Here is a 57,671-nt window from a genome sequence, read left to right on the forward strand (position 1 = left end):
TATAAGGGTTTGGTAGGTTTAAGCCTGCCAAAATATCAACTTCAAAGGCTTCCATTTCATCTTGCTCAGCCTGCCCGAGCTCATGATCAAAACCCAATAGATGCAGTATGCCGTGGGTTAATAAATGGCTAATGTGCTGCGGCACTGTTTTTCCTTGCTCTGCCGCTTCACGTACCATTACGTCATGACAAATAATAAGCTCGCCAAGTGGTAGTGTTGGCATCAGCTCGATGATGGCAGCAGGCAAGTCACTGGGATAAGATAAAATGTTGGTCGCATAATCTTTGCCACGCGCTTCCAAATTAAGCTCGCGCCCTTCATTCTCATCGGTAATATAGATATCGAGCGCTTTAAGCTTTTCTTGCCATAACTCGGCATCTATACCTGCAAAGTAGGGTAATGTCAGACCCTTCTCTAACTGCCTATCGATATAAGCTAACGTCGCCATCAGTACTGACTGTAATTGCTCGCGGTGATAGAAAACATCGAGTGTCTCGTCATCAATGCTATTACTGGCACTGATGTCGAGTGTATCTAAATTTTCTTCATTATCGTTGGTTTGGCTCATAGCATAATCCTTGTGTTTTTCTGCTTATTTAAAAGCTATTTAATAAGAATTATAGTCAAAAGACTTAGAATTACTACAGTGCTATTGGGATGAATTTTACGCAGCCTCTGCGTATGCAGCACGCCAGAAAAATTTATACCAATAGCATACTGATACAGCTGTACTAGTTTTACTGTTCATTGACTATATATATCTAATAAAAAGTATCTAACAGAAAAAAACCGGATATAAAATCCGGTTTTCTTCTTTTAACATAGGTATATTGAGATAAGTTACAGCTTGGCTGCCGCATCAGCGACGGCTTGTTTGCGCTCTTGTTCTTTCATGCGCTCAAACTTACGTTTTTCTTGTAATGCCAACTGCTCTTCATCAAATACATCATAAGCTTCGACGATTTTTTGTACCAATTGGTGGCGCACGACGTCTTTTGAATCAAACTTGGTAATATGAATTTCTTCGATGCCGCTTAAGATATCCATCGCTTGTGCCAGACCTGATTTAGTACCACGTGGCAAATCGACTTGGCTAATATCACCAGTAATAACGGCTCGTGAGCCAAAGCCCAAGCGGGTCAAAAACATTTTCATCTGCTCAGGTGTGGTGTTTTGTGCTTCATCCAAAATCACAAATGAGTTATTCAACGTACGACCACGCATATAGGCAAGTGGGGCGATTTCGATAACCTGACGCTCAAGCATTTTTCCGACTTTCTCAAAGCCAATCATTTCATACAGCGCATCATATAGAGGACGTAAGTACGGGTCGATTTTTTGGGTTAGATCTCCCGGTAAAAACCCCAGCTTTTCGCCTGCTTCTACCGCAGGGCGTACCAGCAAAATGCGCTCAATCTCGTTACGCTCAAGCATATCAACGGCACAAGCAACGGCAAGATAGGTCTTACCCGTACCCGCAGGCCCGATACCAAACGACACATCAGAGCTCAGCACGTTTTTGACATAACGCTGTTGGTTGCCACCACGTGGAATGATTTTGCCATTACGCGTGCGTAGACTAATCGGCGTAAAGTCACTTGCTGAGTCTAAATCATCCTCGTCATTAGCCACTTGCTCATCATTTTCCATATCCTCATCACGTGAGATACTCGATTGAATAATGAGGTGTAGCTCTTCTGGACTGATATCTTTGGTGTTTTGTGCCTCGTCGACCAGCTTATAAATAATACGTTCACCACGCTCAACACCCAATATATCGCCACTCAGACAAAAGTCGCCTCGGCGTTGGCTAATTTTAATATCGAGACGTTCTTGGATATATTTCATGTGATTATTGTATTCACCAAGCACGGTTTTAAGCTGTGTTGGGGTCAGTGTTTCAAACTTTATACGGCGGATCATGGAATCAGTCAAGCGATTATCCTTGTATTGGTTGCCCGATGTCATTGTGAAAATTCTATTACTCAGTTGTTAAAGTGCTATAGATTTACGGGCTTCAGAGATAAAATAGTTGGTTTTCTTTTATTGGTTTTAGATAGTGTTGATTGCTTTTCAATTGCAGAGATAAAATAGCGGCACAGTTATTTTTAAAAGTTGTCTTTAAAAGCTATCTTTAAAAGTTATGATTGAAATATGAATAACCATAAGTCAATGTCCTGCCTTCATTATGGTAGATAGTTTTTAAAATTCAAGCTATATAGATGTATGCACGGCTTTGTTTTTGTATGGTGATTGCAACGACTGCCAATGCACCGCAAAAGTAAAGCCGCAAGAATTAGATATAGCCACTAGATATAACCGCTATGGATACCGTCAAGACCACAGAATGATAAGCAATTTGTGGTAATCTATGGCTTAGATAATAGAGCAATAACAACTGGGCTGAAAACTATAAAAACATGAGTGATTTTCTAAAAGTGTAAAGTTTTTGAATAGGTACTAACCACGTATAAAAGCGTGCTAAACAGGAAATTATAGGAATAATAACGATGCAAAATACTGAGTCAAATTTGTCAAAATCTAACCAGACTAAACTCTCTGCTATGACTGAGCAGCAGGTACTGATTGCTGGTGGCGGACATGTGGGTTTGTCGTTTGCTTTGCTATTGGCACATCATGGTATCGCCAGTACTTTGCTGGAAAAAAACAGCTATCCGACCATCAGTCCAAGCGATGACAGTCAACGTAGTCACTACTTAGACAGCCGTAATACCGCCTTATCACGGCGTACGGTACAGATTTATCAAGAGATTGGGCTGTGGGCTGAGCTGAAAAGCCATGCCTGCCGAATCGATGCGGTTAGAATCAGCGAACAAGGTAGCTTTGGACGCGCGCAGTTAAATAAAGCCGAGGAGCAGGTCGAGTCGTTTGGACAAGTGATGGAAAACGCCTGGCTTGGACGTAAGTTGCTACTGGCTGCCCAACAAGAGCCGTTGATTACCCTGATTGATAATGCCGATGTGATCGCCGTTGATCAGCAAAGCGACAGCGTGACCCTAAGTTTTAGCTACTATGGCGAAGAAGAGCATGAGCAGCAATTGCAAGGCAGCGTTTTAGTGGCTTGTGATGGTCGCGACTCTACTGTGCGTCAGTTATTAGATATTGGTACGACGACTTATGATTATAAGCAGACGGCTATCGTTGGTGTGGTTGAGACGGATCAGCCTCATGAGCATAATGCGATTGAGCGTTTTAGCCCAGCAGGGCCACTGGCGGTGTTGCCATTGACCGATCCAGAAGGCGACGGCAATGACGACTATCAAACGGGTTATAGACGTTCAGTAGTTTGGGTCTGTCCAACGGGTGAAGAGACGCAATATCTAGAAGATGATGCCCATTTTTTAGCAACCTTGCAGCAAGCCTTTGGCGAGCGCGCTGGCACGTTTAAAAAAGCAGGTCGCCGCGGTGCTTATCCATTGACCCGGGTGCTGGCGGACAAGCAGGTCGATGGTCGCTGCGTTATTATGGGTAACGCGGCACATACTTTACATCCGGTAGCTGGTCAAGGCTTTAACCTCTGTATGCGCGATGCGCATGTGCTGGCGCAGATGATGAGTGCGCAAGTGATGAAGGGTGCGGATATCGGTAATCCTACCTTACTCAAGCGTTATGAAAAAGCCCGTCAAACCGACCAAAAACGTGTCATTCGCTTCTGTGATGCGGTGGTACATGGTTTTACCCATCCAAATCCAGCGGTGAAGCTGGCACGTAACGTGGCCTTGGTTGCCTTTGATAAACTGCCCAATATTAAGCCGTTAATTGCAAACTATGCGATGGGCTTAAAATCTTAGTCTTTAGTTTGAATACCTAGCTTTCAAACTTCGCAAAGGTAAAATTGTGGGTTAAAAACCTAGCTTACAACCATAAAATTAGATAGCTGAAAGTGAGTTGTTAATAGCTGTTAAATTTAAGGATGTTTTATGAAAAATAACCATACGCTCATCATCGGTGGCGGTATCGTCGGTGCAACGCTTGCCCTTAAACTGGCACAAGATAATAAACCGGTAACGCTGATTGATGCGCGACCTGGACGTAGCGAAGCAGATTGGCAGCAAGTGCTTGGGCAACGCGATGCGCGTGTTTATGCCTTGAGCCTTGCCAGTATTGGTCTGCTTAAAGAGGTGGGTACTTGGCAGAAGATCGCAGCCTCAGAGCGTAAAGCTGATTACTCGCAAATGCAGGTTTGGCAATTAAATGGTATGGGCGAGCTGTTATTTGGTGATAGTAATGATTCTACTAATAATAGTGAGAAAAATACTTCGCCAAAAATGCTTGGTAGCATGGTGGAGCCTGCAGTTATCGAATACGCATTATGGCAGCGTTTATCAGCACATGATGTCAGTCAATATTTAACCGTCATCGATGGCCAAAAGGTTGTCGATATGGATTGGATTGGTAGTCAGCAAGGCTATCGTGTGACGTTAGAGAACGGTAGCGTGATTGATGCGCGTTTAGTAGTCGGCGCTGACGGTCGCGGCTCATTTGTGCGCAAGCAGGCAGGTATTGAGCTAGATACACTCGATTATAAGCAAACCGCAATTTGTTGTGCGATTCAAACCGACAAACCGCACCAAGCAACTGCTCGACAAGCCATGCTACCGACTGGCACGCTGGCGCTATTGCCATTAGCAGATATTACCGATGAAGACAAAGCAAATCCACAGCATTGGCAATCAATCGTTTGGACACTACCACGCAATCAAGCATTGGCATTGATAGCAGAACACCCAAGATACATCGCTGATAAACTCGCTGCTGCCAGTAATTATGAGCTTGGCGCTATCCAAAAAATTGAATCAATCGCTAGCTTCCCGTTAGCCGCACAGCAAGCGAAAAGCTATGTGGCGGATAACTTAGTATTAATCGGTGATGCGGCACACGGCGTCCATCCACTCGCTGGGCAAGGGCTGAATTTGGGTATGCTCGATGTGAAGGCATTAAGCGAACAACTGACCCATGATTATGCGCGTAGTGGCAATAAGTTGTGGGGAGCCAATCAAACTTTGCGTAGCTACGAGCGCCTGCGCCGCCCACATAATAGTCTGATGATGCACAGCTTTTCGGCGCTGAACTGGCTGTTCGCTGGCTCGCTGGCTCAACTGCGTCCTATTCAACAAATCCGTAATGAAGGCATGTATCGCGTGAGCAAAATCAAACCCTTGATGCGCTTGTTTGCGAAGCAGGCGAGTGGGGTTTAAGGATAGCTTTAACTTACGGAAGCGTAAAATATGAACGTTAAATTATGGACAATAGCGTCAATTATGATAAGTGCATTAGCACTAACAGGTTGCCAAACGGCTGATTTGTCTAAGCAAAAAAGTAAAACTATCAACATGCCAACGGTTATGGTTAGTTTAGATAGCGACGGCGATGGCGTGCCTGATGAATTAGATCAATGTCCAAATACAAAAATGAAAGGTAATGTAGTAGTGGATGACAGGGGCTGTCACCTCATTATGGGACCTGATATGAGTCTAAAGATGGAGTATCGTGCCTTTTTTGCTAAAGGTAGCAGTGAACTAACATCTAAATATCAGGTTGAACTGGATAAAGTAGCGGCAAGAATGAAAGAATATGATACCGCTATTTTTAAGATTGAAGCGCATATTTCAGAGGATGAAAATAATAAAGAGTTAAGCTCATTACCTAAAAATAGAGCACTGATAATCAAAAACTATCTTTTATTAAAGCATGGTATAGAATCGAGTCGATTAATGACTTTAAATTGTGAGGCTAGAGCGCCCATCGCACCCAATGATACTGATGAGGGTAGGTCTTTTAATCGTCGGGTCTATGGTTTATTAACTGAACCTGATAATGAGTATCCTATCAATTTAAAAGATGGTATCTGCGTTAAATTTTAAATCAAGTTTTTATCAATTATTGACCATTCGCTCCCATTAGTTTCGACAGTAAATGGTCAAAACTAGTCAACTATAAACCGTTCTTTTATTTTTGTATTATGCAGCATATGTTAAAGGTAATTTGTCCTCGTTCGAGTTGGAATCAACGTTTTAAAAGTTTATTGAACGAGTTTCCTGCTGTACCTGATGATATGGTTAAGCTTAAAGATTTTGGTTTAATGACAAGCTTAGAAGATTGGAGGTTGTGGCAATAGTATGAACTGATGCTGATGAGAAGCTAGAAATAGAGAACCGCCACTTGCAAAAGCAGAGGTGACGGTCATATTGGTATATATAGTACCATATAAAATAACTTAAGTTATATAAACTTAGTAAACCCTAATTTTTTTCTTATTTGCAAAATCTAAAGGCAAACCACATGCTCATCCCTAAATACTGGGCGCAATACAAACAGCGCTTTGAATTGCGCGAGACGCCTAATAAACCCTCCAAGCAAGCAACTATCAAACGTTATGGTTGGTCAGATATTAGTCAAAGTGCGGCGTTAACTCATGCCAAAGCGCGAGTGGATGAGGTGCATAAGTGCTGGCTGGCAGGTGAAGATATCTTACGCCGCGAACGCAGGGAGGAATATAACGCAAGCAACGGCATTCCTATCCGTGAACAGATTATCTCCGAGCATTCTTTTCCAGAAGATGGATTGCCTAATAATAACGCAGTAGCGACGCAGCTTATCGTCACGCGTAACAGCTATGGGGCACAAGTCGCCAACGTTGATAATATTGCAATTATCGATGTCGATAATGATGATTTATTGCGTCATAATTATCCTGATGATTATAACCATCATGGCTTTATGCCTGCCTTCCTCGTTAATCAAAGCAATCCATCAGCCAAAGTGAAGGTTTGGGTTTTTGTCATCGTCTTTATACTTATCGCCAGTGTCATCGCTTGGCTAGGATTATCTTGGTTGTGGTTATTAACAGTAATGTTTGGTGCGACTGCCTATTTATGGCAACAAGCCAGTGTAAGAGACAAAGCTCGCGCACAAAAATATGCCGATGATGCCGCTTCATTGCTGCCTTTTATAACGGATTTAATCAAAAAACGTATCACCAGTCATCCCAATGAGTCTTTTCGTTTATATCAAACACCCGCAGGCTTTCGTATTATTGCAACGCACGATGTTGTATCGCCAAGTGATAGCGTGGTCGAAGAATGGTTTGCGTATTTCCATGCGGATACCAATTACGTGCGTCTATGTCAGGTGCAGCACTGCTTTCGTGCGCGGCTCACCGCCAAGCCGTGGCGTATGAATGAGGTCGAAGATAACAATTTGGCTAAAGATATTCCTGCGAAAGACTTTTGGTTTAGTTTTGAGGACACAGATGTAGAGCGTAGCATTGAACAACGTCAAGATGAGTTAAAAGCACGTAAGCAGTGGATTGCCGACTATGATAACTATGCTAAAAACTATCGAGCGTGCCATTATGTCGAGAGTATGATTGGTAAAGAGGTTGCCAATAACAGTAAAGCACACGCTAATATTGATGATTTTGTACAATGGCATGACCGTGCTTGTCAGGTGAATAAAGCGTTGCCTTTAGCTTAAAACCTATTTTGCGCTATAGTTTTCAATAGGCATTATACTTTGATTAAATTAAGGAAGATTGATCATGAATATTAAACTCTATAGCGCTTTATTATTAACCGCATCTATAGGTCTAATAGGCTGCCAAACTACCGAAATTATACCGCCCAAAACCACACCTCAATATGAAAATATCATTACCTTAATACCAGATATTCCTGATTCAGATGGTGACGGCGTACTCGATGATATAGACGAATGCCCAGGCACTCCGTATAACGTGGTGATAGATGAAAGGGGTTGTCCGCATTCCTTACTCTTTGGCGAAAACGAATTTATGATGGAAGCTAGAGCCTATTATGCTGAAAATAGCAGTGAGATAAAAAGTGAGTATTATGAACAGCTAGATAACGCAGGGAAAAAAATGCAAGATCATTTGGACGCTGTCATGCGTGTTGAAGGGCATATATCCAAGCGTGAAGAAACTAGCGCCAATCAAACATTATCAAGATACCGTGTGGAAGGGATTAAAAATTATATGACCATGAAACATAATATTGATCCTGATCGTATTAAGACCGTTTACTATGGATCAGAGCGCCCAATTGCGACAAATGACGCCGAAAACAGTTGGCTCAATCAGCGTATTTATGCGCTTATTAGCAATGTTGAATAATAGACCTCTTGCGAAAGTACCAGTTCATTGACTGTCACTGACAGAGTTACGAGGGCTAGCGACGACTTATGCAAGAGGTTTAATATATTGAGCGTTTTAAAAAGTGTGAAAATGATGACAAATAAAGCGGTAAATTATTCTGGATGAAGAGAGAGTAATAATGACCATTAAAACCTATAGCACGTTATTGCTGTTAGCAGCATTCATAACGTTAGCTGGCTGCCAGACTACCAAAATTGTACCGACCAAAACCACACCTCAATATGAAAACATCAGGACGATGCAAGCAGAAATTGATTCAGATGGCGATGGTGTGCTTGATGCTATAGACGAATGCCCTGAAACGCCGCCTAACGTAGTGGTCGATGCTAAAGGTTGTAAAATAATAATTGAGGGCGGTGATGCACTTGAAATGGAGTTTAGGGGATTTTTTCTACCTATGAGCAGTCAACTACCTGATATTTATGATACAGAGTTTATAAAAATGGCAGAAAAAATCAATGAGTATCCAGAAGCTAGTGTTTTTGTTTTTGGTCATGCAGCTACAAATGAAATTGATGAAGATGCTGTAGCGACTTTTGGTTTCGGTTCTTTATCACGCAATCGCGCCCTTAGCATCAAAAATACGTTAGTCTTGCAACATCATATTGATGCTAAGCGTATCCGCACTTATGAGTGTTCAAATAAACTATTGGTTAGAGAGACAGATTATATAAACCCTAGTTTTAACGCACTTAATATGAAAGGTCTTGAGGCAAAACAGCGCCGAGCCACTTTAATGGCGAGCAGTGAAGTGATAGATTTAATGAATCTTGAATATAATTCTGATATACAAAGGTATGGTGAGTACGCCAAGCATTGCAAACCGTTTAAATAGGGCAGTATTTGAAGTTTAATCACCATCTACTGTTAAAACTTATATTTACCCCAACGCCGAAAATACCACCATCAGCACTGGCGCGACAATATTAATAATAAAACCAAAGCTAATCGCTAACGGTACGACTTTTAGACCGCCAGATTGCTGAATAATTGGCAAAGTAAAATCCAAGCTGGTCGCACCGCCAAGCCCGACGGAAGCGGACGGATATTTACGCATAAACACAGGGATAAATATCAACGCAAAGAATTCACGTATCAAGTCATTAAATAACGCCACACTGCCCCAAACAGCGCCATAAGCATCGGTCATGATAATCGCTGACAGTGAATACCAACCAAACCCTGACGCCAGTGCCAAACCCTTGGTCCATGACACATCGCTAAATATCAACGCAAAGATAAGCCCGCCAACCAGCACGGCTAGGGTAAAGATAATGCTCATCTCAACGCCTCGTTTGTTGAGCAGCACTTCTTTTAAGGTAATCCCCGAGCCTTTAAGACCAATACCAACCAGCAAGATTAATATCATCAGCATCACCGTCATGCTGTTTTCAGGTGGCATATAATCAGCTGGCAAGAAATAACCAATCACAAAGCCGATTGCCACACAAATGATTTGGGCGAGGCTACCGCGAATACTAACGCGATGCTCTTTGGATTTGACGCTGGGCTTTTTAGCGTGCCATGGACGCAGACGATCAAACAGCATGAGGGCAAATAAGCCCGACCCAATCGTCAATATCGATAGTATAGTGACATACAGCGCAATCTCGCCTATCTGGCTGCCAAGCCCTTCCACTTGTGCTAGCTCAATACCAATCAGCGCTAAGATAATAAATATCAAATAAGATAGGCCTTTGTCAGCAAGCTTAGTCATAGTAGGGTTGGAAGGAATGGCAAAGCCAATAAACATTGGCATTAATACCAAAACAAGAGTAACTATGCTTTGCATGGTGATTGGCTCGCGGCGTTTTTTTAAAAGATGTTTTCAATAAGGCATTTCTAAGAAGCTGGGGATTGTAACATATCAGGCTACCGATACTGTTATGTACAAATAATATTCATGGCAAATTATGCAAGGCTATTGCTTAATGATTATTATTTTAATGGATGGTAGTGATGACATGACATATTGGTTTTGATTCTGTTTAAATCACTTAAAAAAGACTTAGAATTAGTTTTGAAGCTGCGTTAAGTCCAATTCTAATACTTTACCTGATCAACTTTTGTTGCTACATTGACACAATCAATGTATTTGGCGGGCATCATGTCGTTATACCAGCTCAAGACCCAGTTTCAGGATCAATTGCGACCAATAAGTAACACGTTGGTCGAGCAAAATATCACTGCTAATCAGGTGACGGTGTCAGCAGTATTGTTAAGTGTAGGAACCGCTTATGTGATTGCCAAGCCAGCAGCAGAAAAGCAGACGTTATGGTTGCTACTACCTTCGTCATTGTTTATACGTATGGCACTCAATGCCATCGATGGCATGATGGCGCGTGAGCATGGGCAGGCGTCAAAACTTGGCGCGATACTTAATGAGGCTGGAGATCTCATTGCAGACACGGCATTATTAGCCAGTCTGATGCCTCATGTTACTAATAGCACATCTCAAGTTTTAGAAAGAGGTGTCTTCTCAAACCAGCGCCATATTATTAACCTGATTGCACTTAGTACTAGCACCGAGCTATTGGCGATAACCAGTGATGCAGCTCTAAAGATTCGGGCAAACCAAGGGCCGTTAGGTAAAAGTGATCGGGCTTTTATATTAGGCACACTGGGTGCAATTATAGGCAGTAAAGCGCCTTTATCATTATCGCATGCCAGAATAGGGCAGTTATGCTTACTGACAGAGGCATTATTAATAAAAACCTGTCTGAACCGTTTACGCTATATGGCAGACTTATATTTAATGCGTCAGCCGCCTGAGCTTAGAGAGACATCAAATATACTATCAAAGCAGCAGTCAAATACGTTTCATGCTGTACTTAGCGATGTTACTTCTCATACCTTTTCACCCAATTATTCCGTTAAAGCTTCCTTATTGGAGTCCAAAATAATGCCCTCGATTAATACAAATAATGAAGATGCACCAAAGTATATAACCATTGATACCGACTTGCCTAAGCAAGCCATTATCAATGGTGAAAGTTGCTATAACGCTTATGATGGCACGGCGATTTATTACCGCTACTGGCTAACGATGCCTTTGGATGAGATAAAGAAAGCTAAGCAGCAACATACACAACAGCGCCAAGTGGTTTTATTGCATCGTGGTCATGAGCATTCGGGACGTTTAGCAGAGCTTGGACAACAGTTTGCAGCAGCTGGTTATCAAGTGTTTGCATGGGATGCGCGCGGTAATGGGCGCTCGGGTGGTATCAAAGATCATGCCGAGAGCGTGACTCAGCTTGAGCGAGATTTAAACGACTTTGTACAAATGGTTATTGGACAGACGGGTATTGCCATTGACGATACGCTAATCGTAGCCAGTAGTATTGGTGCCGTACTCGCAGCAGCATGGGTACATGATTATGCGCCCAATATTCGCGGGATGATACTCGGCACGCCAGCGCTACGTATTCGCTTATATATGCCGTTTGCGATACCGTCGTTAAAGGTCGCGCGTACGCTAGGTCTGATGTCACGCGTCAGTAGTTACGTCAAAGCGCAAGTATTGACCCATGATAAACAAGCACAGCAAGCCTATAATGCCGATCCGCTGATCTCAAATAGTATCTCAACCGATCTGCTTATCGATACCCATGCGACTGGACAGCGTTTACTCGATGATGCGGGCGCTATTACTGTACCAACCTTTGTATTGTGTGCAGGTAAAGACTATGTGGTTGATAAACAAGCTGAGCGTGACTTTTATGAAGCGATTAATACCACTAATAAGCGTTGGCAGCTGTATCCAGACAGCTATCATGCGATTTTTCATGAGACCAATAAGGCAGATGTCTTTGACGATTGTATTGATTTCGCTGAGCAAGTATTTAGTACACCCGCACAAGCGCCCGATTTGCGTACCGCGCATCTTAACAGTGCCAGTAAAGACAAGGTTGATCGTTTAGCGATTAAGCCTTTTAATCCAAGCTTTGCGCTGACGCGTTTTGCCATGCAAAAATTCGGTCATGTTAGCGACGCTATCGCGACGGGACTTGAGCATGGTTTTGATTCCGGTCATTCACTTGATCATGTTTATTATAATCAGCCGAGTGGTCAGAATAAATTTGGTCAGGCGGTCGATAAGTTTTATCTCAGTAATATCGGCTGGCAAGGGATTCGTATCCGCCGTGAGCATATACTAGAGCTGGCACGTGAAGCGTTGGCAGATATTAAACTTGCCAATCAAAACCAATCTAATCAAAACCAAGTTAATAAAAACAGCCTTGATGAGTCAACTCAACCAAAATTGCTAGATATTGCCAGTGGTCATGGTTTTTACGCGTTTGATTTATTAACAGAGTTTGAAAACCTGCATGCTGAGCTACGTGATTATGAAGTGCATAATATTCAAGCGTTGCAAGCCAAAGCAGAACAGTTAGAGATTGCTGATCGTGTCATCACTTGTCAAAAAGATGCGTTTGACCCTACCAGTTATTCTAACCCGCAGAAGAAGAGTGGCAATATTAAAAGTCTTGACGATTCAAAATTTGATATCGCTATTGCCTCTGGTGTGTTTGAGTTGTTTTCTGATAACACGCTCCCTGCCACCGCATTGGCGGGCATTTATGACAGCTTAAAATCTAGTGGTTATTTACTTTATACCAATCAGCCGTGGCACCCTGAGCAGGAGTTTATTAGTAAAACCTTAAATAATCATCGTGGTAGTAGTTGGGTGATGCGCTGTCGTTCACAAGCTGAAATGGATCAATTGGTTGAGTGTGCGGGCTTTAAAAAGGTGGCGATGCGTATCGATAAGTTCGGTATCTTTACCGTGTCATTAGCGATTAAAACAGCAACGACCAATGATGAATAATCGATGAGTAACAACAGTACAAAGCCTTATCAGCGTGTGCAGCTTTTTTCAGGCGGTGGCTCACGTTTTGGTTATTATTTAGGTAGCTATGCGGCCTTGGTTGCTCATGATTTGACGCCCGATATTATCATTGGTACCTGCGGCGGTAGCTTATCAGCCTATCTAGTACAGCTCGCGTCTGACCCCAAAGACTTGCAGCAATTGATGTGTAGCCGCGAGTTGTATCGTGCCATTGCTGCAATCAGGCATGTTGCGCCCAATGAAGCCAATAGGCGTCTAAAAATACGCTACATGACTCACGCACTCAAACGCTGGCGCTTATCAAGGCAGCTATCTAAAAGGCAACAATATCAGCAAGCAGACAGTTATGAGCAATTATTAGATGAATTGCAACAGTTAGCGATGTTTCGAATTGATGACGAGAGTCAATGGCTTGATGAGCTATCTGGTTTTTCTTCTACCAAAAATGACGATAGAAATTTTAATTCCACCAGCCCAGAGATAGCCATTGTGGCTAGCCGACTATATCAAACGCCTGCTAGCCACATTTCGTCTAACTATCCATTAAAGCTACCAGTAAAGCTCCAAGAGTTGTTATTTGCACCGCCACGTTTGACGGCTTCTTTATCAGAACTTACTGACAAAAAAATGCGATCCCCTGCGCACGTATTTGCTGAGGAACGCATACATCAGTCTGTTAAAGTTTTGAGCCAGTGGGAGTTTGCTGCAGCGATTCGTGCTTCTATGGCAGATATGTATTATCTGCCGCCAACGCATATTGAGGAGCTTGGCTGGTGCTTAGGCGGGGTGATTAACCTAACTCCTATCGAGCTGGCTTGCCAATTGGCAGAAACGGTATTTGCAGAAACCAAGGCCGGTTATGATTCATGGCTCGCTGCTCCTGCTATTCAACGCGTTTTTGGTTTTGATCCCAATCAGCGTTTGGCACAGGTACATGGCTTTTTACCAAGTACTGAGTCATATCAAGATAATTTTGAGAGTAGCAGTCAACTACATTGGTTGCCATTTGCGGATAACGGCGAGCAGTTGGCAGGGCAGCACGTGCAAAAGCGCTTTAATATGAAGCAAATGACAATCGAGCTGATGCACAGCGATTATGACGGCTTTGTACAGCAAATGCAGGCGCAGTGGCAGTATGGTTATCAGCGTACGGCTAACTATCTACAGCAGCATGGCTTATGAAAAATCCCGCAGCGCCTATGTATCCAGAAATTATCAACACAGAAGCTGGGCTTACAAAAGCAACCTCTAAAAATGATGCTTCAAATATGAATGCCCCGCATCTTATCGTTATTGGCGGCACGAGTGGTATTGGCTTGGCATTGGCACTTCACCACCAGCAGCTTGACTGGCAAGTTAGTATTGTTGGTCATAATACGTCGAAGATAACTTATATTAACAGCCAGCACCCTAATATCGTGACTTATACTTGCGATTTAACGGATAGTATTCAAACACAGAAATTATTAGATAGTCTGGCAGGTATACGCTTTCATAGGCTAATTTATAGTGCAGGCAGCTATCTAAACGAGCGTGTGCATCAGCTAAATCAAGCAGACAGCGATAAAATGCTAGCGATTAATTTTCAAGCCTTTGAACAGACTTTTAGGTGGGCGAGTGAGCAGTTAAAGCATCAAGAAAATCTTCAGAATCAATCACTGGGTTTTACCAAAAATCATAGACCAAGCCTTATCTGTATCGCCTCTATCGCTGGCATCATGGATTATCCTTATGCCAGCCTTTATGCCAAAAGCAAACGTGCGATGATTGCGGCTGCCAGTGCTTATCGAGCGGCACTAGCGCCTTATGATATCCAAGTGAATTGTATTGCTCCAGGCTATATCGATACCCAAGCACTGCGTGATTTGAATGATGGTGATGCCAGCCATAAGCCCTTTATAATGAGTGCGCAAACGGCAGTTGAGCATATCATGCAAGCGATTGACAATAATATTGAACTGACAGTATTTCCACGTCCCATGCGTTATATTACTGGTGTACTAAACCACTTACCCAAGCCGTTACTGAATTGGATATTACGTAGTAAGTTGGATAAAAAGAAATAGTTTTATGGAATCAATATAGCGGCATTACCTTTAACCAAGTAGCCAATACAATAAGGTAAACAGCGGCACGCCAATCAGCAAACTATCTACTCTATCCAATACGCCACCATGCCCAGCAAGTAAAGTTCCTGTATCTTTTACCCCGTGCTGGCGTTTAAAAGCGGATTCTAACAAATCGCCAGCGATACCGCTGACCGCCAAACCATAGGCTGCCAATAAACCTAGCCACCAATCAAATGGGGTTAGCCAAATACCAAGTAACGACGCCAATAGGGCAGCGAAAAAGCTACCAAAAATAGCACCTTCGATGCTTTTGTTTGGGCTAATATTCGGCGCAAGACCGCGCTTAAATAATTTGCGTCCGAGCAATCGCCCACATAAATACTGCGCAATATCGTTAAATTGGCTAGCAAATAACACGAACAATAAAACGCCGTATTGCTCACGCTGCCAGGTTAATTGTTGTAATGTAACAAGGCTAATTATTAATAAAATAAAGATACCACTAAAAAGCAGGTCTAATAAATTTAGACGAGCGTAAGAGTGGGTTGACTGTAAATTTTTCTCATCAGCTATCGCTTTTGGTTGCAAGCCGCGCGCTTGCAGTTTGCGAATAAACCGTGATTTGTTATCTATACACCATAAACGTTTGATCTCATAGCTACCGCGCAGACCGATTAATATAAAAAACGTGATAAGTAGCCATTGATAAGGGTGCGATAATGACTGGGTTTGGGTGGGATTTTGCGGCTGAAGTTGAACGTATTGGGTGTTATTGGTTATTTTAGCAATCATATAACAGACGCAGAGCGCGGCTAACATCAGCCACCAAGAGCGGGCAATCAGATAAATCTTTGGCAGGCGCTTGCGAAAATGCGGTATCGCCAGCGTGCCCCACGTCAAACTGACTACTATCATAAGACCAATAACAAATAGTGTATCAGTAGCCATATATTCAGCACTTTTAAAGGTAGAAACGGTAATGAACCGTGTTTGAAATGGCTAGGGCATGTCCTCAATTTTCCTTGTTTGACAGCAATTTATCTCATTTTTATAACCATTTTCAAAATGAGGACACGCCCTAGAACAATAATCCTACATCGCTATTATACCATTCACAAAAATTAGAGTAGCAAGGAAAACGAGTGCAAGTGCTACGCACTGTAGACTAAACGAGTTTGACACGGCTAATCGTACTTTTTGGGTTTGGTATTAGATATAAGCAACTGCTTTTTCTGCTCTAGCCTCTGTGTGCTTGATTATAGGCTGAAGCAAACAAGTAATGCTACCTTCTTGCCCATTTGATAATGGCTCAATGATGCTGGGCTTAGGCGCGGCCGCTGAATTTGGATAATCCTTGCGATAATGCCCACCGCGACTTTCAAGGCGTTGATAAGCAGACTGAACAATTAAAGTCGCCAATTGTAGTTGCCGTGCTAACTGAAAACTGGCTAACTGATTCGAGCTAGTAAAACTGTCCGCATTATTTATATTGCCATGATTGGCTTTATAGTTGGTTATCTGTTGTTGCCATTGCTCGATTTTTATCAGCGCTTGCTCTAACTGCTCAGCACTGCGACTGATACCCATGTTATTGGTCATTAATGCTTTGAGCTGGGCGGTTATGTCAGTCAGCTCACTATCACTGTTTAATCCATTCTTTAGTTCGTTATGCTGATAAGTGTCGAGTGGCAGCAGAGTGGCGGCAGATAATGTAACGGGTTGTGTTTCTTTTAGTATGGGCGGTGTCCATATATCAATAGCTGGCTTCTTTGCATTCTTATCATAGGAAGCAGTCGCTAATTTTTCCATTACGGTTAAATAGCGAGGTAACTCAGCGGCGATATTACGCCCAACCACCACGCACTCTAACAACGAATTACTTGCCAAGCGATTGGCACCGTGTAAGCCCGTATAAGCAACTTCGCCAGCTGCATAAAGCCCTGCCACATCGGTTACACCATTGGCATCAGTGACCACACCGCCGCAACTATAATGCGCAGTGGGCGCAACCGGAATAGAATCGGTAGTGATATCGATGCCGAGGTTTAATAGCGTCTGATAAATTTGCGGAAAATGTTGCTGTAAAAATTCTGCAGGCAAATGACTGACATCAAGATTGACGTAGCCAAGCCCATTATCGTTGATTTGTTCGGCAATGGCACGAGCAACGATATCGCGTGGTGCAAGTTCAGCCCGCGCATCAATATCCAGCATAAAGCGTTTGCCAGTTTTTGGGCAATATAATCGACCACCTTCACCGCGCAGGGCTTCAGATATCAAAAAGCTACTGTCACCCAATGCTAAACCGGTTGGATGAAACTGGATAAATTCTAAATTTGCCAAACGGCAACCAGCTTGCCATGCCATCATAACGCCATCACCGACACAAACATTGGGCGCGCTGGCACGTTGAAATAACTGCCCCAAACCGCCACTGGCTAAGACGACTGCGTGACTATGGAAAGTCAGTTGCTGTTGGATATTATGATCAAATACTTGCGCACCTTGGCATTGTTTATCATTATTTTTTAAAAGGCTCAGTGCTTCATGATAGGGTAATAGTGCGATATTGGATGCCGCTTGTGCTTTTAAAGTTAAGGCTTCCATCACGTGACGACCGGTGGCATCATCAGCGTGGGCAACGCGTCTACAGCCATGACCGCCTTCTTTGGTTAAATGTAAGTCGTTAGTTTGTAGCTCAGTTAAAGGTTTTGCGCTGTGGTTTTGCTCACTATCCTCTTGCGGAACCTGAGTAAAGGGCACGCCTTGTTCGCACAGCCATTGCACCGCTTGCTGCCCTGCACTAAGGATGCTTGCCGTATTATTTGCTTCACATAATCCTGCGCCAGCAACCAAAGTATCGGCCACATGATCAACTACTGAGTCGTTTTCATGCAAACTTGCCGCGATACCACCTTGGGCATAATGACTTGAGCAAACTTCAAGTGCATCTTTACTTAGTACGGTAATATTTAGCGTCGTTGGCAAGGCGAGAGCGGTACTTAAACCAGCCAGACCTGCGCCAATGATCAGTACGTCCGTTTGTATAACCTCGTTAGATTTATAAGGTGCGTTGGAACTGGCTTTACCATTTACCCATATTGCGCTCATATTATGCCGCCCCGACATTAGCAAACAGCGCACGGTCTTTAACCATATCTCCGCTCGCTGCCACACGCTGTTTTTGTGATTCAGCAAAATCAAGCATGCGTTGTAATGGTTTTCTAGCTGCCGCTGCCAACTCAGGTGTCATGAGGATTTCACCGCTTCGCTGCGTTAAGCATTGCTCGATACCCTGCAAACCATTCATCGCCATCCATGGGCAAAATGCACAGCTCTTGCAGCTGGCACTTTCACCAGCGGTAGGTGCGGCCAAAAAGCGCTTACTTGGCGAGCGCTTTTGCATCTCGTGTAAGATGCCCAAATCGGTGGCGACAATAAAGGTATCGGCATCCATTTCATAGGTTGATTGTAATAGCTTACTGGTCGAGCCCACCACATCAGCCAGTGCTACGACGCTATCGGGTGATTCTGGATGCACCAAGACTTTTGCTGTTGGGTTCTCAGCTTTTAGTTGTTCAAGCTCAGTTGCTTTAAATTCATTATGCACCATACACGAGCCTTGCCAAAGCAGCATATCTGCCCCAGTCTCACGCGCAATATATTTACCCAAGTGCCGGTCAGGACCCCAAATGATAGGCTCGCCTTGGGCATGCAAATGACGAACGATATCGATACCCACTGATGAGGTAACCACCCAGTCCGCCCGTGCTTTTACTGCCGCGCTGGTATTGGCATAAACCACCACCGTACGCTCAGGATGAGCATCACAAAAGGCAGAGAATTCATCCGCAGGGCAGCCCAAATCAAGCGAGCATTCCGCTTCTAAGTCTGGCATCAGTATGGTTTTTTCCATGCTTAAGATTTTGGCTGATTCACCCATAAAGCGTACGCCAGCAACTATTAGCGTCTGCGCACTATGCGCTTGACCAAAGCGTGCCATCTCCAGCGAATCACCGACGCAGCCACCTGTGGCTAAGGCTAAATCTTGAATAAAAGGGTCGACATAATAATGGGCGACTAATACTGCGTTATGTTGTTTTAATAACTGCTTAATATTTTCTTCAACTTTCAGGCGCTCACTACGCGGCAAATCTGCGGGTATTTTTGCTTTGGCATATTCGATGTTCATTTGAGTGGCAATGCGATTGTCATTGCTCATGATGGGCGCGTCGTATGGATAAGTTTTCATAATTGCAAACCTTTGAGGCAAAACGACAAATTATATGCCGCTAAAAGTGAGTGAGTTAAAACAAGTAGATAAATAAGCTGTTTTAATTATGCTCATTTTGAGCATAAATACAAGTGTTTTTTATTAAGCATTGTTTTTATAATATTTGACCTTATTTTATTTAGGACTGACTATAGCTATGATAGTTTTAGTTTCACGCTATACTAAGCGTTGCTATAAGCAGCATTAAGCAGCCTTGATATAAGTATGTTTATTATAGAGAGCGCACTTCCAATTTCTTCATTGCATATTTAGATATATAGGAAACCTTCAAAGCTATGACGTTGTCTTACTCACACGCCCATCAACAAGGCAGCGGCACGACCGAAGTTGTCGCAGTGCTTGTGGCCATTACTGAGCACACCGCGCGCGTTTTAACCGTTGATCAAGGTAAACTGTTGCCAAATGGTCCATTGATGCCATTGCATCGCTCGTTGCAAGCTGGCGTGCGTCAATGGGTTGAGGAGCAAACACAGCAGCCGCTGGGTTATTTGGAGCAGCTTTATACCTTTGTTGATACCAACAGAAGAAATGTGGACGGTCATGCGCTGGTTTATGTCAGCTACTTAGGATTGGTGCAAGAAACACAAGTAAAGCAGCTACCAAGCCAAGCATTATGGCGTGATTGGTACGATTATTTTCCATGGGAAAATCACTTAAATGGTATGCCCGATATAATTATGGAACATATTGTGCCAGCATTATTGGGCTGGGCAGGTAGCGCCAGTGATTCCATTATCCAGCGCCGTCGTCGTCAGCGTATTGGTTTGTGTTGGGGATTAAGTGAGGAAATATTAACGGGTAAAGCCCCGACAGGTAAAAATACGGATAATGAGTTGTATGATGATAAGGCTTATGAAAGTAGAGAATGGGTTGCTGAGCACGTGCTATTACGTTATGAGATGTTATATGAAGCGGGGTTAGTTCCTGAAGCGCCTACTTATCCGCCCACTTATCCGTCCAATGAGCAGTCGAAACTATCTACAGATTGGTCGCAGTTGATTGGTATGCCCATGTATTATGACCATCGCCGGGTGATTGCCACTGCTATCTCAAGATTACGCGCTAAAATTGAGTATCGACCGCTTATCTTTGGTTTGATGCCAGATGTATTTACTTTATCGCAGTTGCAACAAAGTGTAGAGGCGCTATCAGGCGTGCGCTTGCATAAGCAAAATTTCCGCCGATTGCTTGATTCACAAAACCTTGTGATGGAAACGGGGCAGAGTAGTAATGCCCAGCGTGGTCGCCCTGCCAAACTCTATCGCTTCCGCCATGATATTGAGTTACAAAGCTTACTGATGGACAGTAAGTTGCCTAAACGTAAATAGCCGACCAATCGCTATCAGCCTCTATCATTATCAAGCCCTGTAAATTTATTGAAAATTTTAATTTATGAGATTTTCTTGCGAGCCTATAAACTTTGCGCTATATTTATGCTCATTTTGAGTTTAAATAAGCGTTATTTATCTCAATAGCCGCAGATTTAACCTAACATCACCCAAAGATAAGGGACGAAAATGACCGTTAAACAAGAGCCAGCATTGGCGGAAGTATTACTTAAGCCGTTAGTAGAGGCCGCATTAACAGAAGATTTGGGCCGACGCGGTGATGTCACCTCCCAAGCCACCATCCCAGCCGATATGCAGGCGCAATTACAGATTAAGGCGCGCCAAGCAGGGGTGATATGCGGTATGGATTTAGCGCGCTTATCTTTTGCCTTGATTGATGGGCAAACTGAGTTTATGGCGCAAGTTAATGATGGTGAAACAGTCGAAGCTGGCGCAGTATTGGCGATTGTCCGCGGCAATGCGCGAAACTTGCTGACAGCAGAGCGTACGGCGCTTAACTTTATGACCCATCTCAGTGGTATTGCGACCGACACCAAAAAAATTGCCGATAGCGTTGCAGAGTATCCGGCGCAAATCACCTGTACCCGTAAAACCATCCCAGGTTTACGTATCGTCCAAAAATACGCCGTACGTTGCGGCGGCGGACGCAATCATCGCTTAGGATTGGATGATGCGATCTTAATTAAAGACAATCATATTGCCATCGCTGGTGACATCAAAACAGCCATTAAGCAGGCACAAGACTTTGCTGGGCATCTGATTCCGATTGAAGTCGAAGTCGATACTTTAGAGCAATTAGAACAAGCACTCGATACTGGCGTGAGCTTGGTGCTATTAGACAATATGGCACCTGAAATATTAGCGCAGGCTGTCGTCATGTGTAAAGGTCGCGCTAAAACCGAAGCATCAGGCGGTATCACACCCGAAACGGTACAAGCAGTGGCAAAAACTGGTGTTGATTTTATTGCGATGGGCTATTTAACGCAGAGTACCACTGCATTGGATATTGGCCTTGATTTTAGCGCCTAATGTTAATGTTACTGCTTGATTTGATGATTAACGCTGCTGTTAACTGGCTATGAAAAGGGCGAACTTGTATTGAAAGCTGATTGATTTGGTCAGATAGAAAAATTAAGCGAAGTTAATGATTTAATTGGCTTATCTGCCTATGCTACAATGCCGCTGTTACCGATTATTAGGTCATCGTTGCACTCGCACGATGGCCTTATCTTTTTGCCCGATTTAACCAATAAACAAGCGAGCGCTCAGTGAATACTGAAATCATCAAAATAATTTTAGCCTTTTTGGTATTGATTAATCCTTTTGGCGCCTTGACGTTATTTTTGGATTCGACACGCGGTTATTCGATGCATAATCGCCGTAAAGTCGCACGCGTTGCTTGTCTGACGATTTTTATCACCATCAGTTTTTTTACGCTAGCAGGCGAGACACTACTAAAGGCCTTGGGTATCTCAATCGGCTCGTTTCAGTTGGCAGGTGGTATTTTGGTATTCTTAATCGCCCTTAATATGATGAATGGCGATGGTAACCCAGTTAAGCCTGATCAAGAGAATTTCGATGTTGATCACTTACATGATGCGCCACCAACCATGGCAGCAGCGGTTGTACCGATTGCTATTCCGATGATGATTGGACCTGGCGGTATCTCCACCGTGATTATTTATTCTTCACAAGTCTCAGGTATTTTACAAATATCTGCCATATTGATAGCTGGTTTGTTCATCAGTTTATTTTGTTATCTGGCGTTGATGGCGGCAGGGCGTATCAGCCGTCTATTGGGCGATACAGGTCTAAACATCATGAGCCGAATTATGGGTATGTTATTAGCGGCGGTTTCTATCGAAATTATCGTCAATGGCTTGCGTACGTTGTTCCCTGATTTGATGTAAAACTTACTTTTAATTTTGCACTTCCTCCTACTTAGCGCTTTTTGCTTATCATGCCTTCTTTCAAAACACCTTTCTAAATTTGAGGCTGTAAAAAATACAGCCCCTAAAAACACTTCAACTATAATTAAAATACTTTAAAAACGCTACGATACTGCTGGTATAGTTTTTTTGTAGCCTCTGTCTGCTTAGGCACAGCAAACTAGAAAAAACGGTACCTGCAGTACGTGATGTATCGATTTTACTTTTCACTGACTATATTATCAATAAATGCCAATTAAAAACCATTGGAAAACTTAAATAGCGCCACCTCCAAAAGTAACTTAATAATGACTTTTTATAGGTAAATCATGGCTTTAATAAATGCTACTAATGAACAAAAGTCTACCATAAAAACATCATCCATGAAATTATGTTATACTTGTGAAACATCAATATTATAGGAGTTAGTCTTGAGTAAGAAAAGAATTGCTATTTTAGGTGCAGGTCCAAGTGGTTTGGCACAGTTACGTGCCTTTGAAGCGGCTCGATTAGCCGGGGTAAAAGACTTACCTGAAATAATTTGTTATGAGAAGCAAAATGCCATCGGTGGTATGTGGAATTATAGCTGGCGTACTGGTTTAGATAGAAACGGTGAACCCGTTCACGGCAGTATGTATCGCTATTTATGGTCGAATGGTCCCAAAGAATGCTTAGAGTTTGCTGATTATTCGTTCGATGAACATTTTGGTGAAGCTATCCCATCATATCCCCCACGTGAAGTCCTAAAAGACTACATCATGGGTCGTATCGACAAGCAAGATATCCAAAAATATATTCGCTTTGAGTGCCCTGTACGTTGGGTGGCATTCGATGACGACACGCAAAAATTCACCGTGACGGTCATGAACCATAAAACGGGTGAGCAAGAAGTTGAAGAATTTGATTATGTAGTGGTGGCGACCGGTCATTTCTCTACCCCAAATATGCCATATTTTGAAGGGTTAGAAACGTTCCCAGGACGTATCCTACACGCCCATGATTTCCGTGATGCGCTAGAGTTTAAAGACGAAGATATACTACTGGTCGGTAGTAGCTATTCTGCCGAAGATATTGGCACCCAGTGCTATAAATATGGTACCAAATCTGTGACCATCAGCTATCGTAGTAAGGCGCTTGGTTATGAGTGGCCCGAAGGGATAAAAGAAGTGCCGTTAGTGACGCATTTTGAAGACGATGTGGCGCACTTTGCCGATGGCACTAGCCGAAAATTTGATGCGATCATCATGTGTACGGGTTATTTATTCCATTTCCCGTTTATGCCAGATGAGCTACGTTTGCAAACCCACAACTGCTTATATCCAGCCAACTTGTACAAAGGCATCTTTTGGCAGCCAAATCCAAAGCTGATTTATTTAGGGATGCAAGATCAATACTTCACCTTTAATATGTTCGATACGCAAGCATGGTATGCGCGGGATGTCATCATGGGTGATATCGAGTTGCCAGATTTGGCAGCGCGTGAAGCGGATGAGCAAAAATGGTTAGCAACTTATGCTAAGTGCGTCACGGTCAGTGATTCAATCGATTTTCAGGCAGCTTATATTCGTGATTTGACCAGTGCCACCGATTATCCAGAATTTGCGGTTGAAGAGCAGGGTGAAATCCTAAAAGAATGGCAAAAAGATAAAGCCGAAAATATCATGACCTTTAGGGAAAAGGCCTATCGTTCGACCTTAACAGGAACCGTAGCGCCCGAACTGCCAGAGCCATGGTTAGACGTTCTTGATGATTCGCTTGAGCACTTTTTAAATCTAGCTTTTGTGCAGCCTAAAAAACGTAAAAAAGCGTCATAGGCTATAAAAGTGAGAGGTATTAAGAACCAAATACGTTTAAGCGTGTTTGGTTTTTTTATGCCTGTGTTTTTTCGGTTCTCTGGTTTTTATCTAGGTAGTTTTAAATAAAATCGATACATTGTTAGCTACGTGCTACTGTTATAAATTTTTCTTGCTTGCTGTTCGCAAGCGTGACAGAGGCTGCAAAAAATTTATAACAGTAGCACTCGTATCGGCTTTAAAGTGAACCCACTATATAATGGATTCACTGTACTTTTTTTAATCTAAGAATTAAATCGATTATAGATTAAATTTGATAGCCATTTTAGCTTTGATTAACTGGTTAACTTTGGTAAAGGTGCCAAGCCAAATATAACATTAGGACGCCAACGAGCGCATCGAGGATGTTCCATGCTTTTGGCTTGGCAAATAATGGCCTGAGCAATCGTGCTCCATAACCCAAGGCAAAAAAGAAAAAGAACGACGCATTGACCGCACCAACGGCAAATGTCAGTTTACTGCTAGCACCGGTTGAAACCATGCCAACGAGGACCAATGTATCTAGGTAGACGTGTGGGTTTAGCCAGGTAAAACCAAAGCATAAGAGTAATGCTTTTTTTAAGCTGGTCACGACCTGTCCATCAACGGTAAGTGCATGAGATACGCGCACACTGGCATATAGGCTTTGCAACCCATAACCTAATAAGAATATAACGCCAGCGAATTTTGCGATGCTGACAACTTGCGGATAGCGTGCCGTTACCGCACCAAAACCACCCACGCCCGCAGAGATTAAAAACGCGTCACTGACTGCACAAAACAAGCAAACAAAAAATATGTGCTCGCGTTTAAGCCCTTGTTTGAGTACAAAGGCGTTTTGTGAGCCAATGGCGATGATGAGCGATAGCCCGAGCAAGAAACCAGAAAAATAATCAGCAGCGTTCATAGTATGCTTAATAGGTGGCAGAGTAGGTGTTTTGACACTTTGTTTACTGGCAGTGTCGTAAAAAGCTGTTAAGATACGCTATTGAATAAATCTATGCAATACGAGCGCAATAAGCGTGCACGGGGCGGGGTAGGTCATGGTCGTAAGTTTGACGAGAATGCTAAAGTCATTTGGGCAAGCTCAAGATGACCTGCCTACGCAAGCGGCTAAAAATGCACAGAAAATGTCTGCTGATTATGATGCAGGTGTTGAAGATAGTGACGTCAATAATGTCAGTGTCAATGAACAAAGCAATAGAGAAAATCATAAAGAGAACAATCAAGAAAGCAGCCAAACCAGCAGGCAACGTTCTGTGCTGAGCCCGCCTGAGCGTGCTGATCGTATTTGTGATGCACTAGCGCAAGTTAATGACATCGGCTCGCCGACGCCTCTGACCGATCGTTATTTGTCCAATCGTGCTCAGATGCGCCCGACCAATAGACCACCTTTTGACCCAGATACGTTATGGTATCTCAAACATGGACGCTGTCCGATTATGACTGAGCTTGTTGATGTGGTCGATGAGGCCACCCTAAACGCCATGCCTATTGAGGCTGTCGCCATATTAGATCGAATCAATGGTAAGCTAAAACGCTACCGTGAATGGAGTAGTGAGCTCAATGAGCAACAGCAGCAGCAACATAATGAGCGGCAATTCGTCATTGATAAGCTGGTATCCGAAAGTATTCCTGAAGCGCTACACCATTATGAGCAGCTGCAACGCTTTAGCCCGCACCGTACCAAAAACAACATGATGCAAGGGAAGATGACCGCAGGCGATATGCTCACTGATTTATTTCTAGAGATTGATTATGAGCTTGATGAGCTATTAGATGAGCTGCATCAAACCGTGATGAACCGTCTGGCCTCGACCCACCGTTATGTCAAAAGCCGCACTCAAAGCTAGCTTTTATTTAGCCATTTTTAGCCCATTTAGGTATTATCGTTTAGATTGAGGACACGCCCTAGTCTAGTGAACTCAATATTAAAACGATACAGCGGGAATGGGATGGATTTTACGAGGCTTCTGTCGGCGTAGGCACAGCAAGCCAGAAAAATTTATACCAGTTCCGCGTTGGAATATAACGTATCTGTTTTATTTGGAATCGACTATATCATTAGGACATGCCCTAAACACAATCGGCTCAATACATAACAATATAAGGCTTTAATATAGCCTTATTTTTTTGTTTAATAGTAAAAGCTATGGTCAGTCTTAAATATAAAAGGTACCAATAGCATGCTAATACAGATGTACTAGTTTTACTGTTCACCGACTCTATATAAAATAATAATAAACTTGCCCAACTATTCTGTTAAATCATAAGGACAGTCTCATGACCCAAATCACGGCGATGCTCGTAATGTTTGTTCTATATGGGGTGCTACCAGCAGCTGGGTTATATCTGGGTTATCGTGGTATCAAAAAAGTCACGGCACCCAAAATGCTTGAATATAAAGCAATGCCGCAGTTGGGTTATATCCCTGAAAAAAGCTTACCAACAGAAGTGAGAACAGCACTCGATCAGATTAATCAAAAAGGTGAGAAGCTGCGAGTCATTTATGGTGATACCAATAACGATGGCAAGATAGATGACAAAGATACGGTCAACGAAACCTATATTATGATTCAAAACTTGATGGATAAACACGTGCCACAAGCGGTCACTGATTACCGCCGTTTGCATGATTTAGATGTGGGGGAAGGGGCGCTTGCTGATAATACGAAAATTAAGCACTCTGATGTCACTGGTAAAGAAGCACTGCTAGAGGTACTGGGGACGATTAATATCCAGTTTGATGATTTGCTAAATGCCTCGTATCATCAGGATGGGCAAAAGCTACTTGCGACCAATCGCTATTTACAGCAGCGTTTTGATAACCCAAGCAGTAACTCTGAACTACAGCAACTAAATAGTAGTGCGGCTGAGGTTAAGGTAATTAAAAACCCAGCGGGTGATGACGCTAATACTGAGAATGTTAAGTTATAAATAACGGACTACAGGCAGTTCTAAATAAAATCGATACGATTGTAATAAAATAAATAACCACGTGCTACTGTTATAAACTTTTCTTGCTTGCTGTTCGCAAGCGTGACAGAGGCTACGAAAAATTTACTCCAGTAGCACTCGTATCGGTTTTAAAGTCAATCAACTATACCAATAACAAACCGTCAATCGTATGCTGCAATGTTTGAACGATAAAAAGTGAGCCGATATGAGTATCTTGATAGGCGTTGGTGTCGTGTCGACAGTGACGGTCTTGTATCTAGGAAGAAAAGGCTGGCACGCCTTTCATCAGGCGGTGGGTATTACACCTGGCGTCCTCGTTTATCAAGACGCTACAGCACCGTTATCGTTATCGCATATAAAATGGCAACAGCTTAATTTGAATAAAAAACACCTTAAAAACCTGTCAGATAACCAGCTGCATCAATTACAACGTATCGATGAAAAAGTGAATAGCTATCAAGCCTATCAAAAAGCATTGCAAGCCCAGAGTAAGACGCCCGCAGTCACTGAACAACAATTTGTATTGCATAAAATGTTGGATACTCGGTTGCCTGAAATGCTTGCCAGTTATTACCATTTAACCAACATTAATATAAATGCCAACCATGTGAATGAAGCAAAGAATGGAAAAAAATCTGAGGCCAATGAGTTATTACAAAAGGTACTTAACAATATCGAGCGACGTTTGGATAAACTGTTAGCGCAAATGGAGGCGCAGCAGTTACAACAATTACGAGTAATGGACAGTTATATTGAGAGCCACGACAGCTAACGCGTGTTCCCATAAAAAAGCGGCTAGCTTTCTAGTGATAGATTTCGTAGTAGGGTGCGCCATGCGCACCGCTGATTATAGTAAAACTATAGTCAGTGAAACGTAAAATCGATACATCACGTACTGCGGGTACAGTTTTTTCTTGCTTGCTGTGCCTACGCAGACAGAGGCTACAAAAAAATTATACCAGCAGTATCGTAGCGTTTTTAAAGTATTTTAACTAGGGGCTGTATAGAATTCAGCTAAGGAACTGACAGAGACTATTTTTTAGGCAATTCGACGCCAAAAATAGTAAGTTTAGTTATTCTAAGCGCGATAGTTTTGGCTATGAAGTGGCAAAAAATAGTCCTGTTCCTTCGGACTGATGCTAAAATCGCCCCAGACGTTGTTGTAAATCTAGCTAAGGTCTCGACATTACCTTCGATTTACGCCTAGTCTGGAATTATTTTAGCGATCAGCAGTCCTAATAGATGAATTCTATACAGCCCCTATAGTACAGCTGTATTAGTGTGCTGTATTTTTTAAGTTGAAGCGACGATACTTAGCTTTCTGATTAATTCCAAAACAAAAAAATGGCCATTGATAGTTTATCAACGGCCATTTTTTTATGCTTTATTCTGGTTTTACAGCAAACTTAGCGCTTATCGTTGCGATCACGACTATTACGCGTACCACGGCTGGCAGGGCTAGCGCTACTCTTAGGTTTCGCACTGCTACTACGATTACTATCATTATTACGACTATCGCTACGGTTATTATCGTTACGGCTATCACTGCGACGTGCTTTTAACGGTTTGTTTTTAATACGTTCTTGTTTCTCTTTGGCAGCGCCGTGTAGACCAGTACCATGACGTGGACGCAAGCTCACTAAATCCGTCAGAGTATTGATGTCTTTTTTGTCCAGCTCTAAGAAACGACCTGTGCGTAGCTCTTTTGGCAGCGCAATCGACCCATAGCGCGTACGTAATAGACGGCTAACTTTAAGGCCTTGCGACTCGAATAAACGACGTACTTCGCGGTTACGGCCTTCTTTAAGCTTGACGTGATACCACTTGTTAACGCCTTCGCCACCGCCTTCTTTGATGTCTTCAAACTGCGCCATACCATCTTCTAGCATGACACCAGCAGTCAACGTACGCGCGATATCAGAGGTGACTTCGCCAAGTACACGTACCGCATATTCACGCGTCACTTCGCTAGACGGATGCATCAAGCGATGCGCCATTTCACCATCATTGGTAAATAATAATAGACCCGTGGAGTTGATATCTAAGCGACCAACCATTACCCAGCGGTCATGAGTCAGTTTTGGTAGGCGTTCAAAAACGGTTGGACGACCTTCTGGATCCTTAGCAGAGCAAACTTCGCCTTCAGGCTTATAGTAAGCCAATACACGGCGGCGTTTTTCATTTTCGGCGGTATATTTGATCTGACGACCATCAACGCGAATCTCATCACCTTGTTCGACGCGATCACCAATGGTAGCTGGGCCGTTATTGACAGATACGCGACCTGCTTTAATCACTTCTTCCATCTGACGACGTGAGCCAAGACCCATACGAGCGAGGGCTTTCTGTAGTTTTTCATCTTTCATAATAATATCCTTGAATCGGGTTGGTTTTTTACATTTCTCAATGTAGAAATTTGAACGGGCTATTATACGCTATTTAGACTGGTTATACATATCATAACGTATCTGTTTTATTTAGAACCGACTATATAGCATTACTGTTTTATTATAAGATACTGCTATTTTATTATAAATAATTACTACATTTATATATAAACATCAATATCTTTTGCGTACCGTTAAAGTACTAAATTATCTCACTTATGTTAAGTAAGGTATGCACTTTGACCTTTGTGTTATACTACGTTTTTTTTGCGCCTAGTAAGGCTATTTCTTACGGCTGTCACTTCGGTTTACTATCAATGATTGATATATATTATTATGATTTATAAGGGCTTTTTTTACATGCACTATCAGTCATCAAAGTTATTAAGTATATCGTGTCTGCTAATTGCTAGCATGGTTTCAGGATGTACAAGTATCAACTCAGGTCTACAGTCGGGTGATTTGCCACCTAGTGGGGCTTTTGTCGCAGAAAGTGGCTTGCAGTTTAATATTCAGCCGCTCAGTCTAGCAACGCTACCACCCAAGCAGGCAGTGGTTCCTAGTAATGATTTGCTGCAACTGATAAAAACCTCAGGACAAGTAGAGTATCGTATTTCTAAAGGCGATATCCTTGGCATCACGCTTGTCGGTTATCCAGAAATCGCTCCTCCTTTGACCAATAGTAGTAATACCGCCAACCCTTATGCCTTAGGCTTTCCAGTCGATCAGCAGGGTTTTGTTCAGTTTCCTCTAATTGGGCGTATACAAGCGAGTGGCTTGAGCGTACCGCAATTTACCGCCAACTTGCAGAGTCAACTGCAACGTTATCTAAAATATTCAGATCCGCAGGTTAAAATTGTTAACTATCGAGGCAACAAGTTCTTTATTGATGGTGAAGTGAAGCAGCCGGGCGAATTTGCTATTGCTGATGTACCTGTCTCGTTATACGGCGGGATTTCTATGGCGGGCGGGGCGTCACAGGTAGGTGACTCGAATAATATTGTATTGAACCGTCAGGGTAAGAGCTACAATATCGGTTTACAGTCACTGCGAGAGATGGGATCGTCTGCCAACCAAATCTACCTAAGAGATGGCGATTCGATTCATGTCAATAGCCAAGAGCAAAATAAAATTTATGTTTTGGGTGAGTTTGGGCAGGTAGAACCAGTGTCTATTCTAGAGCAGGGCATCAGTCTGGCACAAGTACTGGGCGAGTCTAAAGGTCTTAATGCCGCTACTGCCAACGCGGCCAAAATTTATGTAGTGCGTGACAATGTGAATACAGCAGCGACCGATATTTACTATGTCGACATGCAGACCATTACTAGCTTTGCCCTTGCCAACCGCTTTGAGATGCACGCTAACGATATTGTGTATGTCGATCCAACTGGCTTAACACGTTGGAATCGTGTCATCAGCTCTATTCTACCGTCTACATCAGCCATCAGATCGCTCTCAAGCTTATAGGTAATAAACAGTAGGTATTAATCGTTATGGCATTTGATAGTATTTTAGTGGTTTGTGTGGGCAATATCTGCCGTAGTCCAATGGCTGAAGCGCTGTTAAAGCAGCGTTTTCCTAATAAAGCCATTGATTCTGCAGGAGTTGGCGCTTTAGTCGGTCACCCTGCAGACCCAGCGGCGCTAGAGATTATGTCACAGCAGCAGATTGATATTAATAGTCATGTTGCCAAGCAAATTGATGAAAATTTGGCAAAAAAAGCAGACCTCATCTTTACCATGTCAGATGGCCAGACCAAATGGATCGAAGAGCGCTGGCCATTTTGTCGTGGCAAAACCTTTAAGCTTGGTCACTGGATCGATAAAGATATTGCTGACCCTTATAAGCATGACATAAGCGCGTTTGAAACGGCGTATCAAGATATCGTTGATGGGCTTGAGCAGTGGGCTGATAAAATCAGCTAAGCACCTGATATTAAACAGCATCTAGTATTGAAAAGCATCCGATATTAAACAACACCTAATATTAAACAGTAGCCAGTATTAAATGGCTACCTTTAAATGATGACCCTATAGTTATGAATACAGATTCACAAAATACAGCCAAAAATGCCGTTGAAAAAGATGATGATGAAATCGATTTAATGGCGCTGCTGTTTGCCATTTTGCGTGGCTGGAAAATTATTATCTTCTTTGCTGTGTTGGGTTTGATCATAGGGGTCTTGTATAGTAGATATGTCAATCCTACTTATAAATCCGATGCGCTTATTCAAGTTGAGGAAAAGTCTCAAGGTATCTCGGCGCTTGGTAGTGATATCTCCGAACTAATTGGGTCCGAAGTAAGTAAAGCGCAAACAGAAACAGAGCTCATTCGCTCGCGTATGATATTAGAGCCGGTGGTTAATTTACTACATCTACGTATTCGGCTGTCTGATCCTAATATTGGTGCACTCGATAAAATAAAAAGCAGCAATATCGACACTCAGATAAATAAACCTGAAGGTGTGTCACTTAAAACTGAGGATGGTGAAGTAGAGGTTAGCCAGTTCAACGTTTCACAAAACTACTTGAATCAGTCATTTACTCTAACGCGCTCTGCAACAGGATTCGTATTAAGCAATGGCTTTGATGACTTTAAAGGTCAGCTTGGTAAGGCGCATCAATTTAGAGGCACGGACGGTCAGATTCATATCACCGTCAACGATCTCCCAGCTGATGGGTATGCAGTTAATATCACCAAACAATCGCTGCAAACAACTACCGATCGAGTAAATAGTGCGCTATCAGTCGTTGAAAAAGGTAAGCAAACCGGTATTATTCAGCTGTCTATGACCGGGGCAAATCAGCAGCAAACCAGTTTGATCTTAAAACGTATTGTCTTATCTTATATTGATCAAAACCAGTCTCGTGGCTCTGAAGAAACGACGAAAACTATTGCCTTTATGGAAACTCAAATTCCAACATTAAAGAAAAAGCTGGAAGATTCTGAAGCGATATTTAATGATTTCCGTAAAAAATATGGCACCATCGATGTGGGTAAAGAAGCCGAACTTTTATTAGGTGAAAACTCACAAATCGATGTCCAGCTTAACGAGCTTAAGTTAAAAAAAGCGGATCTAACCACTTACTATACCGATGAGCATCCGTTGGTGGTGCAAATCAATGATCAACTGGCCGTACTTAATGCTAGGAAGCAAGAAATAGATAATACCATTGCCGGTCTGCCAGAGATACAAAGAGAGTTTTTACAACTATCAGCTGATACCACCATCAATAGAGAGATCTATCTAACCTTGCTTAAAAATTATGAGCAATTAAAAATCGTCAAGGCTGGTCAAATTGGTTTTGCCCGTGTTATTGATTTGCCTATTAGTACCTTTAGAGCGATTGCGCCCAAGAAACTGCAAATTATGATATTGGCCATGCTTTTAGGAGCGATGCTAGGCACGATGTTAGTGCTACTGAAAAACATGCTTAGAAACGTGGTTAAAGATCCTGAGCGCTTAGAGATGAAGACAGGCATACCAGTCATCGCCACCATTCCGCGCTCGGCACTGCTGACACGGTTACGTAAGAATAAAAAATCTCAAAATCGTCTATTAGCTCATGCTGATAACAATAGTTTGAGCTATGAGGCCATTAAGAGCTTAAGAACCAATCTAATGTTTGGTATGACAACAGTAGGCAAAGTTGGTCAACGAGCTAAAGTCATCTTGATTGCTGGTGAGAGTCCTGGGGTGGGTAAGTCCTTTATCTCTTCTAACTTGACTGAGGTATTCTCGCAACTGGATAAGAAGGTATTGATTATAGATGCGGATATGCGCTTAGGTGAGCTGCATAAGATGTTTAATATGACTCAAGATAATGGGCTAGGGGATTACTTAGCGCAACAGATAGCATTAACAACGGTTATACATCCGACTACTATGGATAATATTGATTTTATCCCACGTGGGCAGCACCCGCACAACCCATCCTCGCTGCTATCAGGTGATAAGTTTGAGCAAATGATGACGGAGCTCAATGAGCACTACGATTATATTGTCATTGACTCACCGCCCATATTAGCCGCTTCGGATGCGATGATTATGTCGCATTACGCTGATAAAGTGTTAATGGTGACGCGCTACGACCAGTCGATAGAAGGGCAAGTGGCATATGCCGTCAAGCAGATGAATAAAGCCAATGTACAGGTAGATGGTATTATCCTCAATGATGTACAACAAGGCCTCATGAGCAAATATAGTTATCACTATAGCTATGCCTATGGAAATAAGCAGTCGTAAACTTTTTGCGGCTTTGTCTTATATTGTCTTGTTTTATATTGTCTTGTCTTATAATTTTAAGTAATTGGTGGTTATCTTGCTAGAGTCAAAAACCAAAAGCGATTATCAATCGTTGAACGATAACAATGGATGGTTAGCACATATCGCTGAGTATTTTCTATCGCTTCCGCGTGCTGTCAAGCGTGTGGTGCTGCTTAGTGCCGACCTTGTGATGTCAGCCGTCTGTCTGTTTTTAGCCTTGTCTTTACGCTATGGTCATATCGCCCATGAGATTAGTCCGGCGATATTGTTGGCTTATGCGGTGCTTCCTATTATCGGCTTGTATCTTATCGGCTTCTATAAAGGGGTGGCAAGAGGCTTTCTCGATACCGTCATGGGCAGTGTGGCGCAGTTGTTTTTTGTCCTTATTGTTATTTATGAAATTGTTATCTATCTCAATCCTTTAGAGGACATACCGCGCTCCGTTCCGATCATATTTATGTTCTTCTTTTTTATTGCTTTGTGGAATAGCAGGCTGATCATCCGTGAGCTATTGACACGTTGGCGCGGTAACGGTCAGCAGCGCCTAAGAGATGAAGAAGGTTACGATAATGTTGTTATTTATGGTGCAGGCGAGGCGGGTAAGGACTTATTAGAGGGGTTAAGGAACTCGCATAAATACAATGTGGTGGCATATGTCGATGATGATCCACAGCTCGTTGGTGCCTATTTACAGGGTAAAAAGATTTATCCTGCGCATGAGTTAATGAGCTTAGTAGAAGAGCTCGATGTCGCCCAGGTTTTTTTAGCGATTCCTTCTATCAGTCGCGCTCAAAAAAGGCAGATTATTGACAGCTTATCTGGTATAGCTATAAAAATTAAAGAGTTGCCGAGTTTGGAAGAGATCGCTGACGAAAAAGTAACCGTTAGCAGTATGCGTAAGGTAGATATTCTAGATGTATTAGATCGACAAACGGTCGAACCCGATACATACTTATTACAGAAAAATATCAGTGGCAAATGTGTATTAGTGACTGGCGCAGGCGGCTCTATCGGTAGCGAGCTATGCCGTCAAGTGATCAAAAACCAACCAAAATGTATCGTGCTCTATGAGCTGTCTGAGTTTGCGCTTTATAGCATTCATCAAGAGCTTACTATAAAACAAGCCAATACTCCTGCTTATAAAAATATTGAGATTGTCGCCGTCATCGGTAACGTCACCAATGAGTCCAACCTTTTTAGAATATTTAAACTATATGACATACAGACCGTTTATCACGCAGCGGCCTATAAACATGTGCCCATGGTAGAGCACAATCCTTTTGAAGGTGTTATCAATAACAGCAAGGGTACATATCACTGTGCGCAAGCGGCTATTAAAGCCCATGTGGAGACTTTTGTCCTTATCTCTACTGATAAGGCGGTAAGACCTACCAATGTAATGGGCGCTTCTAAGCGTTTAGCAGAATTGGTCTGTCAAAGTCTAAGCCAAAAAAATAATCCAAATAATAATCATACGCTTATCAGTATGGTGCGCTTTGGTAATGTCCTAGGTTCATCAGGCTCAGTGGTACCGTTATTTACCAAGCAGATAGCCCAAGGTAAGCCAATCACCGTCACCCATCCCGATGTAACTCGTTATTTTATGACGATTCCAGAGGCGGCAAACTTGGTTATTCAAGCAGGGGCGATGGCCGCAGGTGGTGAGGTGTTTGTGCTTAATATGGGTGAGCCGGTCAAAATCGTTGATTTGGCGCACCGAATGATTCATTTAAGCGGTTTTGATGTTAAGGATAGCACACATCCTGATGGCGACATCGAGGTTATCTTTACGGGGCTTAGAGCAGGAGAAAAGCTCTATGAAGAGCTGATCATTGGTGAGGATAATATTGAATCCACCGATCATCCATTAATCATGCAAGCCATAGAGCATAGCTTTCCGTTAGATGAGCTTGAGTCGGTATTATTTGAGTTTACTGAAAAGCAGAAACAGTTTGATGTTCCTTGGCTAAAGCAGCAGTTTAAATACTTTGTAGAGGGTTATCAAGAAGGCACTCAAGACAGCTCTCAAGACGATCTTCAAAACGGCCATCAAAAAGATCTTCAAAAAAGCCGTCAAGCAGATTCAGAATCTGCATAGCGCCTAATGTATAAATCAACAACTATGTTTTAAAGAAAAATTAGTTAAGTTAATAAAGGAATACTATGTTGGATCTTAACAATATAAAAATAGCAGTCATTGGGCTTGGGTATGTAGGTTTGCCGCTGGCGGTTGAGTTTGGCAAACAGCATTTAGTGGTTGGCTTTGATATTAATGCTGAGCGTATCTCAGCACTGATTGCTGGGACTGATCATACCTTAGAGGTTAGCGATGATGAGTTAGCACAAGCGACGCACTTAAGCTATAGCTCAGATATTCAGGCGCTCAAGGACTGCAACTTCTTTATCGTCACTGTTCCAACGCCTATTGATGATTATAAGCAACCTGACCTTACTCCTTTGATTAAAGCCTCAGAAGCTATCGGTAGTCTACTTAAAAAAGACGATATTGTGGTTTATGAATCGACCGTTTACCCTGGGGCCACAGAAGAAGTTTGTATTCCGGTGTTAGAGAAAGTTTCTGGATTAACCTTCAATCAAGACTTTTATGCTGGTTATAGTCCTGAACGTATTAACCCGGGTGACAAAGAACACCGTGTTACCAATATTTTAAAAGTAACGGCAGGCTCAACACCTGAAGTCGCTGATTTTGTGGATGAAGTATACAATTTAATTATTACTGCCGGCACTCATAAAGCAGCAAGCATTAAAGTAGCGGAAGCGGCAAAGGTGATTGAAAACACCCAAAGAGATGTCAATATTGCCTTAATTAATGAGTTAGCCGTTATCTTTAATAAAATGGGTATCGATACCCAAGCAGTCTTAGAAGCGGCTGGCACCAAGTGGAACTTTTTACCGTTTCGTCCAGGCCTCGTCGGTGGTCATTGCATCGGTGTAGACCCTTATTACTTGACACATAAAGCGCAAGCGATTGGCTATAACCCAGAGATTATATTGGCTGGTCGTCGCTTGAATGACAGCATGGGTGAGTATGTGGTCACGCAACTGGTTAAAACAATGATTAAAAAGCGTATTCAAGTTGAAGGGTCAAAAGTTTTGGTCTTAGGGCTGAGTTTCAAAGAAAACTGCCCCGATGTACGTAATACAAAGGTCATCGATATTGTCAATGAGCTAGAAGAATATAATATCGAGGTCGAGGTCTATGACCCTTGGGTAGATAAAGCAGAAGCTGAGCGTGAATATAATGTGACGCCTATCAGCAAGCCCGCTGTAAATAACTATGATGGTATCATCTTAGCGGTCGCGCATAATGAGTTCGTCGATATGGGTGTAGAGCAGATTAGAGCATTTGGAAAGAATGAACACGTGCTTTACGATTTAAAGTATGTTTTCACTAAAGAAGACACTGATATCCGCTTATAAATTTATAAAAGATACGGAAAGTAATGGTTATGACGTTAACTGCATATAAAAAAGTTCAAAAAGTACTAATTAATGAACCAAAGACCTGGCTGATTACTGGGGTAGCGGGATTCATTGGTTCTAATTTACTTGAAACTTTACTATTACTAAATCAAAAAGTAGTAGGCCTAGATAACTTCGCGACTGGTTTTCAGCATAATCTAGATGAAGTACAGGGGTTGGTAAGCAAAGATCAGTGGCAGAACTTTACCTTTATAGAAGGTGATATTCGTAATCCAGATGACTGTCAGGCAGCATGTATAGGCGTAGACTACGTACTGCATCAAGCAGCACTAGGTTCGGTGCCGCGTTCTATCGCTGATCCCATTAATACCAATGATACAAATATCTCAGGCTACTTGAATATGCTTGTAGCAGCTCGTGATGCTCAGGTAGCTAGCTTTACCTATGCCGCGAGTAGCTCAACGTATGGCGATCATCCAGCATTGCCAAAAGTCGAGGATGCTATTGGCAATCCATTATCACCCTATGCAGTGACTAAATATGTCAATGAGCTATACGCAGATGTATTCTCACGTACTTATGGTTTTAAGACGATCGGTTTGCGTTATTTCAATATCTTTGGTAAACGCCAAACACCAGATGGTGCCTATGCAGCGGTAATACCCAAGTGGACGGCTGCTATGATCGCAGGTGATGAGGTGTTCATTAATGGTGATGGCGATACCAGTCGTGACTTTAACTTTATTGAGAATGCCGTACAGGCTAATATTTTGGCAGCAACTGCTACCGAAGAAGCTAAGAACCAAGTATATAATGTGGCTGTTGGTGGTCGTACTACTCTTAATACACTGTTTTCAGCACTGAAAGAACATTTAAGTGCTAACGGAGTTAGCTACACTCAAGAACCAGTCTATCGAGATTTTAGAGCAGGAGACGTGCGTCACAGTCAGGCTGATATTAGTAAAATTCAGAATGCACTTGGCTATGAGCCAAAGTTTGATATTGTTCAGGGTATTGAAAAAGCTATGCCTTGGTATATTAGTAATTTAAATTAATATAAAAATTTAGGCATACACAAATGAAGAGTGTTTTTGCAAAAAAATTAATTACTTTACTAACAGGGACAGGTTTAGCGCAAATAATATCACTATTATTTGTATATCTTCTAACTTTTTTTTACTCACCGATAGATTATAAAAACTATTCCATTTTTGTAGGTTTAGTAACTATATTAGGAGGAGTCATTACGTTAAAGTATGAGTTGGCAATCCCATTAGTAAAAAAAAATGAAGATGCAGTTAGCTTGGTGTACTTGAGTATATTAATAACAACAGTTCTATCGATTGTTTTTTTTATAACATCATATTTCATATCCCTTTTATTTTTTAGTAATTATTTATATTATATTCTAATTGGTGCTGCCACAATTTTTTTTGTAGGGCTCTATAATATTTTATTACATTGGGCATTAAGGGAAGAAGCCTTTACAGAGATTGCTGTCTCAAGAGTAAGTCAGTCAACTATAGGTGGAATTATTCATACATTGTTAGGTTTTTTAGGCTACACAAAATATGGATTACCTGTTGGGAATTTTTTCAACTTTAATGCAGGGTTTTTTAGACTTTTAAAAGTATTTAGAAGAAGAAATGTTAAGCCTAACTGGAAGCTTAGTAAGTATAATTTTTATGTATTTAAAAAATACCCCTTATTTTCTACGTTAGAATCATTGTTTCTTAATGCCAGTCAACATGCTCCTATTATTTTAATGGGTATCTTCTACGGAGCTCAAGCAGGCATATTTATGTTATGTACTAGAATAATGGCTGCACCAGTTGGTCTGATAGGTGAGAATTTAAAAAGCCTGTACCTTTCTGAGATTGGTAAAATAGAAAATAATAATACTAAAGTCAAAGACTTGACAGAGAATATAATAAATAAAACTGTTTTATTTGGTAGCATACCAATCCTACTAATCTCTATATTCGGATATTTCTTTGCAGATATCTTTTTTCCTAGCAGTTGGAGAGGTATTGGAGCTTTCATGCTGATAATCGCACCTTGGATGAATCTAAGTATAGTTTCTAAATCATTTTCTGTTTATTATAATTATACTAATAAACAAGAAATAAACTTTTACTTTAATATTATGCTTTTTTCATCTGGAGTAGCTACTTTAGTCGTAGGTCATCATTATAACTTATCACGTTCCATAGAGTATTTTTGTATAGTGAACTTTTTTATATACTTTGTTTATTATGTAATATCTTCAATAAGGCTAGGTATTTTCATTAAAAAAATATATTTTATAACGTTGATTCAGACTGCATTGATGATCTCTCATCTGATCTTCAGTCCACTTTGAATTTAATTGTTCAGCTTGTAGTTTATTTAAATATTAGTTAAATTACTCCTCACCTCTCAGCAGATGCAGCTATTATAATTGTTTATAAATATTAAGTAGTGATAATAACTCCTTAAGGATTTAAGTATATGAATGCGAAAGAAATAGTTTTTAAGTGCTCTCCACACTTCTTACAAAATATTGCAATTACATTATTTAATACATATAAGTATAAAAAACGTCAAAGTGGTCAATATGATTATTTTAAGAAATATTATAGTAATTTAGATAACTTAAGTGAACAGGAGCTTTTAAATGAAGTTAATAAAAAAAAGAATGAATTTTTCAAATACGTGAGTGAGAAATCAACTTGGTATAAAAACTATGATTTTCAAGATTTGAAAGAGGTACCTGTACTAGAGAAGAAGGATATTATCAATAATCTTGATAGTATTAAAACGATTGAGGAAAAAGATGGCCTCCTAAGCTTTACTGGTGGTACTACAGGCACTTCAATGAAAGTTGTATATACTAAAAACGATGTGCAAGAACGCCACGCCATTTTAGATAGCTTTAGAAGTCAATATGGGTATAGGCTTGGTAAGAAAGCAGCATGGTTTTCTGGGAAAAACCTTATCACGGAAAAAGATATAAGCAATAAAGTATGCTCACATTATGATTTTATAAATAATATCCGTTTTTACTCTACTTTTCATATAAGTCAGAAAAATTTTGATTTATATTGGTATTCACTTGAAAAGTTTAAACCTGAATATATTGTGGGGTTTCCTTCTAGTGTGTATGAGGTTTGTGAAATGGCTGAAAGGCGAGGGTTAAAGCTTAAACATAAGGTAAAAGTCTTTTTCCCTACAGCAGAAACAGTACTGCCAAAGCATAAAGAAGTCATTACTAATGTTTTTGGTTGTCAAGTTATTGATCAATACGCTTCTTCAGAGGGCGCACCGTTTATTCTAGAGTGTAAAAAAGGTGGTTTGCATATACATCCTTTATCAGGGATTTTCGAAGTAGTAGATGGAAACATGCAACCTTGTTCAGAAGGAGAGATTCTTATTACTTCTTTTACTACTAAAGGAACCCCTTTAGTTAGGTATCGAATTGGAGATATTATAAAGCTTGCAAACACTAATAAAAAATGTATTTGCGGATCCATATTTCCTTTAGTAGATAAAATTGAAGGAAGGTTAAATGATTATATTCTTTCTCCAGATAAAGGGAAAGTAAATTCAAATCTTCTTACATTATATACAAAGAATGTATTTGGTTTAATAGAGATGCAAGTTGTTCAAAATGAAATAAGTATATTGCAAATTAAAGTTGTAAGAGATGCTAAAAAGTACAATCAATGCTCTGAAACTAATTTAATAAAAGCATTAAAAGATTTGTTTGGCAGTAAGTTTAGTTATAATATTGAATATGTGGAATCTATTCCTAGAGAAAAGAGTGGAAAATTCAGGATGGTTAAAAATTTACTAGGTAAATAAGTATGAATGACTATAGTACTAGCCAAAATATGATTACAATCATTATGCTAATTGCTAGCTATTATACTATCTTTGCTATAGGAGTAAGAGAAAAGAAAAATATAAAGATAGTAAGTATTTTGTTTTTATGGCACACCATATTTTCAATTACTTTTGTTTTTTTGACTTCAAATGGTGGAAGCTCAGACGCAGCAACTTACTATATTAACTCTATAAGAGGTACTAATATAGAGTTTTTTCCAGGCTCTAGATTTATTACATTTATAACATACCCTATATCTAAGCTTCTTGACTTTAGTTATTTAAATACTACCTTGTTTTTTAATATAATAGGTACATTTGGGCTTGTTTTACTTTATTTAGCTCTTAAAGACTATCTTATAAAGCTAAAATGGTACTGGTATTTAATTTTGTTAATGCCATCTATAAGTTATTGGAGCTCAGGAATAGGTAAAGATGCTATTTCCTTTTTTTCAGTATGCCTATTAATTTATGCTACAAAAAACAAGAAAAGCAAGCAGATCCTATATCTTATATCTATATTTTTAATGTTTATGGTTAGACCTCATATTGCTTTTGTAATTTTAATCTCTTTTGTTGCATATTTTGTAATTCAGTCTAAGTCGAATATCTTGATTAAACTATCCGTTCTACCAATAATAGGTGGTATTGTTTTTTCGTCTTTAGGTTTTGTACAGGAATATACAGGCATAGAAGATGTTTCAGTTTCAGGCGTAGATGATTATTATGAGTCGCGTGAGGATCTTAATATGGGAGGTGGCTCTTCAATAAACACATCTTCAATGAGTTTGCCAGTTAAAATTTTTTCGTACATTTTCAGACCTTTTCCGTTTGAAGCACATAATTTAATTTCATTAATAGCGAGTGTGGAAAATACATATTTACTATTTTTCTTTAGTTATTTGATTTTTAAAACTAAAGGATCTTTAAAGTCTTTTTTTATGAATGAGAATTTATGGCTGTCTTTATACGTCATAATAACATGTGTTATGCTTTCATTTGGTCTCAAAAACTTAGGTATAGCAGCTCGCCAGAAATGGATGTTTGTTCCTGTATTAATATATTTATTTATCCAATCTTATAGCAACAGTAGATTAGTAAGGAAAAAAACTAATAATGAAATTCTTAATAATAGCTAGTCATCCAGTCTCAATAGTCAAGTTTCGTGGTGAATTGATTAAAGCTATTAATAATAGTGGCTATGAAATTCATATTGCTGCTCCCGAATTTGAACAATATCCTGCTCTTTTAGAGCAGCTCAGTCTATTAGGTTATACTGTACATAATATCCCAATGCAGCGTACCGGAACTAATCCTGCAGTAGATGCAAAGACTTTTTTAGCATTATATCGTCTGATGAAAGCGATTAAACCTGATTATATGCTAGGCTATACTATCAAACCTGTAATCTATGGATTATTAGCTGCTAAAATGGCGCGAGTACCACATCGTTTTGCTTTGATCACAGGTCTAGGTTATGCCTTTCAAGGAGCGGACGAGCAAGGTTATAAAAAGTCTAACATACAAAAAATCATGCATAAGCTTTATTCCGTAGCGCTAGCATCGACGCATAAAGTGTTTTTTCAGAATCCTGATGATGAAGCTTTATTTAAGTCTATGAGTATCATACAGCCTACGGCATCAAGTACAATCGTCAATGGTTCAGGGGTCGATTTATCAGAATATAGCGTACAGCCTTTTCCTGTTTCAGATGATAAACCACTACCTAAGTTCTTACTTATAGCTCGTTTATTAGGAGATAAAGGGGTAAGAGAGTATGCCCAAGCGGCTCGACTGATCAAAGCCAAATACCCGCAAGCACAGTTTGATTTGGTTGGACCTATTGATTCAAACCCTAGTGCAATTAGCCAAAATGAGCTAGATAGTTGGCTTGAGGAAGAACTATTTAATTATTGGGGTAAAGTCAGAGATGTAAGACCTGCTATTGCAGCGAGCTCTATTTATGTATTGCCTTCCTATCGTGAAGGTACACCACGCACAGTACTAGAAGCCATGGCAATGGGGCGACCAATTATTACTACCGATGCGCCAGGCTGCCGTGAGACCGTCATCAATGGCTATAACGGCTATCTTGTTCCTGTCAAAACTGTAAACGAACTGGCCGCTGCGATGGAGCGCTATATTGTTACTCCACAGCTTATTGTACAAATGGGTGCCGCCTCACGACAGTTGGTAGAAGACAAATTCGATGTACATGCTGTCAACCGAACCATGCTAAAAGAAATGGATATTTTATGATAAAAAGACTCTTTGATATCACTGCCGCGACTACTGCTTTAGTTGCTTTATCCCCGGTATATGCCATCACGGCTTATAAAGTTAGTCAAAACCTAGGCTCACCCGTTTTATTTAAACAAACTCGACCTGGGTTAAATGGTGAGCCTTTTGAGATGGTTAAATTCCGTACCATGCTTAATGCGTTTGATGAACAAGGAAACCCATTACCTAACGAGCAAAGGCATACAAAATTTGGAAATTTCTTACGATCTACAAGTTTGGATGAGCTACCAGAGCTATGGAATGTACTTAAGGGTGAGATGAGCTTAGTCGGCCCTCGCCCTTTACTCTTGGATTACCTGCCACTCTATAATGAAGAACAAGCACGCCGACATAATGTGCGCCCTGGTGTTACAGGTTGGGCGCAAATAAATGGTCGCAATACGATTAGTTGGGAAGATAAGTTTAAGTTAGATACATGGTATGTAGAGAACCAAAGCTTACTGCTTGATTTGAAGATTATTTTTATGACTCTAAAAAAGGTAGTTATCAAAGAAGGGGTGAATTCGAACGAAAGTGTCACTATGACTAGATTTACGGGCAGTATAGATTGATGTTAGCCATATTAGGAGCTAGTGGACATGGAAAGGTTTTGGCAGAAATTGCAGAGCTCACCGGTTGGGAAAATATCTTTTTCTTTGATGATGCGTGGCCTGAGAAAAAAAATAATGGGGCATGGCAAGTTATTGGGAACACACAAAAACTTCTTGATAGCTTAAAACGTTATGACGGAGTTATTGTTGCGATTGGTAATAATGATATAAGACAAAAAAAACTTAAGCAATTACAAGAGGCTAAAGCAAAAGTTATCACACTGATACATCCTTCCGCAGTTATAAGTAAATACTCTAATGTTGGACCTGGGTCAGTAGTAGTCGCTGGCGCAGTTATTAATCCTGATTGTAATATCGGTTCAGGCGTTATTATAAACACTTGTAGTAGTGTCGGTCATGACTGCACTATTGGGGATGCTGTGCATATTTGCCCTGGTGCTCGCTTAGCAGGTGGGACAGAAGTAAATAATCGTGCTTGGATTGGCGTGGGGTCAAGCGTACGTCAGCTTATAACCATAGGCTCTGATGCTGTTGTAGGTGCAGGAGCGGCTGTGGTTAAAGATGTTTTATCAAATACTACCGTTGTTGGCGTACCTGCAAAACCGAAATTATAGGAACATTAAATGAATCTTAGAAAACTAGTATACATAACCAAAGACCAACTAAAAAATGGTACGTTACGCGAAAACTTGGCCGATCTAACAAGCCAATTCAACCATGTTTTCCCCGCTCAGAGCTCACGAGTGGAAGCTATTACGCAGTATGCTATAAAGAACACTCTTTATTATAATACTTATAAGAAATATAATGACTTTAAAGACTACCCTGTATTAGATAAGTCTGTAATTAAGAGAAATTACGATGACTTTATATCTGCTCCTTATAAAGAATGTATCGACTCTTTGCACAAAGTAACTACGAGTGGCTCTTATGGTACTCCTTTTACCTTCTATTTAAATCCTGAAAAGCGTCAGAAAATGATTTCAGAGGTATACTACTTTGGTAGAAAAAGTAATTTTGATCTTGGTTCTAAACATGCATACATTGTCTCAAAAAAGAAAAGTAAAATATCTCAAGTAATCCAAAATCAGGTAATGATAACCGTAGATAAACTTGATGATAAATGGTGTAAAGAGGCTGTTAAAAGGCTAAAAAAACAAAACGTTATGATACTTATAGGTTATCCATCAGCTATTTCAAGATTAGCTTTCTATTTATCAAAGAATAATATCGTTTTTCCAATGGATGGTGTTATCACTATATCAGAAGTGCTAACTGATGATATGCGCATTCAAATAGAAAAAAGCTTTAATTGCCCACCCGCTAGTCGATACTCATCTGAAGAGTTTGGTGTACTTGCTAACCAGGATCTGTCCGGTGATTTTTTTTGGTTAAATCAATCAAACTACCTTATTGAGATATTAGCATTAGATAGCAATAAAGACGTTTCCATTGGTGAGCTTGGGCGTATTGTTGTTACTGACCTTTTCAATCATTCTATGCCTATTTTACGATACGATACAGGCGATTTGGCTAAACCTTTTGAAGTTACTAATGGGATGGTAACTAAAATTGAAAGTGTTGAAGGGAGAAGGCTCGCTACAATACGTGATATTAATGGAAAAGAAATATCTTCTTTTTCAATCAATGGAGCATTAAGAGAATCTAAAGATATTATTCAGTTTCAGTTTTCTCAAGAAGGAAAAGTAGAGTATTTATTGAAAGTTATTATCGATAAACCTATAGACAAATCTTATATAATTAATGTTTATCAAAATATATTAGGTTCTGAAGCTCTTATTAATATTGAATTTGTGGATGAAATCCCAGCTCAAAGAAGCGGAAAGAGACCTTATATACTTCAGAATTATTATGATGAATAAGCTTGGTTCTTAGTTCCTATATTGTGTCTTTATAAATAAAATCAGTTCTTATAAGATAAGAGGTAATCATTTCTACTATGCTAAACACCCCATTCTCCCCTTGGCCAAGTTTTACTCAAGAAGAGGCCGATGCCGTCAGTCAAGTATTGTTATCCAATAAGATAAATTACTGGACAGGCCAAGAATGTCGCCAGTTTGAGACTGAATTTTCGGAATGGGCTGATAGCAAATATGCTATTGCCATGGGTAATGGCACGTTGGCATTAGATGTTGCCTTGCAAGCATTAGGTATTGGCGCAGGTGACGAAGTAATCGTCACGCCGCGTACCTTTATTGCTAGTATCTCATCGGTGGTTAATATTGGCGCAACGCCTGTTTTTGCCGAGGTTGATGAAGCAACGGGTAATATCACCCCTGAAACCATCGCCGCAGTACTGACGGATAAGACCAAAGCTATCGTCTGTGTACATTTGGCAGGCTGGCCTTGTGATATGGATGGCATCATGGCACTGGCAGATAAGCATGACCTATATGTCATTGAGGACTGTGCACAGGCGCATGGTGCTACATATCAAGGGCGTAGCGTTGGTAGTATTGGGCATATCGGTGCTTGGAGCTTTTGCCAAGATAAGATTATGACCACAGGCGGTGAGGGCGGTATGGTCACTACCAATGATGAGCAGCTATGGCGCAAGATGTGGGCGTATAAAGACCATGGCAAAAGCTACGCTGCTGTCTATGAAACCGAGCATCCACCCGGCTATCGCTGGTTACATGAAAGCTTCGGTACTAACTGGCGCATGACTGAGATGCAGGCAGTAATCGGACGTATTCAACTAACGAGAATGCCTGATTGGACCGCCAAACGTACGGCAAACGCTCAAACTATATTAGACGCGTGTGCCCAATGGGAAGCAAAAGGCTATCTTTCTGTACCAAGGTTAGAAGCGTCACCGCAGTTTGCAGGTTCTAAACATGCCTATTATAAGCTTTATATTTATGTGCAAGCAGATAACTTACCTAGCGACTGGTCACGAGATCGCATTATTCAAGCCATTAATGAGCTAGGCGTGCCTTGTTTTTCAGGATCAGCTTCTGAAGTGTATCTGGAAAAAGCATTTGATAATACAGGCTTACGTCCTGAAACTAGAATGCCAATAGCCAGACAGTTAGGTGAAACTAGCGTGATGTTTTTAGTACATCCTACTCTGACTAATAGAGAGATTGAGCAAACAGTACAGGCGATTGATAGCGTATTTGCTAGCATGCATAACCAATAGCACGTTACTATATAGTGAGTTCAGTATAAAAGCGATACAGCGGGACTGGAATACTTTCGTTTAAAACATAAGTTTTTCAGCCTCTGGAGTGCAAAGCGCACAGCAAGCGAGGAAAAACTATCCCAGCAGAACGCTATTTTGGACGTATTTATTTTAAACTGACAGTATTCATAATTAACACCTGATAATCAAAGAGTATTTAATCATGTACAAGAAGCTAAGCATTTTATTGGGTTTTGGTGTGCTATCAACAGTGTCGATGCTAGCATCTGCGCAGAACCTATATATGAATGATTTAAAACTCAAAGCGGATCTAGACTGGCTTAATAATCAAGGGGTCACGCAGATTAGTACCAGCACTTGGCCGTTGACTGCTAACGAGATAAAACGTGCTGTAAATGCCGCTAATGCTCAAACGCCAGCGCAGCAGCAGATATTACAGTCAGTACAAACACGATTGGATCAGAATCGTGACTCAGTGGTAAAAGGCTCGGCAGCATTGCATATCCAAACCGATAGAGATCAGCTACCGCAAAAATTTAGCGATAATCAACTTGCTGGTCAGCAAGCAAGCGTTGGTGTATCGCTTAGCGAAGCGGAGTGGGAGTTTAATCTACAAGCTAACGTAAAGAACGATAAACTTATTGATGACGGCTCCGATGTTAGCTTTGAAGGCTCGTATCTTGCGGGTAACGCAGCCAATCAGTGGTTAATCGCTGGTAAAATCCCAACGTGGTGGGGGCCGGGACATGATGGTAGCTTGATTCGAGGCGATGCAAGCTTACCAGTCACTGGCTTTACTATGCAGCGTGATCAACAAAGCGCGCCTACTTCAAACTATCTCTCTTGGGTCGGACCTTGGCAGTATCAGCTATTTGCCGGTCAGTTAGAAGACTATGAGGCAGTTCCAGATACTAAGCTATTTGGCGCACGACTGACTGCTAGCCCATGGCCGTGGTTAGAGGTTGGTGCTTCTCGTACCTTTATGTGGGGCGGAGAAGGCCGCCCAGAGAGTTTTGATTCATTTAAAGATGCAATATTAGGAACCAAGGATAATGGTGATACTGGAAAAGAAGATCCTGCTAATCAGCTGGGTGGCTTTGATGCACGTTTGAATTTAGCGCCATTGATTGATGTACCGGCTGGTGTTTATGCTACATATATTGGTGAAGACGAAGCAGGCGGTTTGCCATCTAAAAATATGTATCTAGCCGGCGTTGATTATGCTGCTGATGCTTATGGTAAGCCGTACCAGCTTTATGCCGAGTATACTGATACTCGTAGTAGTGGTGAAGTATTTCGTGGTGGCTCTTATAATCATAGTATTTATACTGACGGTTATTATCAGCAAGGCTATCCATTAGGCTATGCACTGGGCGGCAATGCGGAGAGTGTAGCGGTTGGTGGTCGATTATGGCTGGATAACCGTAACTTTATCAATGCAAAAGTGCAGCATGCCAAGGTAAATCAATCAAGTCAGTCATTTAATCTTGCTTTTCCTAAGTCAGACAAGCTGACTGGCATCGATGTCGCTTGGGAGCATCAATACAACCCCAAAGCGCTCATCTCTAGCCGAATTTGGGCAGTAGATTCAGATATCCAGGCGACTGATGTCGGCGTAGGTGTAGGCATCGAGCTACAAACTTATTAGAGTATAATTTGCTTGACTGTTTAACACGCTTAAAACCTAGAAACTGATCTATTGGTTGCTAATAGGCCGATTTTTTATGAGTTTTTTTACTGCATTTATCAAAAAGTGCCGTAAAACCAGGTTCTTCTATGGGGTGGATGTAAGGCATAAATAATACTAAATTCTGCTTGACTACTAAGGTGACTGAGCCACAATAAAACCATGAAAACACTCAAGTTACGCATCAAAGATAAACACGCTAACCAATTAAACAAATTGGCTGGTGCGGTTAATTTTGTGTGGAACTATGTGAATGATTTGAGTTTTACGCACTTGCAGCGCACGGGTCATTTTTTCTCAGCGTATGATATTGCAACTTATGTAAAAGGTAGTGGTGAGCTGCTAAATCTGCATAGCCAAACCTTACAAGCCATCACTGAAACCCATGCCAAGAGCCGCAAGCAATTTAAAAAAGCCAAGTTAAATTGGCGCACAAATAACCCTAAAACCAAGCGTAAAAGTTTGGGCTGGATTCCTTTTAAAAAAACAGCGATAAAATATCTAGGGGTCAAAAAAGCAGGAAAGAAAACCCTAAAATCCACCATTCAATTTAGCTTAGCCAAAGGCAAGAAGCTGACCATTGACGTGTGGGACAGCTATAACCTAGCTCTCTACACCATCAATACTTGTGAGCTTGTGCAGGATAGTCGCGGTCTTTGGTATGCCTGTATCACCGTTAAAGAACATCCAAAAACAATTTGCGGTGTTAATCAGACTGGTATCGACTTGGGATGCAAGGAATCAGCAACCGCTAGTAATGGCGAGGTCTTAGCCACCAAACTGACCCATAAATACACCTCAAAATTAGGGCTTGTTCAGCGGGCTAAGAACAAAAAGCGCGTTAAAGCGATTCACGCCAAGATTAAGAACACGCGCCAAGACTTAATTCATAAATTCACCACCAAACTTGTCAAAGATAATAATATGATTATCGTTGGCAAGCTTCAATCAAAATCATTTACCTCAAGCAAACTAGCTAAGTCTGTCTATGACGCAGGTTGGTTTGAAATTAAGCGGCAACTGACCTATAAATGCGAGTACGCAGGTTGTCACTATGCTGAGGTTAATGAGCACTACACCACCCAAACTTGTTCGTGTTGCGGCTCACGCCAAAACAGTCCGAAAGGTAGAGCAGGTCTGCGAATAAGAGAATGGTTTTGCGAGTGCGGTGTGACTCATGACCGCGATGTTAATGCGGCAAAAAACATTCTTGCGCTCGGGCTTGAGCGTCTAGCGGTAGGAATCCCCTCCGTTTAGGGAGGGGAGGAAGTCAAATTGTGCGCTAGGATTTTTTGGCGCAGACAGGTACAATATAAACCCTAATCATACATTGACCAAGCATAAGACAGGCATGCAAGTAGTTGCGGGCGCTGTCTTTACTTTTTTATCGTACCCTCTATTGGAGTTCCTATGTCTATTGCGTCTACTGCCCAAGAGTCCGCCACCGTTTTGGATGGCAAAGCACTTGCCAAACAAATAGAACAGCAACTGAGTACGCGTGTAGACGCTATTAAAGCTAAAACAGGGCGTACACCGATTTTAGCAACGATACTGGTCGGTGAAGATCCTGCCTCTGCGACTTATGTACGTATGAAAGGCAATGCCTGTAAGCGGGTGGGTATGAGCTCTATCAAGGTGGAAATGCCACATAGTACGACGACAGAGCAGTTGATGGCTAAGGTAAACGAGCTTAATGACAATCCTGACGTTCATGGCATCTTACTACAGCACCCAGTACCTGAGCATATCGATGAACGCGCTTGTTTTGAGAGGATTGACCTTAGAAAAGACGTTGATGGGGTGACCTGTCTGGGCTTTGGGCGTATGGCGATGCAGCAGTCTGCTTATGGGTCATGTACCCCGCAAGGTATCATGCATTTATTAGAGCATTATGATATTGAGCTGGCAGGTTTGGAGGCGGTCGTCGTCGGTCGTAGTGCTATCCTCGGTAAACCAATGGCGATGATGCTATTAAATGCCAACTGTACGGTGACGATTTGCCATTCAAGAACGCAGGATTTAGCATCTCATATTAAACGCGCTGATATCGTGGTTGGGGCAGTGGGCGTGCCTGAGCTGATTAAAGCCGAATGGATTAAAGCAGGGGCGGTAGTGATTGATGCAGGCTTCCATCCTACTGAGAATGGCGGCGTTGGTGATATCGAAATGCAGGGTGTGGCAGATATTGCCAGTGCTTATACACCAGTACCGGGTGGCGTGGGTCCGATGACTATCAATACGCTGATCCGCCAGACCGTTGATGCTGCTGAAAAAGCTGCGGGTTTATAAGCCATAAGCCGTTAATAAAAAAGGGCTGTCATAAATACATGACAGCCCTTTTTTACCTATAACTTTTGTTTAAACTACTACCTTATAACCAACCTAAGCGCTTAAAGTTAAGGTATAAAAAGCCACACAGCGAGCCAATCACTGCCATGATAACAAGGTAGGAATATTCCCAATGTAGCTCTGGCATAAAGTCAAAGTTCATACCATAAATTCCCGCAATCGCCGTCGGTACCGCTAAAATACCCGCCCAAGCGGCAAGTTTGCGAACCACTTCATTCTGCCCCATATTGACCATAGCAAGATAGGTGTTCATCACCACGCTTAGCATCTCATTGAGTCCATTGATGGCATCTAAAGAATGCAATAAATGGTCATTGACGTCACGAAAATAAGGTTTGGCAGCATGAGAAAAGGGTGAAATTAAGTCACTGTTATCGTGATTGATAAAATAGCTACAAATATCTTGTACCGGTAGAATAACCGCGCGCATATGCACTAATTGCGATTTTAATTCATATAAGTTTCTAAGCGTTTCTTTATTGAATTCATACGTAAAAATATTACGTTCTTGCTCACGTAAATAACTGCCCAAGCGATCGGTGACCGGCATATAGTTATCGACGATAAAATCGAGAATCGCATGCAGCACAAATATTGGTCCCATACGCAGCTTTTCTGGGCGGCGGTGGCAGTGTTCACGGACTGGCGCGTAGGAGTTTGATGGGCCATTACGGATGGTAATCAGGTAGTTTTTACCCATAAATATCGCGGTGGTACCGTAGCGAATGACATTGTCTTCGAGCTTGGCGGTACGTAATACCACAAACACCATATCGTTATCGTAGTTCTCAACCTTGGCACGTTGGTGGTCGGCAAATGCATCTTCAATCGCCAATTCATGCAGACCAAACGCTTCTTTGACTTTGACCATGGTTTTTAAGCTGGGATCATATAGACCGAGCCAAATAAATTGACCATTGTTATTCAAGGCACGACTGACATCGTTGAGCGCTATCTTATCGAGTTTTTCACCGGTTTTACGTGAGTAAGCATAGCAATTGACCACTTCACCATCACTAGATAAATCGATATCCTCATAGCGCTCAGAGTCTGGATCATAGACAGTCATCGTTTCAATAGTGTCTTCAATCGTCGCATCCGTATCGCCATAAATATAACTGTCATAGTTATCATGGTCATCTGAATAAGAATTTTCAGCCTTCATGTTTGCGTCAGTCAGACCGACAGTAGAGTCAGGTGTGATACGAGTTGTCGGTTCGACAATCAAGTCGTCATCTTGGTTCATACCCTCTCCTTTAGTCTAATTAAAATAACTTTGCTACAGCGCATAGTTTTTTAAAGTCTCAATATCGACCAGGCTCAACAAGCTCTCATGACAAGCTTCCAGTTTTATTTGTGGGGCAATGTCAAAGTCTAGCGATTCAATCCAGCGTAACGCACAAATACACCAGTAGTCACCGGGTTTAAGGCCAGCAAACCCATATTCAGGCAGCGGGGTGATAAGGTCATTACCGCGACTGGCAGAAAAGTTTAAAAACTCACTGGTCATTTTGGCGCAAACGGTATGTTGACCGACGTCATGATTGCCAGTATGACAAAAGCCATTGCGATAATAGCCGGTGATAGGGTCAAAGCAGCAGCTGGCAAGGGCCGTGCCCAAAACGTTTGATTGATTGATGGCTGGGTTTGGGTGGTAATCAGATGACATAAGGCTTCCGAGATAAAAATATGGCTTAGTGTAACATGAGTCTGAGTCGAGGACATGCCCTAAGGTATGTCCTAGCCAAGCTCATGATTTTATTAAAAACGTGCTTTATTATACAGAAACAGTGCTATTATTCTTACTTAACCGATTATCGATATAATGCGCTAATAATTAGCCTATCTTTAACACCAATGAGGCATAATTAGATAGTGATGGCGGCCAATTGTCACTAGGCGAACCTTGCCTGCTATGCTAAACTAAAGCATAAAGTGCCTTGATTATTTATCGCCGTTTATCAGCGTATAAATATACTCGTCTTATTATTATAAATTACACTTATTACTCACCATTTTGCGGTTACCTAGTTTGTTTATAAATAATTGGGTCAATGATGTTGCGCGTTAAAAATAAAAATGCACGGCGTCAATGCAATGGTAAATATAACCTTTAAGTACCGCATCTAAGTACCGCATCACTAACGCGTTTTTGGTAAGCGATACGCCAAACAAGGATTTATTGTGTCTGTCAGTTCTGATTCTGCAAAACCTGCCCAGTCAAGTACGATCAATACAGCAGCGACTCCGCCTGTTAACCACGCTGCTGCTCCCAATAGCACCCCATACTTAAGTAACTTTGCCAGCGACGTGGCCAATAGCTGGCTGTTGCCTGATGGGGTTGTCGATGTGTTGTTTGAAGATGCGCATAAGCAAGAAGTACTTAGGTACCAGCTGACTCACCAGCTTATTACGCACGGCTATCAGCTGGTGAGCCCGCCGATGATTGAGTTTACTGAATCATTGTTGAGTGACGCCTCAGAAGATTTAAAACGCCAAACCTTTAAGATTATCGATCAATTAACCGGTCGATTGATGGGTTTGCGTGCCGATATCACTCCACAGATTTTGCGTATCGATGCGCATCATGGTGGATCAGGTATTGCACGTTATTGCTACGCTGGGGATGTGATTCATACCTTGCCATCAGGTCTTTTTGGCTCACGTACGCCGCTGCAATTGGGGGCGGAAATATTTGGTTGTGCCTCACTTGCCGCCGATATTGAGCTGATAGATGTGTTGTTTAGCATGGTAAATACGCTAAATATGAGCGCTGCATTGCACGTCGATTTGGGTCATGTGGCAATATTTAAGCGCTTGGCTGAATTGGCCGAGTTGCCAGATGGTGACACTGAACGCTTGATGCATTTGTACGCCAATAAAAACCTGCCAGAGCTTAAGCGCATTTGCCAAGCACTGCCAATGGGTGATGATTTTTATGCGCTAGCGCGTTTTGGTCATGACATCGAAAATCTATTGGCGAAGCTGTCCACTACCGCGCAGCAAGATACTCAGATTGCGACGGCCATTGACGAGTTACAACGCCTAAAAACACATCTACAGGATCAATGGAACTGTGCCGTAAGTATCGATGTGACGGAGCTATCAGGCTATCACTATCACACAGGCATTGTATTCAACGGTTATATTAATAGTGAAACCCAGCCGTTGGTTCGTGGTGGGCGTTTTGATGGAATGCAGAGTGGCAGTCAATTAGCAGGCGATCAAATACGCGAAGCCACTGGCTTTAGTATGGATGTCAGCCGCTTGCTGGCTCATACTCAGCTTGATGCACCAACCGTCGTGCTGGTTGATTATGACGCGTCAAGCAGTGCGGACCAAGAGCAGATGCAAACACTGTTGCAACAAGTGGCAAGCTTACGTCAGCAAGGCTATCGCGTCACTATGCCGTTAAACGCCGAAGACCGCCCAGCTAACACAACGCACCGCTTAAGCTTTGCCAATAATCAGTGGCAGTTAAACGCTATTTAAAAATTAGCGCGCGTTCAGTTAAAAGCACACAGTAAATACATCATAACTGTTTTAGATGATAAGTAGTTTTAACATAATTTTAGTTTTTAAACCGTTATTGCACACACCTCAATAGACAAAGGTAAGGATTGATCATGGGTAAGAATGTCGTAGTTTTGGGTAGCCAATGGGGCGATGAAGGTAAGGGTAAAATCGTCGATTTACTGACCGAAAAAGCCTCAGCAGTCGCTCGCTTTCAAGGCGGACATAATGCTGGTCACACGTTAGTTGTCGATGGCAAAACCACCGTCCTACATTTAATCCCATCAGGTATTTTACGTGAAGGCGTCACCTGCTTCATCGGTAACGGTGTGGTGTTAGCACCTGATGCCTTGCTAAAAGAGATGAAAGAATTAGAAGCCAATAACGTCCCAGTACGTGAGCGTCTACGCATTTCACCGAACTGCCCACTTATCATGCCATACCACGTCGCATTAGACCAAGCGCGCGAAGCCAAACGTGGCAGTGGCAAAATCGGTACGACGGGTCGCGGCATCGGTCCTGCTTATGAAGACAAAGTAGCGCGCCGTGCAATCAAGCTTGCTGATTTATTCCGTGATGACTTAGAAGAGAAGCTACGCAACTTAATCGAATACCATAACTTCCAGTTAACTCAGTATTATAAAGTTGACGCGATTGATTTTGATGAGACATTTAAGCTTTGCCAAGAATGGAAAGAAGAAATCAGAGGCATGGTTACTGATGTCACTGAAGATTTGAACCAATTTCGCCTTGCTGGCAAAAACCTGATGTTTGAAGGTGCGCAAGGGACATTACTCGATATCGACCACGGTACTTATCCGTTTGTGACCAGCTCAAGCGTCACAGCGGGCGGCGTATCGACGGGTACAGGTATCGGCCCATTGTACTTAGATTATGTCCTTGGTATCACCAAAGCTTACACCACGCGTGTCGGTAGTGGTCCGTTCCCAACTGAATTATTTGATGATGTTGGCGCGCATTTGGCCAAAGTCGGTCACGAGTTCGGTGCAACGACAGGCCGCGCACGTCGTTGTGGTTGGTTCGACGCTGAAGCTCTACGCCGTGCTGTGGTATTGAACTCTATGTCAGGTATCTGCTTGACCAAACTTGACGTATTAGATGGTTTGGAAGAGCTGTTAATCGGCGTAGGTTATAACCTACCTGAAACTGAGTGTGCCGGCGCGCATGATGCTGAGTTCTATGAAGCGGTAACGCCTAAGTACGAAACGCTAGAAGGCTGGAGCGAGTCAACGGTTGGTATCACCAATTATGACGATCTACCAGAAAATGCCAAAAAATATATCAAACGTATCGAAGCGTTGATTGGTTGCCCTGTTGATATCATCTCAACTGGCCCTGACCGCGAAGAAACAATCGTTCTACGTGACCCGTATGATGTGTAAATAAGTTTTTTAGCTAAACACTAAAACCCCTTTGCTAAGCATTGGGGTTTTTTTGTGCGTCATTTTTCTAAATATAGTCATTTTTATAACCATTTTTAAAATAAGGACATGCCCTAGGACAGCTGTATTAGTGCGTTATTGGAATAAATTTTTCTGGCGTGCTGCATACGCAGAGGCTGCGCAAAATTCATTCCAATAGCACTGTCGCATTTTTAAGTTTTTTGCCTATACAGTCAGTGAGAAGTAATATTGCTACCAGTAGTACTGTGGCATTTTTAAGATGTTTTGATTTTTCTATAAAGTGGGTTTTATTAACATTATTCGGGTTTAATTGAGTATAATGTGTTAGAAGATGCTTTAACTATTTTAATACATAAAAAGGAAAATGTAATGATAACAACTACTGTCAAGCGCTCTATTCGCAGTACTTCTCTAGCGATAGTAACGTCCGCTACTTTTATGCTGCCTATGCTTTCTTGGGGTGCTGAAAATTGCGATAACCCCAACAACGATTTTGATAGCCTATATTGCTTGACAAAAGTATATTTGCAAGCAGATAAAGAGCTCAATACTTCTTATAACAAATTAAGCAAACAGTTGAATAAAAAACAAAAATCCACGCTAAAACGTGGTCAGCTGGCTTGGCTGCGTGAGCGTGATGATCGATGTAGTTATAATGATGATGAAAATGGCTTTTTTGTTAATATGGGCTGTGCTACTCGCACGACGACCAGTCGCGTTAACTTTTTAAACGAGCGGGTGCGTGAATGTAACGCGGGCAGCTGCCGAGACAGTCGCTTAGGTGAGTAGCAATATCAACTTGTAGGATTTACTTTTATGCAAGCTATGGTCATAAATTAACCCTATCATTTATAGCGTCAATCATTATAATAGGCAGCAATCCTGTGTTGGCGCTCAGGTTGCCGTATTGGTAGACCATGAGTCACTTGGTTACATTTCAGCCAACATTGTGACCAAAGATAAAACCAAGTATTTACTATTTTATTTCTTATCAAATTTATCATTTATTAGGAGCTTTTCATGGCTAACGAACGTACTTTGTCTATCATCAAACCTGACGCTGTTGCTGGCAACCACATCGGTGCTATCTATGACCGTTTTGAACAAGCGGGTCTAAAAATTGTTGCGGCTAAAATGCTACAACTTGATGACGAAAAAGCGGGTGGTTTTTACGCTGAGCATGCTGAGCGTCCATTTTATAATGACCTAAAATCTTTCATGATGTCAGGCCCAGTATTGGTATCT

At 41.6% G+C, this 57,671-nt stretch carries 47 protein-coding genes (1 of these 47 running past the window's edge); 37 read left to right on the top strand and 10 right to left on the bottom strand.

Going from position 1 to position 57,671, the window contains the following annotated elements:
• Both ybeY and ACT3TU_RS01490 read right to left on the bottom strand, forming a co-directional pair.
• Positions 1–568: rRNA maturation RNase YbeY (gene ybeY / locus ACT3TU_RS01485; RefSeq protein WP_444783950.1), on the bottom strand; the 568-nt coding region annotated here is incomplete at its 3' end.
• A gap of 272 nt (positions 569–840) precedes the next feature.
• Entirely contained in the window at positions 841–1,923 is a 1,083-nt protein-coding gene (locus ACT3TU_RS01490; RefSeq protein ID WP_192523816.1) for a PhoH family protein, read from the bottom strand.
• A gap of 587 nt (positions 1,924–2,510) precedes the next feature.
• On the opposite strand from ACT3TU_RS01490, the gene ACT3TU_RS01495 reads away from it, so the two are divergent.
• From ACT3TU_RS01495 to ACT3TU_RS01520, 6 genes are all read left to right on the top strand, one after another.
• Complete coding sequence (locus tag ACT3TU_RS01495; RefSeq protein ID WP_192523797.1) at positions 2,511–3,812, top strand: FAD-dependent monooxygenase; 1,302 nt, start codon at positions 2,511–2,513, stop codon at positions 3,810–3,812.
• A 129-nt stretch (positions 3,813–3,941) separates the two neighbouring features.
• Positions 3,942–5,219, top strand: a complete 1,278-nt coding sequence (locus ACT3TU_RS01500) for an FAD-dependent oxidoreductase (protein ID WP_192523798.1) — start codon at positions 3,942–3,944, stop codon at positions 5,217–5,219.
• 30 nt (positions 5,220–5,249) lie between these two features.
• On the top strand, positions 5,250–5,885 hold the full coding sequence (locus ACT3TU_RS01505) for an OmpA family protein (RefSeq protein WP_192529192.1): 636 nt from the start codon (positions 5,250–5,252) through the stop codon (positions 5,883–5,885).
• Positions 5,886–6,303: 418 nt separating this feature from the next.
• Positions 6,304–7,497: a hypothetical protein gene (locus tag ACT3TU_RS01510; RefSeq protein WP_192523801.1), complete on the top strand. Its 1,194-nt coding sequence runs from the start codon at positions 6,304–6,306 to the stop codon at positions 7,495–7,497.
• 64 nt (positions 7,498–7,561) lie between these two features.
• The gene (locus ACT3TU_RS01515) at positions 7,562–8,152 is read left to right on the top strand and encodes an OmpA family protein (protein ID WP_192523802.1); all 591 of its coding nucleotides are present in this window, start codon (positions 7,562–7,564) and stop codon (positions 8,150–8,152) included.
• 280 nt (positions 8,153–8,432) lie between these two features.
• Complete coding sequence (locus ACT3TU_RS01520) at positions 8,433–9,029, top strand: OmpA family protein (RefSeq protein ID WP_192523803.1); 597 nt, start codon at positions 8,433–8,435, stop codon at positions 9,027–9,029.
• A 45-nt stretch (positions 9,030–9,074) separates the two neighbouring features.
• Here ACT3TU_RS01520 and ACT3TU_RS01525 read toward each other — a convergent pair whose 3' ends face one another.
• The gene (locus ACT3TU_RS01525) at positions 9,075–9,986 is read right to left on the bottom strand and encodes a lysine exporter LysO family protein (RefSeq protein WP_192529191.1); all 912 of its coding nucleotides are present in this window, start codon (positions 9,984–9,986) and stop codon (positions 9,075–9,077) included.
• 315 nt (positions 9,987–10,301) lie between these two features.
• Here ACT3TU_RS01525 and ACT3TU_RS01530 point away from each other — a divergent pair, with 315 nt between their 5' ends.
• The 3 genes from ACT3TU_RS01530 to ACT3TU_RS01540 are packed head-to-tail and all read left to right on the top strand — an operon-like array spanning position 10,302 to position 15,109.
• A complete protein-coding gene (locus tag ACT3TU_RS01530; protein WP_444783951.1) occupies positions 10,302–13,022 on the top strand; it encodes an alpha/beta fold hydrolase in 2,721 nt (906 codons plus the stop codon).
• A gap of 3 nt (positions 13,023–13,025) precedes the next feature.
• Entirely contained in the window at positions 13,026–14,225 is a 1,200-nt protein-coding gene (locus ACT3TU_RS01535) for a patatin-like phospholipase family protein (protein WP_444783952.1), read from the top strand.
• Positions 14,222–15,109 (top strand): SDR family NAD(P)-dependent oxidoreductase, encoded by an 888-nt coding sequence (locus tag ACT3TU_RS01540; RefSeq protein ID WP_444783953.1) that lies wholly within the window; start codon positions 14,222–14,224, stop codon positions 15,107–15,109. The genes ACT3TU_RS01535 and ACT3TU_RS01540 overlap by 4 nt, the downstream gene beginning before the upstream one ends.
• A gap of 30 nt (positions 15,110–15,139) precedes the next feature.
• Here the strand turns inward: ACT3TU_RS01540 and ACT3TU_RS01545 are convergent, their stop codons facing one another.
• The 3 genes from ACT3TU_RS01545 to nadA all read right to left on the bottom strand — a co-directional run bounded on the left by ACT3TU_RS01545 (position 15,140) and on the right by nadA (position 19,364).
• Positions 15,140–16,060: a phosphatidate cytidylyltransferase gene (locus ACT3TU_RS01545; protein WP_444783954.1), complete on the bottom strand. Its 921-nt coding sequence runs from the start codon at positions 16,058–16,060 to the stop codon at positions 15,140–15,142.
• 261 nt (positions 16,061–16,321) lie between these two features.
• A complete protein-coding gene (gene nadB / locus ACT3TU_RS01550) occupies positions 16,322–18,223 on the bottom strand; it encodes an L-aspartate oxidase (protein WP_444783955.1) in 1,902 nt (633 codons plus the stop codon).
• Between the two features lies 1 nt (position 18,224).
• The gene (gene nadA, locus ACT3TU_RS01555; RefSeq protein WP_444783956.1) at positions 18,225–19,364 is read right to left on the bottom strand and encodes a quinolinate synthase NadA; all 1,140 of its coding nucleotides are present in this window, start codon (positions 19,362–19,364) and stop codon (positions 18,225–18,227) included.
• Positions 19,365–19,681: 317 nt separating this feature from the next.
• Between nadA and ACT3TU_RS01560 the strand changes: the two genes are divergently transcribed.
• From ACT3TU_RS01560 to ACT3TU_RS01575, 4 genes are all read left to right on the top strand, one after another.
• Complete coding sequence (locus tag ACT3TU_RS01560) at positions 19,682–20,734, top strand: NUDIX hydrolase (RefSeq protein WP_444783957.1); 1,053 nt, start codon at positions 19,682–19,684, stop codon at positions 20,732–20,734.
• 189 nt (positions 20,735–20,923) lie between these two features.
• A complete protein-coding gene (nadC, locus tag ACT3TU_RS01565; protein ID WP_444783958.1) occupies positions 20,924–21,784 on the top strand; it encodes a carboxylating nicotinate-nucleotide diphosphorylase in 861 nt (286 codons plus the stop codon).
• A gap of 239 nt (positions 21,785–22,023) precedes the next feature.
• Positions 22,024–22,665: a MarC family protein gene (locus ACT3TU_RS01570; RefSeq protein WP_192523813.1), complete on the top strand. Its 642-nt coding sequence runs from the start codon at positions 22,024–22,026 to the stop codon at positions 22,663–22,665.
• Positions 22,666–23,114: 449 nt separating this feature from the next.
• Complete coding sequence (locus ACT3TU_RS01575) at positions 23,115–24,497, top strand: NAD(P)-binding domain-containing protein (RefSeq protein ID WP_444783959.1); 1,383 nt, start codon at positions 23,115–23,117, stop codon at positions 24,495–24,497.
• 322 nt (positions 24,498–24,819) lie between these two features.
• On the opposite strand, the gene ACT3TU_RS01580 is transcribed toward ACT3TU_RS01575, so the two are convergent.
• On the bottom strand, positions 24,820–25,422 hold the full coding sequence (locus tag ACT3TU_RS01580; RefSeq protein ID WP_444783960.1) for a LysE/ArgO family amino acid transporter: 603 nt from the start codon (positions 25,420–25,422) through the stop codon (positions 24,820–24,822).
• 136 nt (positions 25,423–25,558) lie between these two features.
• Between ACT3TU_RS01580 and ACT3TU_RS01585 the strand changes: the two genes are divergently transcribed.
• The 3 genes from ACT3TU_RS01585 (at position 25,559) to ACT3TU_RS01595 (ending at position 28,245) form a co-directional block, all read left to right on the top strand.
• Positions 25,559–26,368 carry a hypothetical protein gene (locus ACT3TU_RS01585; RefSeq protein ID WP_444783961.1) on the top strand — a complete coding sequence of 270 codons (810 nt, stop codon included), beginning with the start codon at positions 25,559–25,561 and terminating at the stop codon, positions 26,366–26,368.
• 430 nt (positions 26,369–26,798) lie between these two features.
• Positions 26,799–27,452 carry a hypothetical protein gene (locus ACT3TU_RS01590; RefSeq protein ID WP_192529179.1) on the top strand — a complete coding sequence of 218 codons (654 nt, stop codon included), beginning with the start codon at positions 26,799–26,801 and terminating at the stop codon, positions 27,450–27,452.
• Between the two features lie 226 nt (positions 27,453–27,678).
• Entirely contained in the window at positions 27,679–28,245 is a 567-nt protein-coding gene (locus ACT3TU_RS01595) for a hypothetical protein (protein WP_444783962.1), read from the top strand.
• Positions 28,246–28,879: 634 nt separating this feature from the next.
• Here ACT3TU_RS01595 and rluB read toward each other — a convergent pair.
• Positions 28,880–29,839 carry a 23S rRNA pseudouridine(2605) synthase RluB gene (gene rluB, locus ACT3TU_RS01600; protein WP_192524888.1) on the bottom strand — a complete coding sequence of 320 codons (960 nt, stop codon included), beginning with the start codon at positions 29,837–29,839 and terminating at the stop codon, positions 28,880–28,882.
• Between the two features lie 381 nt (positions 29,840–30,220).
• On the opposite strand from rluB, the gene ACT3TU_RS01605 reads away from it, so the two are divergent.
• The 17 genes from ACT3TU_RS01605 to folD all read left to right on the top strand — a co-directional run bounded on the left by ACT3TU_RS01605 (position 30,221) and on the right by folD (position 51,429).
• Positions 30,221–31,327 carry a polysaccharide biosynthesis/export family protein gene (locus tag ACT3TU_RS01605; protein ID WP_444783963.1) on the top strand — a complete coding sequence of 369 codons (1,107 nt, stop codon included), beginning with the start codon at positions 30,221–30,223 and terminating at the stop codon, positions 31,325–31,327.
• A gap of 26 nt (positions 31,328–31,353) precedes the next feature.
• A complete protein-coding gene (locus ACT3TU_RS01610) occupies positions 31,354–31,785 on the top strand; it encodes a low molecular weight protein-tyrosine-phosphatase (RefSeq protein ID WP_444783964.1) in 432 nt (143 codons plus the stop codon).
• A 113-nt stretch (positions 31,786–31,898) separates the two neighbouring features.
• Positions 31,899–34,106 carry a polysaccharide biosynthesis tyrosine autokinase gene (locus ACT3TU_RS01615; protein WP_444783965.1) on the top strand — a complete coding sequence of 736 codons (2,208 nt, stop codon included), beginning with the start codon at positions 31,899–31,901 and terminating at the stop codon, positions 34,104–34,106.
• Positions 34,107–34,182: 76 nt separating this feature from the next.
• Positions 34,183–36,225 carry a polysaccharide biosynthesis protein gene (locus ACT3TU_RS01620; protein WP_444783966.1) on the top strand — a complete coding sequence of 681 codons (2,043 nt, stop codon included), beginning with the start codon at positions 34,183–34,185 and terminating at the stop codon, positions 36,223–36,225.
• 65 nt (positions 36,226–36,290) lie between these two features.
• Complete coding sequence (tviB, locus tag ACT3TU_RS01625) at positions 36,291–37,568, top strand: Vi polysaccharide biosynthesis UDP-N-acetylglucosamine C-6 dehydrogenase TviB (protein WP_444783967.1); 1,278 nt, start codon at positions 36,291–36,293, stop codon at positions 37,566–37,568.
• Positions 37,569–37,591: 23 nt separating this feature from the next.
• Positions 37,592–38,626: an NAD-dependent epimerase/dehydratase family protein gene (locus tag ACT3TU_RS01630; protein WP_444783968.1), complete on the top strand. Its 1,035-nt coding sequence runs from the start codon at positions 37,592–37,594 to the stop codon at positions 38,624–38,626.
• A 23-nt stretch (positions 38,627–38,649) separates the two neighbouring features.
• Positions 38,650–39,933 (top strand): oligosaccharide flippase family protein, encoded by a 1,284-nt coding sequence (locus tag ACT3TU_RS01635; RefSeq protein WP_444783969.1) that lies wholly within the window; start codon positions 38,650–38,652, stop codon positions 39,931–39,933.
• A 128-nt stretch (positions 39,934–40,061) separates the two neighbouring features.
• Entirely contained in the window at positions 40,062–41,414 is a 1,353-nt protein-coding gene (locus ACT3TU_RS01640; RefSeq protein WP_444783970.1) for a phenylacetate--CoA ligase family protein, read from the top strand.
• A gap of 2 nt (positions 41,415–41,416) precedes the next feature.
• Positions 41,417–42,574 (top strand): hypothetical protein, encoded by a 1,158-nt coding sequence (locus ACT3TU_RS01645; RefSeq protein ID WP_444783971.1) that lies wholly within the window; start codon positions 41,417–41,419, stop codon positions 42,572–42,574.
• The gene (locus ACT3TU_RS01650; RefSeq protein ID WP_444783972.1) at positions 42,552–43,694 is read left to right on the top strand and encodes a glycosyltransferase family 4 protein; all 1,143 of its coding nucleotides are present in this window, start codon (positions 42,552–42,554) and stop codon (positions 43,692–43,694) included. The genes ACT3TU_RS01645 and ACT3TU_RS01650 overlap by 23 nt, the downstream gene beginning before the upstream one ends.
• On the top strand, positions 43,691–44,287 hold the full coding sequence (locus ACT3TU_RS01655; RefSeq protein ID WP_444783973.1) for a sugar transferase: 597 nt from the start codon (positions 43,691–43,693) through the stop codon (positions 44,285–44,287). The genes ACT3TU_RS01650 and ACT3TU_RS01655 overlap by 4 nt, the downstream gene beginning before the upstream one ends.
• Positions 44,287–44,901 (top strand): acetyltransferase, encoded by a 615-nt coding sequence (locus ACT3TU_RS01660; RefSeq protein ID WP_444783974.1) that lies wholly within the window; start codon positions 44,287–44,289, stop codon positions 44,899–44,901. Before ACT3TU_RS01655 ends, ACT3TU_RS01660 begins: the two co-directional genes overlap by 1 nt.
• Before the next feature lie 9 nt (positions 44,902–44,910).
• Positions 44,911–46,170, top strand: coding sequence for a hypothetical protein (locus tag ACT3TU_RS01665; protein ID WP_444783975.1), 1,260 nt, complete (start codon positions 44,911–44,913; stop codon positions 46,168–46,170).
• Between the two features lie 77 nt (positions 46,171–46,247).
• The gene (locus tag ACT3TU_RS01670) at positions 46,248–47,450 is read left to right on the top strand and encodes a DegT/DnrJ/EryC1/StrS family aminotransferase (RefSeq protein WP_444783976.1); all 1,203 of its coding nucleotides are present in this window, start codon (positions 46,248–46,250) and stop codon (positions 47,448–47,450) included.
• 205 nt (positions 47,451–47,655) lie between these two features.
• Complete coding sequence (locus tag ACT3TU_RS01675) at positions 47,656–49,101, top strand: capsule assembly Wzi family protein (protein ID WP_444783977.1); 1,446 nt, start codon at positions 47,656–47,658, stop codon at positions 49,099–49,101.
• A gap of 201 nt (positions 49,102–49,302) precedes the next feature.
• Positions 49,303–50,397, top strand: coding sequence for an RNA-guided endonuclease InsQ/TnpB family protein (locus ACT3TU_RS01680; RefSeq protein WP_444783978.1), 1,095 nt, complete (start codon positions 49,303–49,305; stop codon positions 50,395–50,397).
• Between the two features lie 153 nt (positions 50,398–50,550).
• Complete coding sequence (gene folD / locus ACT3TU_RS01685; RefSeq protein ID WP_444783979.1) at positions 50,551–51,429, top strand: bifunctional methylenetetrahydrofolate dehydrogenase/methenyltetrahydrofolate cyclohydrolase FolD; 879 nt, start codon at positions 50,551–50,553, stop codon at positions 51,427–51,429.
• An 82-nt stretch (positions 51,430–51,511) separates the two neighbouring features.
• Here folD and corA read toward each other — a convergent pair whose 3' ends face one another.
• Positions 51,512–52,735 (bottom strand): magnesium/cobalt transporter CorA, encoded by a 1,224-nt coding sequence (corA, locus tag ACT3TU_RS01690; protein WP_192524743.1) that lies wholly within the window; start codon positions 52,733–52,735, stop codon positions 51,512–51,514.
• 33 nt (positions 52,736–52,768) lie between these two features.
• Positions 52,769–53,158 (bottom strand): DUF2237 family protein, encoded by a 390-nt coding sequence (locus tag ACT3TU_RS01695; RefSeq protein ID WP_192524742.1) that lies wholly within the window; start codon positions 53,156–53,158, stop codon positions 52,769–52,771.
• Between the two features lie 515 nt (positions 53,159–53,673).
• Between ACT3TU_RS01695 and ACT3TU_RS01700 the strand changes: the two genes are divergently transcribed.
• From ACT3TU_RS01700 to ndk, 4 genes are all read left to right on the top strand, one after another.
• Positions 53,674–54,981 (top strand): ATP phosphoribosyltransferase regulatory subunit, encoded by a 1,308-nt coding sequence (locus ACT3TU_RS01700; protein ID WP_444783980.1) that lies wholly within the window; start codon positions 53,674–53,676, stop codon positions 54,979–54,981.
• A gap of 134 nt (positions 54,982–55,115) precedes the next feature.
• Positions 55,116–56,405, top strand: a complete 1,290-nt coding sequence (locus tag ACT3TU_RS01705) for an adenylosuccinate synthase (protein ID WP_444783981.1) — start codon at positions 55,116–55,118, stop codon at positions 56,403–56,405.
• Between the two features lie 390 nt (positions 56,406–56,795).
• Entirely contained in the window at positions 56,796–57,215 is a 420-nt protein-coding gene (locus ACT3TU_RS01710) for a lysozyme inhibitor LprI family protein (RefSeq protein ID WP_444783982.1), read from the top strand.
• A 231-nt stretch (positions 57,216–57,446) separates the two neighbouring features.
• Positions 57,447–57,671: the 5' portion of a nucleoside-diphosphate kinase gene (gene ndk, locus ACT3TU_RS01715; RefSeq protein WP_444783983.1), read on the top strand. Its footprint extends 207 nt past the window's final position; only the first 225 of its 432 coding nucleotides appear in the window; its start codon is at positions 57,447–57,449; its stop codon lies off the right edge, out of view.

Origin of the sequence: Psychrobacter sp. AOP3-A1-26, assembly GCF_052378235.1 — a bacterium.
Lineage (GTDB): Bacteria > Pseudomonadota > Gammaproteobacteria > Pseudomonadales > Moraxellaceae > Psychrobacter.

What these genes read in the sequence shown, in the direction of transcription:
- ACT3TU_RS01590 (WP_192529179.1), top strand. Translation starts at nt 26,799, where the DNA reads ATGACCCAAATCACGGCGATGCTCGTAATGTTTGTTCTATATGGGGTG.
- ACT3TU_RS01525 (WP_192529191.1), bottom strand. Translation starts at nt 9,986, where the DNA reads ATGCAAAGCATAGTTACTCTTGTTTTGGTATTAATGCCAATGTTTATT.
- nadA (WP_444783956.1), bottom strand. Translation starts at nt 19,364, where the DNA reads ATGAAAACTTATCCATACGACGCGCCCATCATGAGCAATGACAATCGC.
- ACT3TU_RS01670 (WP_444783976.1), top strand. Translation starts at nt 46,248, where the DNA reads ATGCTAAACACCCCATTCTCCCCTTGGCCAAGTTTTACTCAAGAAGAG.
- folD (WP_444783979.1), top strand. Translation starts at nt 50,551, where the DNA reads ATGTCTATTGCGTCTACTGCCCAAGAGTCCGCCACCGTTTTGGATGGC.
- ACT3TU_RS01535 (WP_444783952.1), top strand. Translation starts at nt 13,026, where the DNA reads ATGAGTAACAACAGTACAAAGCCTTATCAGCGTGTGCAGCTTTTTTCA.
- ACT3TU_RS01650 (WP_444783972.1), top strand. Translation starts at nt 42,552, where the DNA reads ATGAAATTCTTAATAATAGCTAGTCATCCAGTCTCAATAGTCAAGTTT.
- ACT3TU_RS01675 (WP_444783977.1), top strand. Translation starts at nt 47,656, where the DNA reads ATGTACAAGAAGCTAAGCATTTTATTGGGTTTTGGTGTGCTATCAACA.
- nadC (WP_444783958.1), top strand. Translation starts at nt 20,924, where the DNA reads ATGACCGTTAAACAAGAGCCAGCATTGGCGGAAGTATTACTTAAGCCG.
- ACT3TU_RS01595 (WP_444783962.1), top strand. Translation starts at nt 27,679, where the DNA reads ATGAGTATCTTGATAGGCGTTGGTGTCGTGTCGACAGTGACGGTCTTG.
- ACT3TU_RS01490 (WP_192523816.1), bottom strand. Translation starts at nt 1,923, where the DNA reads ATGATCCGCCGTATAAAGTTTGAAACACTGACCCCAACACAGCTTAAA.
- ACT3TU_RS01705 (WP_444783981.1), top strand. Translation starts at nt 55,116, where the DNA reads ATGGGTAAGAATGTCGTAGTTTTGGGTAGCCAATGGGGCGATGAAGGT.
- ACT3TU_RS01655 (WP_444783973.1), top strand. Translation starts at nt 43,691, where the DNA reads ATGATAAAAAGACTCTTTGATATCACTGCCGCGACTACTGCTTTAGTT.
- ACT3TU_RS01610 (WP_444783964.1), top strand. Translation starts at nt 31,354, where the DNA reads ATGGCATTTGATAGTATTTTAGTGGTTTGTGTGGGCAATATCTGCCGT.
- ACT3TU_RS01540 (WP_444783953.1), top strand. Translation starts at nt 14,222, where the DNA reads ATGAAAAATCCCGCAGCGCCTATGTATCCAGAAATTATCAACACAGAA.
- ACT3TU_RS01640 (WP_444783970.1), top strand. Translation starts at nt 40,062, where the DNA reads ATGAATGCGAAAGAAATAGTTTTTAAGTGCTCTCCACACTTCTTACAA.
- ACT3TU_RS01515 (WP_192523802.1), top strand. Translation starts at nt 7,562, where the DNA reads ATGAATATTAAACTCTATAGCGCTTTATTATTAACCGCATCTATAGGT.
- ACT3TU_RS01680 (WP_444783978.1), top strand. Translation starts at nt 49,303, where the DNA reads ATGAAAACACTCAAGTTACGCATCAAAGATAAACACGCTAACCAATTA.
- ACT3TU_RS01495 (WP_192523797.1), top strand. Translation starts at nt 2,511, where the DNA reads ATGCAAAATACTGAGTCAAATTTGTCAAAATCTAACCAGACTAAACTC.
- ACT3TU_RS01635 (WP_444783969.1), top strand. Translation starts at nt 38,650, where the DNA reads ATGAAGAGTGTTTTTGCAAAAAAATTAATTACTTTACTAACAGGGACA.
- ACT3TU_RS01560 (WP_444783957.1), top strand. Translation starts at nt 19,682, where the DNA reads ATGACGTTGTCTTACTCACACGCCCATCAACAAGGCAGCGGCACGACC.
- ACT3TU_RS01660 (WP_444783974.1), top strand. Translation starts at nt 44,287, where the DNA reads ATGTTAGCCATATTAGGAGCTAGTGGACATGGAAAGGTTTTGGCAGAA.
- rluB (WP_192524888.1), bottom strand. Translation starts at nt 29,839, where the DNA reads ATGAAAGATGAAAAACTACAGAAAGCCCTCGCTCGTATGGGTCTTGGC.
- ACT3TU_RS01545 (WP_444783954.1), bottom strand. Translation starts at nt 16,060, where the DNA reads ATGGCTACTGATACACTATTTGTTATTGGTCTTATGATAGTAGTCAGT.
- ACT3TU_RS01615 (WP_444783965.1), top strand. Translation starts at nt 31,899, where the DNA reads ATGAATACAGATTCACAAAATACAGCCAAAAATGCCGTTGAAAAAGAT.
- ACT3TU_RS01510 (WP_192523801.1), top strand. Translation starts at nt 6,304, where the DNA reads ATGCTCATCCCTAAATACTGGGCGCAATACAAACAGCGCTTTGAATTG.
- ACT3TU_RS01500 (WP_192523798.1), top strand. Translation starts at nt 3,942, where the DNA reads ATGAAAAATAACCATACGCTCATCATCGGTGGCGGTATCGTCGGTGCA.
- tviB (WP_444783967.1), top strand. Translation starts at nt 36,291, where the DNA reads ATGTTGGATCTTAACAATATAAAAATAGCAGTCATTGGGCTTGGGTAT.
- ACT3TU_RS01645 (WP_444783971.1), top strand. Translation starts at nt 41,417, where the DNA reads ATGAATGACTATAGTACTAGCCAAAATATGATTACAATCATTATGCTA.
- ACT3TU_RS01710 (WP_444783982.1), top strand. Translation starts at nt 56,796, where the DNA reads ATGATAACAACTACTGTCAAGCGCTCTATTCGCAGTACTTCTCTAGCG.
- ACT3TU_RS01585 (WP_444783961.1), top strand. Translation starts at nt 25,559, where the DNA reads ATGGTCGTAAGTTTGACGAGAATGCTAAAGTCATTTGGGCAAGCTCAA.
- ACT3TU_RS01630 (WP_444783968.1), top strand. Translation starts at nt 37,592, where the DNA reads ATGGTTATGACGTTAACTGCATATAAAAAAGTTCAAAAAGTACTAATT.
- nadB (WP_444783955.1), bottom strand. Translation starts at nt 18,223, where the DNA reads ATGAGCGCAATATGGGTAAATGGTAAAGCCAGTTCCAACGCACCTTAT.
- corA (WP_192524743.1), bottom strand. Translation starts at nt 52,735, where the DNA reads ATGAACCAAGATGACGACTTGATTGTCGAACCGACAACTCGTATCACA.
- ACT3TU_RS01520 (WP_192523803.1), top strand. Translation starts at nt 8,433, where the DNA reads ATGCAAGCAGAAATTGATTCAGATGGCGATGGTGTGCTTGATGCTATA.
- ACT3TU_RS01605 (WP_444783963.1), top strand. Translation starts at nt 30,221, where the DNA reads ATGCACTATCAGTCATCAAAGTTATTAAGTATATCGTGTCTGCTAATT.
- ACT3TU_RS01505 (WP_192529192.1), top strand. Translation starts at nt 5,250, where the DNA reads ATGAACGTTAAATTATGGACAATAGCGTCAATTATGATAAGTGCATTA.
- ACT3TU_RS01665 (WP_444783975.1), top strand. Translation starts at nt 44,911, where the DNA reads ATGAATCTTAGAAAACTAGTATACATAACCAAAGACCAACTAAAAAAT.
- ACT3TU_RS01530 (WP_444783951.1), top strand. Translation starts at nt 10,302, where the DNA reads ATGTCGTTATACCAGCTCAAGACCCAGTTTCAGGATCAATTGCGACCA.
- ACT3TU_RS01695 (WP_192524742.1), bottom strand. Translation starts at nt 53,158, where the DNA reads ATGTCATCTGATTACCACCCAAACCCAGCCATCAATCAATCAAACGTT.
- ACT3TU_RS01580 (WP_444783960.1), bottom strand. Translation starts at nt 25,422, where the DNA reads ATGAACGCTGCTGATTATTTTTCTGGTTTCTTGCTCGGGCTATCGCTC.